This window comes from Colwellia sp. D2M02, from assembly GCF_018860755.1.
Lineage (GTDB): Bacteria > Pseudomonadota > Gammaproteobacteria > Enterobacterales > Alteromonadaceae > Colwellia > Colwellia asteriadis.
Genome location: NZ_JAHKPW010000043.1, coordinates 83526 through 139507, shown reverse-complemented (window position 1 = coordinate 139507; position 55982 = coordinate 83526). Strand labels below are relative to the sequence as shown.

Below are 55982 nucleotides of genomic sequence, written 5' to 3'. Positions count from 1 at the left end.
AAGCTAGCGATTCAGAAAGTGATTTGTTTTGATATTTCAATGTGTTAAATATCTCTTAAATCTAAACCGATCTCAGGTTAACTTACCGCTAGTTAAAAATATGCTCATCGCCAGGGAAGTTACCTGCGCTTACTTCACTAATATATAGCTCTACTGCGGCTTTAATATCGCCGGTATCTTTTAAAAAGTTACGTGAGAATTTAGGCATGTAGTTACAAGCAATACCTAAAGCGTCATGCATAACTAAAATTTGACCGTCGGTATCCTTACCTGCGCCAATACCAATAACAGGGATAGTAAGCGCTTGTGAAATTGCTTTACCTAGAGCACTTGGAATACATTCTAATACCAATAATTGTGCACCAGCGGTTTCGAGGGCTTTGGCATCTTCAATCATTTGTTGCGCTTTGTCGTTTTCACGACCTTGTACTTTAAAACCACCAAATACATTAACCGATTGCGGTGTTAGTCCTAAATGCGCACAAACAGGAATACCACGCTCTACCAAAGCGCTAATGGTGTCATTTAACCAAGCACCACCTTCCATTTTTATCATGCTAGCACCGGCTTGCATTAATTGAGCAGCACTCGTGAAAGCTTGCTCTTTAGTGGCGTAACTCATAAATGGCATGTCGGCGATAATCAAGGTGTCTTCAACTCCGCGTTTTACGCACTGGGTATGATAGGCCATATCGTCAACAGTCACAGGCAAAGTGCTATCTTGTCCTTGCAATACCATACCCAATGAATCGCCAATTAAAATAGCATGAATACCTGCTTGGTCGAAAAGCTTAGCAAAGCTTGCATCGTACGCGGTAATCGTTGATATTTTTTCGCCTTGCTGCTTCATTTTAAGCAAAGTCGCGGTGGTTATTTTAGCCATAAGTGTTCCGGTTTTTGTGTACTGTTACAAAGTGTTAGTGTTGCTATTTGAGTCGGTGAAAAAATGTCTTTTTAAGTAAGCTTTTGAATGCCATTAGTATTAACTTTATTTACCAAGCTTGCTACGGCTTCATTACAAGGTAAGCATAATTTTGGCGCAATTTCAGCTAAAGGCAGTAAAACAAATTCACGTACTTTCATACCATAATGGGGGACAATTAAACGATCATTATTAATAACTAGGTCACCATATAATAGAATATCTAAATCAAGAATGCGTGCGCCCCAACGATTATCTTTACGAACACGACCCGCAGCATTTTCTATCGCTTGTAGCGCATCTAATAAATCAAGAGGTGCTAATGTCGTTTCAAGAGCAAGTACGGCATTAATATAATCGTCTTGATCTTGAGGTCCCAATGGGCGACTTAAATAAATACTCGATGTTGCTAAAACACTGCTGTGAGGTATTTTAGCAACTTCAACTATTGCTTGTTTAACTTGTTCTGCTGGGTCTGATAAATTACTACCTAGCCCAATATATACTATAGTCATTAGCGTTACTTAGTCGTGGTTAGCGCTATTGTTGGCAGCCGCTGATTTAGTTGGCTTACGACGTTTTCTTGGTGAGCGTCGTTTTGAGCCTGGTACCATTTTAATGCCTTTGATCATTTGAACACGAGCGTCATTTGAGACTTCTTGAAAGTCAGTCCACCACTGAGCAAGTTCTTTAAGTTCGGCACTTTGTTCTATTTCAGCTCTCAATAATAAAAAGTCGTAGCCCGCTCTAAATTTAGGGTGCTCAAAGGTTTTAAAAGCACGCTTACCTTCACGACGAGCAAGTTTGTCTTGTAATATCCAAATATCTTTCATTACGCCCTGAAAGCGCTTAGGAATAGCAATACTACGTTGCTGCTCTGGCATCACTTCACTTAACGCAGCAAAAAAAGCATCCTGTGGCGCTAATTGCTGTGCGGCATTAATTTGCTTGATGTGCTTTTGCAGTGGATACCACAATAATGCGGCAAACAAGAACGCAGGTGTTACTCGTTGATCGTTATTAATACGTTGGTCGGTATTACCCATTGCTAAGACAATTAATGCCAGCAATTGCTGTTGTTCGACTTTTGCTTGCTCGTTTTCGGGCTGAGCATTGAGTGCTTGCTCAACGGCTGGGAAAAAGTAACCAAAGAGGTTGTAGTGACGTAATTGTTCAAAGTTTGCAATGGCTTTGCCTGAAATAAACATTTTCAAGAACTCTTCAAACATACGAGCAGCAGGAATGCTCGCCATTAACGTTGCTAGCTCTTGAATTGGCGCACTGGTTTCAGGGCTAATTTGCATATTAAGTTTAGTCGCAAATCGAATTGCTCTTAACATGCGTACAGGGTCTTCACGGTAACGCGTTTCAGGATCGCCGATTAAGCGAATCACTTTATCTTCAATGTCTTTTACGCCATTAGCAAAGTCAAATACTTTGAAGTCTTTGGTTGAGTAATATAGCGCGTTGATAGTGAAATCACGACGTTCAGCATCTTCTTCAATAGTGCCGTAAATATTGTCACGTAATAACATACCTTCATCATTTTGTTTTGATGTTTTAGTATGTTCTTTAGTTGGTTTTTTGCTTTTTTCAGCAGTACTGTCGTGATGACCTCGAAAGGTGGCAACTTCAATAATTTCACGACCAAAAACAATGTGTGCTAAGCGAAAACGACGGCCAATCAAGCGACAGTTTCTAAATAAGCCTTTAATTTCTTCTGGCGTTGCGTTGGTTGCAATATCAAAATCTTTTGGTTTTAACCCTAAAAGAATATCGCGAACACCACCACCAACTAAGTAGGCATCAAAGCCTCCTTTGTTTAGGCGATACAATACTTTAAGTGCATTTGGACTTAATAATTGGCGTGATACTGGGTGTTGATCTCGAGTTAAGACTAAGGGCGCATCAAATGAGGCGCTAACATTATGTTGTTTCGTACTCGCATGCGCTTTTTTCTTGGGTGGAGCACTCGTCTTATGAGTTGTTACTTTTGAGGTAATAGTTTGCGCATTATTACTGGGTCGAGTAAAAATTTTTTTACATAAATCGATAACACTTTTGATAATCACAGGCCTTTAAAGAACACAGATAAATAGTGGCGCAATGATATAACAGCGTTGAAAAAAATAACAGCGTAAAAGCAATTAACAAAAACTTAATTTGTGTGAAAAGTCGGCAGATGTCGTCACATTTTTGTCATAGTTTTTGATTAAGCTTAACTAAATTAAGCTATTTCGAATTCACATGCAGTTAAAAAGTACGCTCGTTAATATTATTCAACGCCAACAGCTCACCGCCTTCTTTCAACCCATTTATGCAACTAACGCTAATGATGTTTATGGCTATGAGGCACTAATACGTGGACCATCAGATAGTCCGCTGCATAACCCACAAGCTTTGTTTGATGCAGCATTTGAATTTGGGCTGTTGTCAGAGTTGGAGTTAGTTTGCCGTCGAATCTCCATTGCTCGCTTTGTTGCATTAGCATTAAAAGGCAAACTATTTTTAAATGTTAGCCCGATGGTGTTTCTACAAGAGGATCACCCACAAGGAGCAACGCTATCTTACTTGGCTGAGCATGACTTGCAGCCAGAACAAGTAGTGATTGAATTAAGCGAAAAATACCCAATAGAGTCGCCTGAGTTACTACAACGTGCGTTAATGCATTATCGTGATTTAGGCTTTCAAATAGCTGTGGATGATTTAGGGGCAGGTTACGCAGGTTTGAAGTTATGGTCAGAAGTAAACCCAAACTTTGTGAAAATAGACCGATATTTTATTAACCAGTGCCATCAAGACCCAATTAAACGCGAGTTTATTAAAAGTATTATTAGTCTAGGGCGTAGTATTAATGCACAAGTGATTGCTGAAGGTATTGAAACAGTAGAAGAGTTTGAGCAATTACAAGAATTTGGTATGAATTTATATCAAGGTTTTCTTTTTGCTCGTCCAGAGCCATTTCCAGCTGTTGATTTGCCCGCTATATTAAGAAGCTATGCGAGAGCGCAGAACTTTCCAGTACATTTTGAGCAGATGGCTTCATCACTATTGCAGTTTATGCAACCGCGTCATGGTAATGAACTGACAAAAGAGGTGGTAGAGTTTCTTTATAAGCACCCGAAAGTACATTCGATTCCTGTTATTGATAATGATAAGCCTATCGGGATGATTTTACGTGATAACTTATTGGAACTTTTTTCAACCCCTTTTGGTAGGGCACTGAATGAGCGTAAACCGATTAGTGAAACCATGACTAAAACTCCCGTTATTGTTGAGGCCAATACCCAACTTGATGAAGTGGCACAATTGGTAACTTCAGAGCATGATGAAAAGCTATTATGGCATTTCATTATTACCGATAAGGGGCGCTATATTGGTATTGGCTCGGTTCGAGATTTACTTCGGCAAGTCACTCAGCAGCAGCTGCAACATGCTCGCTATGCTAACCCTTTGAGCATGTTGCCCGGTAATGTGCCTATTTATCAAGAAGTAGACTCATTAATATTCCAGCAAAAGAACTTCCATTTTGCCTATTTTGATTTAAATAACTTTAAACCTTTTAATGATATTTATGGTTATGCTAAAGGCGATCAAATTATTCAGCTCGTTGCAGGGCTTATTAAAAAGTATGCTCCCAGCCAGGATTTTGTTGGCCATATTGGCGGCGATGATTTTGTGGTTATTTTTAAAGAAGATTATCAGAAAGAAAATTGGAAAAAGAGTTGCGAAAAAATTATTAGTGAATTTGATCAACACATTGAGCATTTTTATGATGACGCACACTTGAAAGCTGGGGGGATTGAAGCTAAATCGAGAACGGGTGAGTGGCAGTTTTTTTCGTTACTGAGTTTAGCTATTGGCGTTGTATCACCAGATCTTCACTTATGCCATTCACATCATGATATTGCTGAGCTTGCCAGTGATGCTAAAAAACAAGCCAAAAAGTTGCAGGGTTCAGCTATTTTCGTTTGTCGCCGTGGTAGTCCGTCATGCTGCAAGGTAACAGAAGAAGTGGCATAAAAGCATCATGCAATAGGCGCTATTACTTGATGCCTTGTGCAATGACTAATGGGAGACGCTCTTGCTTTGAGTAGTATCAACTACCAAGGAAGAGTTTCTCCATTAGAGTGCTTAAATACGCCTGTTTCAACTAATGATAAGTTGTCCATTAAGCCAATTAAACGTTCGGCTGCAAGGTCACTGCTAATATCACCGCTATGATTTACCATATCAGTTTGTACGTAACCTGGGTGGTAAATTCCTACGGCAATGTTATCGGCTTTTAAGTCTTGTGCCAGTGACATTGCAGCAATATTTAAAGCAGCTTTAGACATACGATAGCCATAACGCCCACCCGAAGTGTTATCAGTAATTGAACCCATGCGAGAGGTAATTAAAGCAATTTTACTACCGTTAGTTAAGTTAGGTAATAATGCATGACTTACTTGTAATGGCGCTAAAGCATTAACATGAAATTGCTCGGTAATGGTTTCAGCGTTTAAGTCGTTTAGTGATTCATTACGTAAAATACCGGCATTATTAATTAATAAATCAATGGTAATACCTTTTAGGGCAACAACTGCGTTGTTAATGCCAAACTCTGTTGATACGTCGATATTTTCGATGATAGTTAACTTAAATGTCGCTTGAAGCTGGTTCAAATCGGCTGAGCTTTTACGGCATAAAGCATATACGGTATCGCCACGCGCTAAACATAGTTTTGTCATGGCGTACCCTATACCGCGGTTTGCGCCAGTGATCACAATTGTTTTTGACATGTTAATTTCCTTTAGTTGTCGCTCTACTTAGAGCTGATAGGGTAAATAAATCTTTAACTAATTTTCATTAATGCTAATTTTGGTTTTTTGAGGGACAGCGCTGCGCTGCCAGTTGTTTATGGCCCAACTGATAATCTTTTCCACTGATTCGAAAACCAATGCCTTGGGGGGATTTTGTCCAAGAAAGCTCAATGCTTTGACTAATGCAGGTTGTGGCTTATCAGTGTCAATGGCGAGCGCTTTATTTTGCTTACTGAGCTTATAACCTTGGCTCGTGACTGCCAGTGGTATATGACCAAATTGTGGCGCAGTGCTGTTTAGTGTTTTAAATAACGTTAATTGTCTTGCCGTGGGCTCTAGTAGGTCACAACCGCGTACTATATGGGTGATACCTTGTTCAATATCATCTGCTACTACTGCTAACTGATATGCGAATAAGCCATCTTTGCGATGAATAATAAAGTCTTCATTGGCTAGTGCTTGCTCACAGCTAACCTTTCCTTGAAATATATCACTAAATTGATAGAGCCCATATTGATTAATTAAACGTATAGCACTGTGTTTAGAATCAATATTTAGCGATTTGCAGTGACTTTGATAAATGCCACCTATGGCTTTAATATCTGCACGCGTGCATTGACAGTAATAACTTAATTGTTGCTGGTGTAGGTGCTCTAATAAGGCGTTATAGCGAGAGCTTTGCTGGCTTTGGTAAAGTACTTCTTCGTCCCAATGCAGACCAAATGCTTCTAATGTGGCGAGAATTTTTTGACTTGCGCCCGCTTGCTCTCGTGGAGGGTCAATATCTTCAATACGTACTAACCATTTTCCTTGAGTACCACAAGCGCTTACAGCTGATTTGGCATCGAGAAAGCTCGCTAAAGCCGTAATTAATGAACCAAAATGGAGTAATCCAGAAGGAGAGGGAGCAAAGCGACCGCGATAATGGCTAGCAGAGCTAGTATTTTCGGGTCGCTGAATAGACGTTATGTGCATAGGTAAAGTTTAACTCACAATAAAATTGAAGTTAACTCTTAGCCTGCCATTTGACGCTCTTTTATTTCAGATAAGGTTTTACACTCAATACAAAGATCGGCAGTTGGGCGTGCTTCTAAACGGCGAATACCAATTTCAATACCGCAAGAGTTACAGAAGCCAAAATCATCATCTTCAATTAATTGTAACGTTTTTTCTATTTTTTTGATGAGTTTACGTTCACGATCACGAGTACGTAATTCTAAACTAAACTCTTCTTCTTGAGCTGCTCGGTCAACAGGATCTGGAAAGTTAGCTGCTTCGTCTTGCATGTGTGTTACGGTACGATCAACCTCTTCACGTAACTGTATACGCCAAGCATCTAAAATTTTCTTAAAATGCGCTAATTGAGGCTCACCCATGTATTCTTCGCCAGCTTTTTCTTGGTATGGCCCAACGCCAGCTAACGCAAGAATCCCTAATGGTTTGTTTGTACTTGTTGGCATGCTTAATCTCCTAGTGCTACATAGACCAAGTCAGCGACTGTATTCATCATTTAATTGTATGATGAGCTAACTTAGTTGTAAGCGCCAATAATATATATGGCCCGATGAATTAGGACTATATTGTGTCGCTCTTGATAAAAATCAACTGTTTAATAGTAAAAAATTTTTAAATCTAATTAAATCAATTGATTAGGTGTTTTAAATGCGAGTTTTAAATTTACTAAACATTTTTAGCAAGCTCTTTTAGCAAGTTTTACTAGGCTAAGTCAATCTTTATTGGTTCTTTCTCAATAATAAGTGGTACCTTGTTTTGCAAAATCACCGTAAATTTTGCATCGTTTTCGGTGAATTTCGCCTTATAAGCTATCACCTCGACACCCGCTGCCATTGCTTGTTTTAGCAGTGCTGTGTATTTTTCATCAATATGCTCTGCAGGACTAACACTATTAATGCCGCTATGAAGTACCGCGAATAATAAGATGGCTCTATGTCCTTGCTCTGTCATTTCTATTAACTCTCGTAGATGCTTTTGCCCACGGCTGGTTACTGCATCAGGAAAGTAGCCTTGTTGGTCTGTGAGTAAGGTGACAGACTTAACCTCGATATAGACCTTAGGCTTGTTATCGGCTGTTAGTAAAAAATCAATACGACTATTTTCGCTACCATATTTTACTTCTCTTTGTAGTTGGCCGTAATCAGCAACTTCAGTAATGACTTTGTTGTTAATTGCTTCTTCAACTAATTGGTTGGCGCGTAAAGTATTAATACATATATAGTGGTTATTTTTATTCTGTGTTATTTCCCAACTAAAAGGGTATTTACGCTTAGGGTTATCAGACGTGCTATACCATATAGTATCGTTGGGGGTTGCACAGCCGGTCATTGCTCCTGTATTGGCACAATGTATAGTTGTTTGTGTGTTATCGGGTAAGGTTATGTCGGCCAGAAAGCGTTTGTAACGTTTGATGAGTGTTGCGGGATATAAAGTAAATTGCATAGATAATGTTAAAAGTAATGTAAAATAAAATCGAGATTATGCTTACTCTACGCTAAAAACTTTATCAACGCTGTGCTTTCTTACCCTTTATCTTGGCGACGGGTTATAAACTGATTGAGCCAAGACTTGGCACGGCTCACCTCGCTAAAAACATGAAAATCTATACGGCATTGACGATAAATGCGTTGTAATTGCATTTGTTGAATATCAGCATAGGCACTATTAGTGATTACTACAGCAATCGCTATCATACCGCGCTCTTGTCGATAACGTGTCGTTTCAATTAATTGTTGCTCAGCGTCGGGGGTAAAAATACTGTTACCATGGAAAGTGACTAATGAGCCCCACGCCTCGCCAGATAATTCATTAATTAATTGTGTTATATCTTGGTGATAATGCTTTGCTGTTTCGTCATTAAAAGGGCCAGCGGCATCAACAATCAAAATGTTGTCTTGGTGTTCTATGGTGTACTGTCCATGTTGTGAAAATTGCATAATAGTTCCTTATAAGTAAGCCAAGAGGTACAGGTATACCAGTTTGAAGTAAACTTGCAAGTAAGCATGGATTTTTATATTTTCAAGATTATTTTTGATAAAAATTAATGATAACTTAGCTGTTGGTTTGTAAAATTTAATCCATGAAAGTAACGAGTATTTGATATTTATAGGGATATTAACGGTAAATTTTTGGAGTTTGTTTTACTTATCTTGGGTGTCAGTGAAATAATTGCTATTATGCTGTTATTATTTACAGTGATATGATTTTATGTCGTCTTTGCCTGCATTACCTATTACCGCTATTAAAGCTGAATTTGAGCAGCTTTTAACTCAGCATAATACTGTGGTTTTATCTGCCCCCCCTGGAGCAGGTAAGTCTACAGGGTTGCCTTTATGGTTATTAACCTTACCAGCCCTAACAAACCAAAAAATTTATTTATTGCAACCACGACGCTTAGCGGTAAAAAATATTGCTAATTTTTTAGCAAGCCAGTTAGGTGAACGTGTTGGTGATACTATTGGTTATCGGTTACGACATGAAAAATCAGTATCAGCATGTACACGTATTGAAGTGATCACTGAAGGTATTTTAACGCAAATTATTCAACAAGATGCCGAGCTTGTTGGTACTGCCTTAATTGTTTTTGATGAATTTCATGAGCGTAGCCTACAGGGGGACTTAGCATTCGCTTTAGCTAGAGAAGTGCAAACTGAGTTACGCGACGATTTAAAAATTCTCCTGATGTCGGCAACCCTCGATAGTGATAATTTATTGGACGTATTACCTGATGCTGTTTCAATTACGAGTGAAGGGCGCAGTTTTCCCGTCGACATAGAATATCAAGCACCAACTAATGCACAGTATTGGCGAGAACATGCCGTTAATGTGATTAAGCAACAAGCGCAACAACATGATGGTGCTATTTTAGTCTTTTTACCTGGGGTTGGCGATATTCGCTTTGTGGCTGAACGATTAGCATCATCACTACCTGATAACACACTTATATGCCCTTTATATGGTGAATTATCGTTACGTGAACAACAGCTGGCAATAGCGCCATCTGAGCTAGGTGTTAACAAAGTCGTACTAGCCACCAATATTGCAGAGACTTCATTAACTATTGAGGGGGTTAATTTAGTTATTGATAGTGGTTTAGAAAAAGTGGCTATTTATGATAGCGCCAGCTTGCTTAACAAATTAGTGCAAAAACAAATAGCAAAAGCGTCTGCCATTCAACGCGCTGGACGAGCAGGGCGATTAATGCCGGGCAAATGTATTCGGTTATTTGCAAAAGACAGTTTTGATAGACGTCCGCAATACCCAGAGAATGCTATTCAGCAGGCTGATTTATTACCAACATTAATTGAAGCCGCCCGTTGGGGTGTTAGTGCATTAGCAGAGCTGCCAATGTTAGAGTTACCAAGTGCTAGTAAAGAGCAACAAGGCTGGCAAGAGCTTGAAAGCCTATTAATAGTTGATAGGCAAAAACGTTTAACTGCACATGGTGATTTAGTTGCCGCTTTACCTTGCCACCCTCGCTTTGCACATATGATTTTTGCCATTAAAAACTATAGCAAAGCCAATAACCAAGTGCTCAATAGTGATCCGTCGTTAGCTTGTTTAATGGCGGCGCTGTTAGAAGAACGTGATATATTTCGTGCAGAGCAAGCACAGCATAATATTAATTTAGTGCATCGTTTACAGTTATTTACTGAAAACTCTTTTACGAATAATGGCTTGATGAAACGCATTGTCAAGCAAGCACAAATAGTCGCTAAACGTGCTGATATTAGTTTCAAAATTAACAATATATCACTTGAAAATACGGGGCTTATTTTAGCACTAGCCTACCCTGAGCGTGTTGCTAAAGTTCGTGGTCGTGCAAATGTAAACTCAGGTGTTAGTGCTTGTAGTTTTTTATGTGCTAACGGCAAAGGGGCACAGGTGAATAGTGATGATGCCTTAGCAAATGAAGAGTTTCTAGTTCTTGCACAGCTAATGCAATTTAATCACCAATTGAGTGCTAAATTAGCCGCAAGCATTGATTTATCGGCGATAGAACTGCTTTTTAGTGAACAGATTATCGCGCAAGACAATGCTACCTTCGATACAACTACAGGTAAAATTATTGCCCGTCATCAAAGCAAACTTGGCGCTTTAGTGCTCAATGAACAAAAAGTCTCTACAGGGCTTAATGAGCAAAGTATTAGTACCATGTGGTGTGATTTAGTCAGACAAAAAGGTTTGTCTTTTCTTAATTGGCAAGCAAAAGATATTGCTCTTAAGGCACGCTGGCTGTGGCTTAATCACTATGTGTCTGAGTTGAAATTTCCAATGATAGATGAGGATTATTTACTTAATCACTTACCGATATGGTTCGCGCCTTTTGTTGGCGCTATTAAAAGTAAAGCACAGTTAGATAAAATTGATTTAAGTGCAATGTTATTGTCACTACTTGATTATCAGCAGCAGCAACAACTTAAGCATGCTGCACCTACTGTATTCATTGGGCCAACAGGACGACACTGCCCCATAACGTATAACCAAGAAAAATCACCGAAAGTGTCATTGCCCATGCAAGAGCTCTATGGTTTAACGCAAACTCCTTGTGTGGGTATTATTACAGGCAATACCGCTATTGCAGGTATTCCATTATTATTAGAATTGCTATCACCCGCGCAGCGACCCATTCAGGTAACGCAAGACTTAGTACAATTTTGGCAAGGAAGTTATCAAGCGGTGCAAAAAGACATGAAAAGTCGTTATCCAAAACATTATTGGCCAGATGATCCCGCTAATGCGGTTGCCACTAATAAAACTAAACGACATATTAAAATCACATAATTGATGGTACCAGCTAAATAAAGTAATTTGCGATTTAATAAATTATTACCCGAAAATAGCCCAATGTGGCTGAGAAGATAAATTAAGTTATATGACAGACAATAAAAAAACACGCGCTAAAAAAAGTAAAAATACTAGCGAAAAAAAATCAGCGATTAAAACAAATGATGGGCAAGCGAAAGGTTGGTTATCGTGGTGCCTACGTACTTTTTTTAAAGTATGCATTGCCGCTTTTTTTACCTTGATTATTGTGCTTATTTATCTTGATGCAAAGGTGAAAAAAACCTTTGAAGGTGAACGTTGGCAAGTACCTGTGCAAGTTTATGGTAAGGTAGATACGTTACATGTTGGTGATGAAGCTAACCTTAGCCATATTGCGCAAGAATTAAAATTAAAAGGTTATAAAAAAGTTGCCAAAGTTAGTGCACCGGGGCAGTTTGCGCAGTCGAGCCATCGGTTGATTATCTTTCAGCGAGCATTTACGTTTGCGCAAGGTTTTATGGGGGCTGAGCCGTTAACTATCGAAGTGGAAAATAACCACATTACAGCCTTATATGTGCAACATAATGTTGTGCCGAGTATTCAGCTGGAGCCGCAGTTAATCGCTAGATTAGTACCAGACAATAAAGAAGATCGTGAATTAATTGTTTTACAACAGGTGCCAGCACAGCTCATTGATACATTGTTATTAATTGAAGATAGAGATTTTTATCACCACAGCGGTGTATCACCATTAGGTATTCTTCGAGCCTTGTATGCAAATATGCGTGCAGGCAGAACAGTGCAAGGGGGAAGTACGCTAACACAGCAGTTAGTTAAAAATATGTTTTTAACGCGAGACCGCACTTTAACCAGAAAAGCGCAAGAAGCCTTAATGGCGCTTATTTTAGAGTTTCGCTACAGCAAAGATCAGCTACTTGAAGCCTATTTAAATGAAGTTTATTTAGGACAAAACTTTGCTCATGGTGTTTATGGTTTTGGCTTGGCATCAAACTTCTATTTTGGAAAAAATATTGCGCAGTTAACAAACCATGAAATAGCATTACTCATCGCACAAGTGAAAGGCCCGAGCTACTATGATCCTCGGCGCCACCCTAAACGCGCTAAACAACGCAGAGATTTAATTTTACGTTTAATGCTTGAGCAAGACATGTTATCGCTTGCTGAGTTTAAATATGCGGTAAATGCACCGTTAAGCGTGACAAATAAGCGACAAAGTAGAAAGAAAAAATACCCAGCGTATTTACAATTAGTTAACCAAGAATTAAACGAGTTGGTTTCTGAAGATCTTCGCAAATCAGGCATTAAAGTTTTTACTGGTTTCTCTCATCGTAGTCAGCAATTAGTTGAGCAAACTATTAATACGCAGTTGCCGTTGTTAGAAAAAAAATACCAACAAAAATCTTTACAGGCCGCTATGGTGGTTAGTGATATTTCAACGGGAGAAGTAAGAGCTTTAGCGGGAGATCGTGTTAGCGGTTTTGCTGGCTTTAATCGCGCGTTAGATGCAAAACGTCAAATAGGTTCATTAATTAAACCTGCTATTTACTTAGCTGCGTTAGAGCGTTTTGAACAATATAATTTAGCAACATTACTTGACGATAAAGCTATTACATTAAGCCGTGAAACCGGCCAAAATAAAAAGAGTGATACACAAGGAAGCCACTTGTGGCGACCGAAAAACTATGATGGTAAATACCGTGGTCAAGTGCCACTTATTACCGGCTTAGTGAATTCATTAAATATACCAACGGTGAATTTAGGTATGGCGCTAGGGCTTGATAATGTCGCAGATGCTATACATTTATTAGGCTATCAGCAAGATATTACGATGCGCCCAGCAATGCTGCTAGGCTCGATGACTATGTCGCCAGTAGAAATTAATCAGCTTTATTTACCTATTGCAGCGAATGGTCAATATAAGAAAAACCATGCAATTACTCATATTATGTCAAACCAAGGTGAAACCTTGTGGACGTATAATGACTTGCAAGAGCAGCGTCTATCTAATTATGGTGCTTATTTATTAAATTATGCGTTAGGGCAAGTTACTCAAATTGGCTCGGCAAAATCACTTAGCTGGCGCTTACCTAATAACAGTGTTGCAGGTAAAACCGGTACCAGTAATGACTTACGTGACAGTTGGTTTGTTGGTTATGATGCCAAACATCTAGTGACCACATGGCTAGGCAACGATGATAACAAGCCGACAGGGCTAACAGGCAGTAGTGGCGCATTACCTTTATTTGCTGATTTTATGAAAGCGCAAGGTATTAGCGATAGAAAAGAGCATATGCCTGATGGGGTTATTATGCTGCCATTTGAACAAAAAACAGGGCTAGCGGTAAACGAGCAGTGTGAAGGTACTACACTTTATCCTGCCGTTGCTGCGGGGGTTCGTATTTCTAAAAACTGCTTACAACCTAAAGTAGATAAACGATCATGGTTTGAAAAGCTCTTTAGCACAAGCTAATTTCAGCGTCGCGAGCTAAGAAAACGATTTTTAATTAATAGTAAAATAAGCAGGTTAATAGCATGAGTTACTCTAAGCATGCTATTAACGATAACTTATTCAAGAGCCTATTAACTTTCATTTAATCTTATTGTATTTTCACGCTCTAGAAAGTTACATTTAACTTTTGTACAGAAGCAACATCAGTAATACTAACTCGTCCGATACTTTTTTGCAGCGTAGCTGCAGTTTTGTTTGCGCCATAGCTTTCAGCAAAAGTAATGACATCATCACCGTTACAAACCAAACCCAAAGCAACGGTTTTCGTTTTTAAGCGGTAATATTTGGTAGTGCTTTTAAGTTTAAGTACGCTATTACTTTTCGCTGCTTTACAAACATTAATTAGCGCTTTCTCCATGTAAGAGTCCATAACAGCATGGCTAGGTAGTGATAAAGCCACTAGAGGTAGAATTGCTGCAGCGGTTAATAAGGTTTTTTTAAAAGTAGTCATTATATTCTCCAATAATAAGTCAGTTAAATTATATTTTTAGCTAGTTAATTGCGTTAACTAACAACCGTGCAGTTATTAATGCAATGCCCTCTGCACACTTATAATAGTGACTGGTTTTTATAGAAAAGTTGTAAGCATTTCGGTTACGGATGTAAGTAAAAAATGTCAAAGAGAATGATTAATATTTATTAAGTAGTTGATTGTTTTGTTGCTTATTAAATAAACAGATGTTATCTCTGTTACGAACATTTACATTTAGACGTATTTCAACATACGAAATTATTAGTATATGCAGTTGGTCATCAGTTGAATGTCAGTTCGTTTAAATTAATTATTGTTAAATTTGGGGAGTGCGTCATAAATGTAACTGTTTTTATATACAGTTTTTGTTGAGTCTGTGGTATTGTGTGAAATTAGGTAGCGTGACGCTTTGTTTACTTTAGAGGAATAGGAAAACGCATGGCAGTTGAAAGTCGATTTGTAGTGATTAGACATGGGGCAGAGGTAAAAACGTTTATGGATAAGAAATCAGCAGATGAATATGATCGCATGTTGGATATGGCTGATAACTTAGCAGAAGTGTTTGCCGAATCACCTGTTGAGCTAAGCGATGGATTAGCAGAAGAGTTGAGCATTTATTTAGCACAAAAACGTGAAGAAGTGCTTGTTGCTTTACTCGCCAAAAAGCCTGCTAAAAAGGCAACGAAAAAAGTACCAACACCAGCGAGTGAGCCAGTAGCTGAACAAGCAGCAGTGGATAAGGTAACGTCTGATGTTGAGAAAAAAGCGCCAAAAGCTAAAGTAAAGCCTAATTAAGAGCGCTATTTTTTGATTGATTTTAGACTATCACACCGTTTTTGTTGATGCTTGAATATCAATTAATTCGTAGTGAGCGGCGTAAAACCCTAGGACTACAAGTAAAGCAAGGACGTATTATTGTTCGCGCACCTTCTTTTGTTGATGATGCTTTTATTAAGGGCTTCATCAACAAAAAATCAGCTTGGCTACAAGAGAAGTTGCTAGCTCAGCGTGAAAATTTGAGCCATCAATGTCATTTTGTTGAAGGGGCAAAGCTGTATATTTTAGGCGAACAATATACGCTAACTATTGCGCAGGCTAAGCGTAGTGATGTGAGTGTTGTTTATAACCACGCAGTCATTAATCAGGAAAGCACTAGTCACAAAAGTACTCATCACAAAAATACTGAGCTGAATTATTTACAGGTTAATATTAGCCATCGTATTTATAACAGACTCAGTAATGAAGCAGCATTAGCTCGTTCGGTCAAAAAACATATCGAAAGCTATTTAAGTGAGCAAGCTAAAGAATTGATGCCAGCGCGAGTTAAGCAGCTCAGCGAGCAAACTAAACTTGTTCCTGCGCAACTTAATATTCGTCAATATAAAGCTCGATGGGGAAGTTGTAATAGTCGTAAAGAAATCAGTCTTAACTATTTATTAATGATGGCGCCGTGGTGGGTTATTGATTATGTGATTATTCATGAGCTTTGTCATTTAGTGCATTTGAACCATTCAAATAACTTTTGGCGTTTGGTTGCTAAACACTGCCCAGAATATCTAAAAGCTAAGCAATGGCTTAGTGAACATCAACAGGCACTTTATTGGCCAACGTTAAAATGATTTTTAACAAATAATTGTTTTATATGTCAATTTCGAACTATACACGGACCTACATCTAAATGAGATTTTAGCCCTTTTCGTTATCTTGTATTAGTGTTAATTTTACAACCCCTACTACATATCACCCTAATGTTACTTTCGCGTTGATAGTTAAGTTATCGATTTTGAACCTTTACTCAGGCAGGTCTTCTCATGGTGTTGGTTGATGTTAGTTATGCTGAGTATTTATAGTAGGGCTGTTAGTAAAAACGTCAATCCTGCTCTTAATAAATGTGAAAAAAAAGCAATTGTTGATTAACAAATGAGGCTTTTTAGGGTAAGTTATCAGCAATATAATAATAATGGCGCAAGGATCCCCCCTCTTATGAGCCCAGCTGTACTTATTTGTGATGACTCAAATATGGCTCGAAAGCAAGTGCTTCGAAGCTTGCCTGAATCATGGCATGATAACCTTCAAACTGCGACTAACGGCGTTGAAGCCTTAACAATACTGCGTGCCAGCAATATTGACATACTCTTTCTTGATTTAACTATGCCAGGTATTGATGGTGTTGGTGTGCTTCAAGGCATACAAAAACTGAATATTGAATGTAGTGTTTTTGTTATTTCGGCAGATATTCAACCTGAGATGCAGAGTAAAGTTCTGGCATTAGGAGCAAAAGCTTTTTTACAAAAGCCAATTAAAGCTGAACGTTTAACCCAAGAGCTACAACAGCACGGCCTACTATGAACGCATTTCATTTAACAGAAGATCAACAGGACTGTTTGCAAGAGCTTATCAATGTGGCGATGGGTCAAGCGAGTGATCAACTTGCTCGTTACCTTGACACCTTTGTTTATTTAAAGGTCCCTAGTATTGAAAGTATTAGCACCAGCAGCTTAACGCAAACATTAGATGATAAAGAAAGTGCTGTTGCCATTGTTAGTCAAGGCTTTTTTGGCTATGAAGGTATTCGTGGTGAAGCCTTATTGGTTTATCAAGATGAAGACTCGGGTCGTATTGCTGATTTATTAGGTTATGAGCCAGATGAGCTTTCGCATGATGAACAGCTAATCGATATTAGCTCAATCCTTACGACCACTTTTTTAAATGTTTTTGCGAGTCAAATTGACAACCAAATGTCGTATAACGCACCGAAACTATTACCAAGTGCACAAAATAGCTTGTCTGAACATTTACAGCAAATGACTTTTAGTTGGGATTTTGCTTTAAAAGTAAATATTAATTACCAGGTAACAGATTACTCTTTTAACTGTAATATGATTCTGTTAATTCCAGAAACGGCAATTATGAATATCAAAAAAGTCATTGATAGAATATTGGAAGACTTCTAATGTCTAATACCAATGAAAGTGCTCCTTCAACCACCTCACTGCCCAGTGATGTGGTTTCTTCTATTACTAATCAAGTTTCAGATCAGCTTAATACTGGGGTACTTGTTGTTGATAGAGACTTTAAGGTAGTAATGTGGAATCGCTTTATTCAAGTCCATGCTAATAAAAGCTCTGAAGAGGTGGTAGGGCGCTTAATTTTTGATGTCTTTCCTGAGCTACCTCAACGTTGGTTCGAGCGTAAACTTTCAGGGGTATTACAGCTTAACACTCCCAGCTTTTCTTCATGGGAACAACGACACCATTTATTTGAGTTACCTCATACTAGACCCATTACCACCGATAGTGAGTTTATGGCGCAAAACTGTACTTTTCTACCGCTAGATGTCGCCGGTGAGCACAGTTATATTTGTATTCTTATTGAAGATGTTACTGACGTATGCCATTACCAAGGTCAACTGCAAAAAACCTTAAAAGAATTAGCACTAATTAGTCGTATCGATGGTTTAACACAAATATTTAACCGTAGGCATTGGCAAGAGTCATTAGAGCAAGAGTACGCAAAAGCGCGTCGTCACAATAAAAAATTAGCGCTGATAATGTTGGATTTAGATCACTTCAAAAAGCTTAATGATAATTATGGCCATCAAGGTGGTGATAAAGCTCTGATTGATGTTACTCAAATAGTAAAGTCGGTATTACGAATTGAAGATGTTTTTGGTCGTTATGGCGGTGAAGAGTTTGCTATTATTTTACCTGAAACAGATATTCAGGGGGCGCTTGATTTAGCTCAACGTGTTTGTAACACCGTTGCTAAAACGCCTGTGCTTTTCCAAGAGCATATTATTCAATTATCAGTCAGTATTGGTGTTTCTCAGTTATCAGACAATGATACCAGCTATGAAAAGCTTATTGCTAATGCTGATGCCGCTTTATATCAAGCAAAAGCCAATGGTCGAAATCAAGTCTTTAATGCCCTAGACCTCTCTGATGAATCTCTTTCTGCTTAACTTCATATAACAATACTATTTACGGTTGAAGTAAGACATACATCTACCGTAAATAGTACCTCTATGAATTTTTATGCATAAAATATAATTTTTTATACGGTGTTTGTGTCGATTAGTGCTTGACAGTTCTACTCTGTTAAGGCATTTTAACTGCATGAAATTCAAAAAAAGCCACATTATCATTATTACCACCACCACCCTTATTAGGATGGCGGTCGCTGGCTAACGTGTAAAAAATACTATTTTTATCGAAGCCCGTGACCTATAAAGGTTACGGGCTTTTTCTTTATCAGAAAGGAAGAAAAACAATGCGTGTACTTAAATTTGGTGGCTCATCATTAGCTTCAGCAGAGCGTTTTCGCCAAGTTGCTGAGATCATTAAAGACAAAAGCCAAGAATCTAAAGTAGCAGTAGTCGTTTCTGCTCCACAAGGTGTTACCAACCATTTAGTTGCTATGGCTGAAAATATTAGCGATGAAGCAAAACTTGTGACAGATTTAGGGCACTTTAAACGCGCAATTACCACCATTATCGATGATCTTTCTGCCAGCATTAGTAACTTCAATCATCAACATTGTGAACAAGCATTAGTTAATTACGAACATCAATTAAGTCGCTATATGCAAGGTGCGACAATGCTATCTTATTGTCCAGACCATATTCGCGCACGCATTATCAGTACAGGCGAACGCTTAAGTGTTGCTATTTTAGATGCCGTATTACAAACGTCTGGCTTACAGGTGTCACTATTAGCACCAGAAAAATTCTTATTTACTAATGATTCATCATTAAATGCGGTGGCAGATTTAGTACTATCAAAAGAAAAATTCTCACAAGAGTATAGTCAGCTTTCTCAAGTTGCTTTAATGCCAGGTTTTATTGGGGTTAGTGTTGAGAGTAATGATGAACTGCCACAAGTTACTACTTTAGGACGTAATGGCTCTGATTATTCAGCGGCGGTATTAGCGGTATGTGCGCAAGCAGAGTGTTGTGAAATTTGGACTGATGTAGACGGTATTTACAATGCTGATCCTCGTATGATCAAAGAAGCAAAATTATTAGATTATTTGTCGTACCAAGAAGCAATGGAACTCTCTTATTTTGGCGCCAGTGTTTTACACCCTAAAACCATTGGCCCTATTGCCCAGTATCATATTGATTGCTTAATTAAAAACACTAGCAATCCAAGTGCACCAGGGACATTAATTTCTAACGAGAACGATCAACAGAAATGCGTAAAAGCAATTTCTAACCTTGACGACTTAACTATGGTTAATGTTTCAGGTCCGGGTATGAAAGGTATGGTTGGCATGGCAAGCCGCGTTTTTGCAGCAATGAGCCGTGAAAATATCTCGTTAGTATTAATTAGTCAGTCATCAAGCGAATACTGTATCAGCTTCTGTATATACTCTAGTGATGCTGCGCTGGCTCAACAAAGCTTACAAGACGAATTTGAATTAGAGTTACTAAATGGCTTACTTGAGCCAGTGTCATTAACAGGTGACTTATCTATTGTTTCATTAGTGGGTGACGGCATGCACCAGCAACGTGGTGTAGCAGCTAAGTTCTTTAGCTCGCTAGCACAGGCACGCGTTAATGTTATTGCTATTGCGCAAGACTCATCAGAGCGCAGTATCTCTGTGGTAATAGAACAACGTAAATGTACTGATGCGATGAAAGTGAGTCATCAAAACTTCTTCTCTCATAAACCGACGATTGATGTATTTCTTGTTGGTTGTGGCGTGGTGGGCAGTGAACTTATTGCGCAAATCTCTCGTCAGCAAGAAAGCTTACACGAGCAAAATATTGATTTAAAAGTATATGGTATTGCTAACTCTCAAGGCATGGTCTTTGAAAAAGAAGGTATTGATTTAGATAACTGGAAAGAAGTTATTGCGCAAGGTGTTAGTAACAGCAAAGCACAGCCTGTAAATATTGATAACCTAAAACGATTTGTTCGTGAAAACCACTTGATTAATCCTGTGTTTGTTGACTCAACATCAAATGAGCAATTAGCGATGAGCTATGTTGATTATTTAGCTGAAGGGTTCCATGTGGTAACACCGAACAAAAAAGCGAATACCGATTCGTGGGAATACTATCAAGCATTGCGTCAAACAGCACAACAAACTAACCGTCGATTTTTATATGAAACAACAGTAGGTGCTGGCTTACCAGTCATTGATACCTTACAAAGCTTAATTAAAGCGGGCGATAAATTACAGCGTTTTGAAGGTATTCTGTCGGGCTCGTTATCTTATATGTTTGGCAAGTTAGACGAAGGTATGGCACTTTCAGAAGCGACTGCAATCGCGAAAGAAAATGGTTTTACAGAGCCAGATCCTCGTGACGATTTAAGCGGAATGGATGTTGCGCGTAAGCTATTAATTATGGCCCGTGAAGCGGGGATGAAGCTTGAGCTATCAGATATTACGATTGAGCCGGTACTACCTGCTAACTTTGATGCAAGTGGTGATGTAGATACTTTTATGGCTAACTTAAAAGCTATTGATGGTGAGTTTAGTGAACGTGTTGCTAAAGCAAAAGCTGAAGGTAAAGTGTTACGTTATATTGGTAATATTGTTGACGGAAAGTGCCAAGTTTCTATTGAAGCGGTAGATGCTTCGCACCCTTTATACAGCATTAAAGATGGTGAAAATGCTTTAGCTATTCATAGTCGTTATTATCAACCATTACCGTTTGTATTACGTGGCTACGGTGCTGGTGCATCAGTTACTGCCGCAGGTGTTTTTGGTGACTTATTAAGAACTTTAGCTTGGGAGCAACACTAATGTCTGCACCTTCAAATAGTGTTTCAGTTTTTGCGCCTGCTTCTATTGGTAATGTAAGTGTTGGTTTTGATGTTTTAGGCTTAGCTGTTAAACCAATCGATGGTACTTTATTAGGCGATGTAGTCACAGTAAGTGCAACGGATGGCGAGAGTAACTTAACCGTTGTTGGTCAATTTGCTAATAAGTTGCCAGCCAATAAAGAAGATAATATTGTTTGGTCTTGTTTACAGTTATTTAACCAAGCATTACAAGCTAGTAATCAAGCTGTTGCTAACGTTGCGCTAACACTAGATAAAAAAATGCCTGTCGGTAGTGGTTTAGGGTCAAGTGCTTGCTCAGTTGTTGCAGCGCTGGCAGCGCTGAATGATTTTTATGCAAAGTATCATGATTTTAGTTTTGATAAAAAAACAATATTGAAAATGACTGGCGAAATGGAAGCACAAATTAGTGGTAGCTTGCATTACGATAATGTAGCCCCATGTTATTTAGGTGGTTTACAATTAATGGTGCCCGATGAAGATATTATTTCACGTGCTTTACCTCTGTTTGATGACTGTTATTATGTTATGGCATACCCAGGTATTGAAGTGTCAACTAAAGCGGCACGTGAAGTATTACCGACCAATTATAGCCGCGCTGACTTAATTGCTTATGGTCAAAACCTAGCAACCTTTGTTGATGCTTGTCATCGTCAAGATAAAGCACAAGCATTTTCGGTATTACATGATGTTGTTGCTGAACCATACCGCAAAGGTTTGTTACCTAAATTCCAACAAGCGCATGATTACTTAATCGCTCAAGGTGCACTTGGTGTAGGCATTTCAGGCTCAGGACCGACACTTTTTTGTATTAGTGATAGTGAGCAACATGCCAAGCAGTTTGCTTTATGGTTACAAGACAATTATTTACAAACAGAGCAAGGCTTTGTTCATGTGTGTAAAGCCAGTGATGATGGTGTAGCACAATTATAATAGAACGCGATACAAAGAGGCTTCTCTATCACATCGCTTCGACCAGATAACCGTGGTATTAACCGCGAAAACTTATTAAGCTCTATTAATGAGTTTATTGATTAGGAATAGACAGTGAAATTTTATAACTTAAAAGAAAATGATGAACAAGTCAGCTTTGCTGGCGCAGTAAAGCAAGGTTTAGGTAAAAACCAAGGATTATTTTTTCCAACTTCAATGCCTGTTTTAGACAATATTGAAGAATTATTAGCACTACCTATGGTTGAGCGTAGCGTTAAAGTATTATTACCATTTGTTGAAGAAGACTTATCTGAAGCTGAGTTAACTGAAATCATCACTGATGCGTTTAACTTCCCTGCGCAATTGCAACCTATCAACCCAGAACGTGCCATTTTAGAGTTATTTCACGGTCCTACCTTAGCATTTAAAGATTTCGGCGCGCGCTTTATGGCGAAGTGTTTACAAGCTTTTTGTGCTAAAGACGCTAAAGCCAGTGGCGAAGATAAAAAGCTAACTATTTTAACCGCAACATCAGGCGATACCGGTGCCGCGGTTGCTCATGCTTTTCATGGTATTGATAATATCCGCGTTGTTATTATGTACCCGAAAGGTAAAATCAGTTTATTACAAGAAAAAATGTTTACCACTTTAGGTGATAACATTGAAACCTTAGCAATTGATGGCGACTTTGACGATTGCCAAGCTTTAGTAAAACAGTCTTTTGATGACAAAGAGCTAGCAAATACTATTGGATTAAACTCAGCAAACTCTATTAATATTAGTCGCCTACTGGCACAGGTTTGTTATTACTTTGAAGCGGTAGCGCAATTGTCTCGTGTTAAAAGTGACTTAAGCAGTTTAGTGTTTTCAATTCCTAGTGGTAACTTTGGTAACTTAACAGCAGGTTTGTTTGCTAAAGCAATGGGCTTACCGATTAAGCGCTTTATTGCGGCAACGAATGCGAACGACACTGTACCTCGTTATTTAGAAACAGGTGAGTGGACACCACACGAAACCGTTGCCACTATTTCTAATGCCATGGATGTTAGTAACCCTAACAACTGGCCTCGCGTAGAGCACATGCTTAAAACGGGTATTGTACCGCAAGACTGTGTTAGCTCGGTTTCTATTGATGAAGAACAAACACAATCAACCATGATTGGCTTAAATAAGTTAGGTTACATTAGTGAACCTCACGCTGCCGTTGCTTATAAAGCCTTACAATATAGCGCTCAAGAAGGTGAGTTTGGTGTTTTCTTAGGCACAGCACACCCAGCTAAATTTAAAGAAGTTGTTGAAAGTATTTTAGGTAGTCCGTTAGGGTTACCAAAAGAGTTAGCTGACTGTGCAGGTGAGGTAATATTATCTACGGATATGCCAGCAGACTTTACTGAGCTACGTGCTTATTTATTAAAGCAATAGTATAATTAGATGCTATTAATCTCTTCGGGTTAATAGCAATACTAAGCTTGAATAGTTATTGACAAGCATTATTAAAAACGCGACATGGTTCGCGTTTTTTTATGTTTCAATATTGGTATTAACTTAGGTATTAACTTAGGCATTAACTTAGGTATTAATTTAGGGATTAACTTTATGATTAAACCACAATGGCAACAACTCATTAATAGCGAGCAGCGTAAACCTTACTTTGAAGCCTTATTAGCTGAAATAAAGCAACAGCGCTCAGCGGGTATTACTATTTTCCCCAAAGATGATGACATTTTTAATGCCTTTAAAGCGGTAGATTTAAAAGAAATTAACGTGGTTATTTTAGGGCAAGACCCTTATCACGGTGAGCAATTGGGTGTTGCACAAGCCCATGGTTTAGCTTTTTCGGTGCAACCGACCATTAAAATCCCACCTTCTTTAGTTAATATTTATAAAGAGTTAACAAATGATATTGATGGCTTTATCGCGCCAGAACACGGCTGTTTAACTACTTGGGCTGAGCAAGGTGTATTATTATTAAATACGGTGCTTACCGTGCAACAAGCTAATGCGCACTCACATGCTAAACTTGGTTGGGAAACCTTTACCGATGCAGTGATTGACAAGATTAGTGAAGAAAATCCCCATTGTGTTTTTATTTTATGGGGTGCGCATGCAAAGAAAAAAGGCCGTAATATTGATGAAAGTAAGCATTTAGTATTAACGGGGCCGCACCCGTCTCCACTTTCTTCTTATCGTGGTTTTTTTGGATGTCAGCATTTCTCTAAAGCCAATAGTTGGCTGCAAGCACAAGGACAAGCCACTATTGATTGGCGACTTCCAGTAATAGCAGGGTAAGTGCCTTTGAGTTTATATAACTCGGGTTTATGTAACAGAAAAAACGTGAATTTATTGAATGAATTCACGTTTTTAATATTGGGTTTATAATTTACGTCCTAAGCGCTTCTCTACTTGTTTCTTTTCCCATTCAGGGCTAAAAAATGAGAACACTTCAAAAACTTGTATACCATGGCTTACTATACCTATGCCCCAACCGAAAATAACCCAAAGTACCCATAAATAGCCGGGGGTAAGAAATAAGTTTATTAAGGTCAATACAATAATAGAGCTTACAAAAGAAAATAAATGCCCATAAAAGCCTTTAATACCTTCTACATACTTCATTGCCTTTCTTTCATCATCAGACAGTTGAGTTGTTTGATGGTTAAGAGGGGATGAAACATTATCGTTAACGGTGTTGCTTGTATTCATATCATGCTCCGGCTGTAAATCGTTAAGGTCTATTTGAAATACAGCAGCTAAAGCTTTTAAGCTCTCAATACTTGCTTGATGGCCACGTTCAATTCTTTGAATAGTCCGTACACTCAACCCGCTAAACTGTGATAGTTGCTCTTGTGACCAACTTTTTTGTAATCGTAATTTTTTTACTATCATATTTTGTTCCAATATATGTTATCTAAGTTCAGCTCGCAGTATTAGTTTTTGCCTTAGTGCTACGGTATTGGCTAAGTAAAACTCAAGTTAAACCAGCTCAACCCCCCAAGCGCTGCTGTCGAGTTAACTATGCAGATTTTTAGCCATAACCACCACGACAGTTAGGTGACAACTAAGTGACAATGTTTGTTTTTCAATGGCTTACAGTGTTTTTTTTCTAGCTTGATTAGCTTGTATGTTTTGGGTGTTACGTAGATTTTGAGTATTACTATTGACCTAACTGTTAACGTTAATCGAAATAAATGATCATCTCGGCGGCTTCACAATGGCAGTTATAACCACATAAAACACAATCATAACCTTGCTTAGAGTCTTCATGCCATTTATCAGGATGAGAAGCTACATGCTCACCTCCACAATGCGTAAAGTAAGCAACGGCGCTATTATTTGGGCTTTGTTTCCATAAATGGCTTACCCCGGCAACAGCACCTTGTTGTTGAGCCGATGTGATAGCCAAATTAAGTAATTTTTTGCCAATACCTAAACCGCGAAAATCATCATCAACGGTATTACATTTAAAATAGCAACATTGTTGTTTAGGTACTTGCCACTTTTCAGGGCTACACCATTGATCTATATGCCAGTTATCGGCTGAAAAAGTAATGCGAAAGCCAACGACTTTTCTATTATGTAATGCAACAAAACTGGTATTGATATTGTCGGTGATACCAGTGTTGACCCAGCTTATTAATGTTTCATTATTGAGGTAACCATCACCATGCACTTTATTCGCGAGTTGTATAACCTCTGCAAAATATTGCGAGGTAAGTACTTGGTAATTTATTTGATAATCTATTACCTTTTTTGCTTTATTAGCCATAAATAGCCTTTTATATTTGTTAGCATCAAGCGTGTTTACTACATGAAAATAGTGCGTGTAAGGCTAGTCACAAATCCTTTAGGGCTAGTGATAGTAATGATTAATACCGCTGAAGTAGAGTTATCTTCTACAGGGTTGGTAATTGAAAAACTCATATTGCTAAAACCTGCTCGGTTACTATTACCAACAAGGTAGCTTGTTTGCCCTGATAAGGTACCTGCGCTTAATTCAATAGCTACGGTAGTGCCCGCTGGCATAATTTGATTAGGTGTACCAGTATCAGCAAAGTCAAAATTAAACGCTTGTGTGCTGCCGTCGGCAATAGCAGGAATATTAGCGACATCGTTTGTTATGCTGTCATTATAAATAGTACTGTAGTCAGAATTACTTAAACGGTATTCTGCTGCAGAGCTTGCCATAACTAAACGAATGGCTTTTCTCGTATGAATCGTTTTTGCCTGAGTATTGGCGCATTTTGTGCCTGTGCATTGCGGACCATTAAATAAACCATCGGCGCTGTTAAACTGGTTATCGTTATTAAAGTCGATAAATATTTCGCCACTATCATAAATACTGTTTTCATTATCGTCACGCCATGCCTCAGACATATCAATAAAACCACTGCTTTGAGCTGGATAGTTATCTAAACCTGAATCAATAGTGAAGTCATTAATACCGGCAACGTCAATAATTGCGCTACCGTCGTTATCATCAAAGGTGTTATTACCATTAGTATCAAAAAAACTTTCATGACCTAAAGCCGTTGCCAAAATAGTAATGCGATGATCTGCAACACGAGGCTCTGCACTTTGCCATGCAACAGAGCAACTGCCATTAACGGTTGAACAGGTGGGGGCTATTTGGCCACCCTCAGCAGTGAAGTTTACGGTGGTACCGTCTGGGGCAGGGTTATTAAAGTTATCAGAGAGCCACACCGTAATAATTGACCCTTCACCAAAAACATTATGTGCTTCAGGATTTAATACACTGGCGGCAATGCTCATAGAGCGCTGCTCTGGCAGTCCAGTATTAATAGAAAGTAAGTCTGATTGGCTTTGGACTGTAATTGTTTCGCCGTTAAGGTCCATTGCAGCGCTGGCGGTAACTCTGACCGCTGTTGGCACTGTACCAGCGCTAACTTGAGTAGTAATAAGCCCTTGACTATTGGTAACACCAGAGTGACGACTTAGTGTAATACCACCAACCGTTGTGCTTAGTGTAAAGTTAACTTCTTGTTGGGCAAGCACATTATTAAGCTGGCTTTTAACGCGATAGGTGAGTGTTGAGGTTTCTTGCAGATTTTGTCCACCTGTGCCTTTTAATACAATAGATGTTGGCTCCGCAGAAATAAACTCGATAGAGCCAATTTGCTCTCCTTGGATGCTAATCACTTTGCTTGCTGTTGTGGTAACACCATTAATAGTAATACTCGCTATTAATACATCGTCAGTACCATTTTTACCGGCACAGCTTGTATCTTCAAAAGTTGCAGTTGCGCTCCCGTTAATGCTTAAGATTGACTCATCTATGATGGCGTTTTCATTTTGTACACAATTTGAGGAAAACGAAACAGGAATTGGGGTACTAATTAAGGCGTTATTGTCGTCAACTAAATCAACACGTAAGCCCAAAGTACCACCCGCACTAATACTATTATTAGCTACTGATAGGGCAATTTCACCTTCAACAAAGCTACCCGCATCGTTAAAATGACCAATGCGAACATTGCTATTAATAATAGCGCCGGCAGATAATATTTGATAATTCACCGTGCTGGAAATAGTGCTATTTTCATCTTCGTTATTGGTAAGGTCATAAGCGCTAGTCATAACCCCTGCGCCAATGATGTCACTGTCACTTGTCAGATAAACTGAAGCAATACCTTGAGCATTAGTGAGTGCGCTTTGTGCACTTAATTGCCCAATATCTGCGGTAAAATTAATTAATTTATTTTCAATGCCTTGGCCATTACTATCTAATAATGTGCTGAGTACTTGTACTTCTTGGTCAGTTTTAAATTGGTTAACTAGCTCACCATTTAATAATATTTTTGTGGCAATTGTTGGTAGTTCAACAGGGGAGCTATTATCTATAAACTCAAAATCGAAACTGTCACTGCTTATTTCCCCAATAGTAGCTGTAGCGCTACCTGCGCCAAGCGTTAATTCATCATTGGTTAAGGTTACTAAGGCGATACCTTCACTATTTGTTAACTTAGAATCAACGGTTAAGGTTCCTAGCGAGCTTGAAAAAGCTACTGCTTTGTTAGCAATGCTTTGCTGTTTATCATCTAGCACTGTTGCTATTAATGTTACGGTTTCATTTTTATCAAAGCTAACCTTGGTATTACCTTCACTGTCAGTGATCGACAAACTAATAGTTGCCACTGTTTGTGGTGTTTGGGAGTCGCCATTATCAGTATGACCATTACAGCCAATGAGTAATGACAGGTACAATGAAATAAATATAAAACCAAGCTTTCTCATGCATTATTTCCTAAAAATAAGTAGAACTACACTTGCAAGAATAGAGGGCTAGTGAATGAAAGTCCATGAATAACCTTGTAAAAAAATGACTAATGGTAGTTAGTCTAGACGATTGAGTCTTTCATCGGTTTTAAACGATAAAATGTTTTGCGCGACCAACTCAAGTAAGCGTTGTTGCGCTTCAGAACTGGCCCAAGCAATGTGTGCAGTAATTTTAAGGTTAGCTAATTCAGTATTTAATAAAGGATGGCTCGCTGGGGGCGGTTCTTGAGATAGCACATCAAGAATAGCATAAGCAATTTTTTTATTTTTCAGAGCATCTAGCAGTGCTAATTCATCGACTAATGCACCACGCGCGGTGTTGATTAATACCGCATTGTTTTTCATTCTTTCCAGTACATTGCGATTAATTAGGTTTTCAGTGTCTGCGGTTTGCGGACAATGTAGGGTGAGTATGTCGGCTTGTTGAATGACCTCGTCAAAACTCAAGCGACCTTCTCTAATAATATTGCTATTAGGGCGCTCACTAATAATAACCTTCATTGAAAAGGCGCGTGCAATAGTTGCTACAGCTTGCCCTAAACTGCCATAACCAATAACGCCTATCGTTTTACCTGCTAGTTCAGTAATGCTGTTGCCGTGGTAGCAGAAAGTATTGCTACTCGCCCATAAACCTTGTTCTGTATTCGCATTATGGTGTGTGGTTTGTTGGTAATACCCAAGTAATTGAGCAAATACATATTGCGCCACAGAATTGCCAGCGTAACCGCTAACATTGGTAACAGCAATGTTATGTTTTTTGGCTGCGATAATATCAACATTATTAAAACCCGTTGCGGTAATGCAAATGAGTTTTAAGTTAGCAAGGGAGGCAAGCAATTCAGCATTGAGTACGACTTTATTGGTAATAATAATATCGGCGTTGCGCGCGCGTGATAGCACCTCATCAGGAGCTGTTATCTCATAACAAGTAAGCGTTTCTACTTGTTCACTTATACTTGAAAGTGATGTTGAAGTGCTGAACGTTTGAGTGTCTAAAAATACTGCATGCATAAAGAGGCGCCTAAAAATAGCTGAATTTATCATTCTGGTTTTAGACTATTTTAACGAGTTTTTAGGTAAAACTCGTTAAATATTTTTGACGGCTTATTGTTTACACGTAAAGCACTATTAAAGCTAGCCAGGTCTACCATCTTTACGGGCAGTCATTAACATTGGACCATAGAACGCGATAAAAATAATAAACGCTAGCATCCACAAGGTTGCGCTAATATCGATAAACATCATGGTTTTTTCAGGCATAAACCACGGACCAAAAGCTCGAACTACTGCGGCGAGAGATATAGCAATATAAGCAATAGTCATCGTTTTAGGGGGAACTAAGTTACGTCCAGTATGACCTAGTGATACTCGTGAAATCATCGCTAAAATTAAGCCACCCATGCCACCCACGGTAAGTAGGTGCCAAATATGGTTAGTGGGTACCGTTGGTATTAAATAAGCAATGCCTAGTAGGATTAAACCAACACTAATAAACTTCATTGAAGCATGTAAAGACCATAACAGTGGCACTTGTAATGTTATCCAAGGACGCCATCTCAGCCAACGTAAAGTTTGAAAACAACCTGCAATAATTAAGAGTGCACCAAAAAATGTTGCAGAGAAACCAACAACAGGCTCAAGCAATAAGCTAATCATTAAAACGGCTAAACTGCCATTAGCGGCAATATCTAACCAAGCGATTGGCGTTACTTTGGTGGTTTTAGTGCCGTTAGCGGTAAACATAGGGGCGACCCGACCCGCCATAACAGACATTAAAAAGGTCATTAGCATTAGCCCCGCGTAAGCTGAATAAATAATGCTAAAACTATGGTTATAGACTGCAAGATGCATTTCTAAGTTGGCTAAGGTAAATAGGGTTAATAGGGGAACAAAAAACAAATTTCGGTACTGTTTTATCGCTAAAATAGGCTTGGCGAGTACATAAGCTACAGCAGGTAAAAAGCTTAAATCAAGGATCGTTACTAATATATTACCAAAAATTTCAGGTGTTAATAACGCGATACGGCCAGCTAGCCATAATAAAAAAAGTAATAATAGCGTTGTTCCTTGTACGCCACGCATGCCTGTCCAATTTTGCACGGCTGTGAGCAAAAAACCTGCAACAATAGCGCAGCCAAAACCAAAAATCATTTCATGTATATGCCACCAGTACCCACCACCTAAGGGCGATAAACTAATTACACCACGGTACATTAATACCCAAAGCAGTATCGCAAAAACACCGAAAATAGCACCACTAAGAAAAAAAGGTCTGAAACCTAAGCGTAAGAGTGGGGGAGTTTTTTGTTCTTCTTTTAAGTCAGTTATTTGCATCATAGTTATGCCTTCGTTAGCACTTTGTCGTTATTGTATTACAGCGATTAATATAATCCTTAGTACAGATCAATAAAAGTGCTAATGAAGGGGAGCCTAATATCCGTTTATTAATGCAAACCGATAAACTTTTTTACTTGTGTAACAGATGCCGCGCCAACATTGGTTGAAAGCAGTTGCCCTTGTTCCATTAATAGCAACGTTGGAATGCCCCTAATGCCAAATTTTGTCATCAACTCTTGGCTATTATCGGCATTAATTTTAATAACTTTCAGTTGTTGATGCTCTTGAGCAATTTGCTCAACCACGGGCGCAAGCATTTTACAAGGTGCACACCAAGGGGCATAAAAATCGACCAATACCTTTCCTTGGTGTTGCTCTACTTCTTGCTGAAATTGCTCTGCTGATATCTCATTAACTTTGCTTAGTGTTGTCATATTGTTCTCGCTATTTTTATGTTGATTGAATGCTGTTTAGAGCTGTTGTATCTAGCTTTTGCTCGATGAAAGTAGTTTACGCAACTTGCATTACTTTGATTAGATAGGTTTAATAGAATTCATTGTTCTATATTTGCAACAATTAGTGTGATTAATATTACTATCAATAATACGGATTCAGATTAAGTACGGGAAAGGTGATGAAGCATAGTAACCTAGATGATTTACAATTATTTGTCGCCCTTGTAGAAGCGGGGTCTTTTACTATTGCGGCCAAAAAGTTGAATATGGCTAAGTCTAAAATTAGCCGGCGCTTGGTGCAGTTAGAGCAACAATTGGGCGTTGAGTTATTAATTCGTACTACCAGAAATAAACAGCTAACCGAAAGTGGTCGCTTACTTTTTTGCTCCTGTAAAACTCATATTGATGCATTATCGCAAGCTCAAGAAGAGCTAAGTTCGCTACTACATGAGCCGCAAGGTAAGTTAAATATTTTATTACCATTAGAGTTTTTTAATCAGGTTATTGGTACGCTAATCTCAGACTTTTGTTTGTTATATCCTAAAATTCAATTGAACTGTCAGCATTACTCAGGTGCTGTTCCTGAATTTACACCTGAGTTTGACTTATCATTTGTGTTGCACGAGCAAGACTTGCCACCCTCAAACTGGATAGGTAAAGAATTACTGAGTTTCTCTCAATCTATTTATTACGCGGCGCTTGATAATAATGATGGAAATAGCTGCTTAGCTAACTTACTCAAACAAAAAATAATTAAACCGGAACACTTATCGGGCTGTGAATGTATTTTATCTGAGCCAAACCAGCCTTGGTTATTTCGAGATAAACAGAAAGTACAAACGGTGAATGTAAAAGGGCGGGTAATACTCGCTAGCCCTGAAATGCGCTTGCAGGCGAGCCAACAAGGTATAGGTTTAAGTAAACTTCCTGATTATTTATTACACCAAGTACAGGGTGAAAAGCTGCATAAACTTCATTTAAATAATCCAGTGGTGGCGCAGCGCTTGAGCGTACTTTATCAAAGTCGCAATATTCCGATTAAAACACGTACTTTTTTAGATTATTTTCAAAGTAATATTGGTCAATTGATTTGATGAGTCGTGTCCAGCTATAACTGAAAAATAGCACTTTAAAATACCACCTAATTACTTCTAGCTAAGCGAAGTTAACCGTGGTAAATCAGCTGTACCTGCTGTTTTTTCTAACTGTAAGCTGAAAACAAGAAAGTAGCTACTTAAAGGCTGCTTGGATACGAAAGCGGACCTTTATGAAAATTCTATTTTAATACTTAATTTGTTCTGTAGACATAAAAAACAAGATTCAAAGTGGGTCTGCTTTCTGATCATACCGCGGACATAAATTTATTTGCTCTATTTCACTATGGGGCACTTTACGCGATAATTTCAATTATAAATATATTAGATCATCTTATCTAACCATTCTTTCGGAGCCATTCCTAGCTTCTTCCTAAACACTCGCGCTAAAGCTGAGCCATTTTCATAACCAACAGCATTGGCAACTAGCGCAACAGGTTTGTTTTGTTTTAATAAGATTTTTGCGACAGCAATACGCCAATCAATCAAATAATCACCAGGACTTTGGCCAACAACACGTTTAAAAAGCTCGGCAAATTTAGAGCGTGACATTAAGGCAAGTTCGGTCATAGTCTCTAATCCCCATTGCTGCTCAGGCGCTTCATGAATAGCAAGTAGTACTTTAGACAGTTGAGGGTGAGCTAAGCCAGCGAGCAGTCCATAATGCATGATATTGTTATTGAGCACATGACGAAGCACATGAATAAGAAACATATCGGTAAGTAAATTAATCATTGGAATTCGTCCGCATTGCTCTTGAAATGCCTCTTCAAATAAACATAGCGCGGTTTGCTTAAGCTTTTGACAATCACTGAGTTTAAAACACAGTAGTGACGGCAGTGCATTGGCAATAGGGTTAGAGCTGCTTTCGTCATAAAGAATGTTGGCACATACCAATTCAGGCGGATTTTCTTCACTGCCAATAATCCGGTGCGCATGAGGCGTTGGAAAAAACAGTACTGTCGGCTCATCAATTAATTGAGACGTTCCTTTCTCGTCAATAATGGTTAGCGCGCCACTGCGTAATAAATGCAAGTGTCCTTGGTTGGGCTCTCTATTGAAATTACTGATCCCACATAAATTACCAGTGAAGAAAACTTCGGTATTCATCGAAAAGCGCTGCAAGATTACTGAAAGTTGATCCATGTTCTTCTCATTTTGTCTACTTTGGACGATCGGGTTCAATGTTAGGACTATGTCATTCCTTTTGGCTAATTGAAAGCCCTATATTATCAACCAAGGACGACATCCTTATTAATTATTAAACTTTGAACATTACATACTGGAGAAAAAAATGAGACTTTCATCATTTGTTAAAACAACATTCGCTACCTCGGCATTATTGGTAAGCAGCTTAAGCTTCGCAGCCAACATTGAAGTTAATGCCAGTGCTAATGACTTGGCACTAAAAGGTTACGACACAGTTTCTTATTTCACTAAAGGCGCACCTACTAAAGGTTCTGATAAATATACTGCGGCATACAATGGCGCCATTTACCAATTTTCAAGTGCTGCAAACCGTGACTTATTTCAATCTGAACCAAGTAAATATGCACCTCAATACGGTGGTTACTGTGCCTTCGGTGTTACTATGAATAGAAAATTTGATACTGACCCAACAGCATGGCATATCCGTGGCGACAAATTATATCTGAACCTAAACAAAGACGTGCAAAAGAAATGGGCAACTGACATTCCTAGTTATATAGAAACTGCACAAGTTAAGTGGGTTGATATTAAGGGCTTAACTGAAGCGCAAATCGAAAAAGTGTACGAATAATAGTTAACCATTTAAGTGAGATTTTAATTATGAAACAACTAACATCTGCCAATGCTATTGAAGATCTGTTATCACAACATGAATATTCATTACTTTACTTTAGTGCCTCGTGGTGTGGGCCTTGTAAATCAATGTCGCCAATAGTTGAGGATATAGCCAGCATGATGAGTGACCGATTTAATACCATCAAAATCGATATTGATAGTGCTTCAACAGTAGCTGCTGATTATGGCATACGTAGTGTGCCAACAATGATGTTAGTTAAACATAATGAAATCATTGATCAACGTGTTGGCAGATTACCGCCACAACAATTAATGCAATGGTTAGAGCAACATACCTAGTTGCTCACTTTACCCAACGAGAGGATTTATTATGAATAATAAATTATTAGTTAGCGCGGCATTAGCGGCCGTGATTTCTACCGGCGTAGTTGCACCGGCAGAAGCCGGTGGCAAGAAAGAAAAATGTTACGGCGTAGCAAAAGCGGCCCAAAATGATTGTGCAAACTTAGCAGGAACACACTCATGTGCAGGGCAATCAAAAGTCGACAACGACAAAGGTGAATGGAAACTAGTAAAAAAAGGTACCTGTTCGACCCTTGGTGGGTTGTCTAAAAAAGAAGCCAAGAAATTATATAAAGCAACAAAAAAAGCGTAGGAGAATGAATATGTTGGTAAATAACAAAAAGCTATTAGTGGGCGTTGGCTTAAGACATCCGCATTTTACTGACATATTAACCACGCCTAAGCAAGTTGACTTTGTTGAAGTGCATTCTGAAAATTTTTTCGGTCAAGGGGGCGCGGCATTATCTGTGCTTAGCCAAGTAAGAGAAAAATATCTTGTCAGTTTGCACTCAACTTCAATGGGGCTTGGCTCTATGCATGACATTCCAATGGCATATTTAGAGCGCTTAAAAAGCTTAACGCAAACAATTGACCCATTTTTGATGTCTGAACATGCCTGCTTTACCTGGGGTAAGCAACATGGACAAACCATGCATAGTGGAGATTTATTACCTATTGCCCATACCCACTTAAATTTAGCGCGTATGTGTGAACAAGTCGATAAGGTGCAATCGTTTTTAGGCAGAGAGCTGATCATTGAAAATGTTTCTGCCTATGTGAAATTTGATGGCAGTTATTTATCTGAAGCAGAATTTTTAACTGAGATTTGTCAGCGCACGGGGGCAAAAATATTGTTAGATATTAACAATATTGCTGTTAATAGCTTGAACTTTGAAGAGGGAAACATTCAACAATCTGTCGCCGATTATATCAATGTCTTACCCGTGGAAAGGGTTGCACAAATTCATCTTGCTGGTTGCCAAATGCCAACCTTGGGGCAGTTAGTGATTGATGATCATGCTCGACCCGTTTCTGATGAAGTTTGGCAAGGATATCAATTAGCTATAGAGCGATTTGGCGCTGTACCTACCTTGATTGAATGGGATAACGATTTACCTCAATGGTCTGTATTGGTTGATGAAGCGCGTAAAGCACGTGATATTGCGCAGGCTGTTTTACATAAGGAATCAGCATGAATACTCAATGTGAGAGTGAGTCAGTGATAAACGAGCAACAGTGTTTGTTAGAGGCTATTTGGAGTGATGATCCCAAGACTATTGCTGAAAGTGGCTTTGATGTTGAGGGCATTTACATCTATCGACGCAACTTGTTGGCTAATGCACAGCGAGCTTTAAGCATCAGTTTTCCCACTGTTTTTGAATTACTTGATAGTGATGCCAGTGAGCATATTACTCAACAGTTTTTGAAATCATCACCTCCAACACAGGGTGATTGGGCTCAATGGGGAGCAGCATTGGCAAGCTTTATCGAAACCACAGATGTTGGTTATGAATATCCCTATCTTGCAGATTGTGCTGCGTTAGATTGGCATGTTCATTGTGCACTGCATGGTATCGATCAAATTTTTCAGCAATCGTCATTGCAATTACTGGGAAATTGCGAGCCTGAGCACATCTTTGTCAAGTTCAATCATAACGTGAAATTGCTTGAAACTAAGTATCCGCTTACCGACATTTTTCAAGCACATCATGATGTTGATGAGCAGCAACGAACAATCTCAATGAATAATGCACAAAAAGCTCTGGCTATAGCGCCGAAAGAGCAAACCGTGATGATTTATCGGCCTGAATTTCAGCCAAAAGTAACAACACTACTAATGGCTGGTGAAGATGTGTTTATGCGCTGTTTAATCTCAGGTCAGTCACTGGCTAATGCGCTCAATCTGGTAAGTGAGAGCAAGCATTTTTCATTTGAAAACTGGCTAATGAAAGCCATCGAACGAAATTTAATTTACACCTTTAAAGAGAATTAATTATGAATACTTTAAAACAACGCCTGATACCTATTAGTCAGCTTTATATTGCAATTTCCAGCAAAATTAGCCTATTAGAGCCGGTAGCTTTATTAGCTGCTCGCTTCTATGTTGGCTGGGCATTTTTCGCTTCTGGGCTAACTAAGCTTAGAGACTGGGACAGCACCTTGATGCTTTTTGAATATGAATATCAAGTACCAATATTACCTTTTGAATTAGCCGCTTATTTAGGCACCGCCGCAGAAATCATATTGCCCTTGTTATTAATGGCGGGCATAGCTAGTCGATTTTCTGCCTTAGGGTTATTTTTTGTCAATATCGTGGCGGTGATTAGTTTAGAAGATATTGCCGCGGCAGCCTTTGCAGAGCATGTTCTTTGGGGAACACTTTTATTACAAGTGGTTATTTTTAGTGGCGGACGCTTTGCCTTGGATCGCTTAGCAGAAGAAAAGTTATTCAATGCGAAGGTAAAGTAGAGGAAATATAAGATGACGATACCAATTCCACATCGCCCAAGCGGCTTTTTACTTGGTGACGCAGCAGTTCAAATAACCATTGATGCCTTCATTGATATTCAATGTCCGCATTCACGAAAAATTTGGCCAACCTTGCTTGAGGTTGCAAACTACTATAAAAATAAATCTGTCAGTTTAAGGGGCACTTAATAACGTTGAGTAATCATAGACAAGTTTGGGATATGAGTTTAGCTCTCTTCGCCTTTGCAGAGGGAGATGCCGATAAATTTTATGATTTCACGATATTTATTTTTGAGCGGCAATCACAATTTTACAATGGTCGTTTTCTCGATAAAACACATGCCGATCTATTACAGCTTGTTGCGAGTTTTGCTCAGCAGCATTCAGGCCAAGAGCGTGAAACATTTCTAAAGAGAATGGCCGACAGTGATATTTATGAACAAGCGCGAACACCCATTCGTTATGCCGCCACCAAGGGGGGTTGGGCTACACCAACTCTATTTATCAATAATGCTAATAAAGTACCGGTTGATCACAAGTCAACCTTTGCTGATTGGCAGGCCGTTATCGAGCCATTGTTGCTTGATTAGTATTTGAAATTAAAAGGTTTAATAGAAATAGGAGATTAAAGCAATGAGAGCAAAGTAGAGTTTTCTAGTCAAGGACAAATACTAGCAGGATTACTTGAAACGCCTGACAGTAAAGTGCAAGCTTATGTGTTATTTGCTCATTGCTTTACCTGTGGTAAAGATGTTGCAGCAGCCTCGCGCATTAGCCGATTTCTGGTGCAGCATGGTTTTGCCGTTTTTCGATTTGATTTTACCGGTCTAGGCAATAGTGATGGCGATTTTGCCAACACTAATTTTTTATCCAATACCGAAGATTTACTGGCAGCACATTATGAAGCGTCGCAATTACTCATTGGCCATAGCCTTGGCGGGGCTGCGGTACTAGCGATGGCAGCACAACTTCTCAAGGTGAAAGCGATAGTCACTATATTCCAACGGCTAAAACATCGACGATTAACCTAGCTAAAGGGCATGTAGTGGTGGCTGAGCTTGATCATAAATTTCAGCAGGAAATTTTTAGTGCTCATCATCATTGTTATGCCGATGAGCCCGTACAAGTAGGCGGAAAAAACTCAGGCCCCGATCCCTACGAGCATTTACTAGCTGCTCTAGGCACTTGCACCGCGATGACAATTCGAATGTACGCTGATCATAAAAACATTCCACTTGAGCGTGTGGAAGTCTCTTTATCACACCAACGTAATTATTTGGAAGATGCCAGCAGTGCTGAGCAGCAAGGTTTGTAAATGGAATCATTACTCCGTAAGGTTCAGCTATTTGGAGTAATGAACGACTCAGAAAAAGCACGACTAATGGAAGTTGCTGGTCGCTGCCCAGTTCATAGGACTTTACACAATAATCCTCAAGTCATTACCTCACTGATTGTAGGGTAAGTAACTGTAATATGTTCTTAGATGAACATTAGTTCAATTACTTCTTCTAAATAAAAGTGAGTATGAATTCTACCTCGCTCAGGGGGAATTTGTGTCACAAAGTATATGTTCTAAAAACTCTTATTCTAAAAGCCTCTATGGCGGTTTGGGGGCGAAATGCGAGATAGAAAAATATTGCTAATGTCAGCTACTCTTGAAGGTAGTAGACATAATATTGGTGATAATTGACATGAAAATTAGGACCGTTTTGTGATAATAGTTAGCATTTCATATCCAGGAAACAATGTCCGCAACTGGCTAATAGTTGACCTAAAGATCAATCCACAGTTAATGTCAGGAATGCGTACAAAGAGCTCGTAATTTATGCCATGCATACTCTGTTTATTATGGTGAGGCTACTTTAATCGAAGGAGTATATTTTTCTAAAATACCCTTACTGAAAAAATATGGCTAAAAGCTCCGTTGAGCGAATGAAGTGATTGGGTTAACGAATATTGCCTGATAAGATGTGGCAAATTTAAAAAAATAAGGTTTATTATGTCAATTTCTCCTTTAGAGCGCGTAACCATAGAGCCGAAAAGCCCTGCGACAGCTTGTGTTATTTGGTTACATGGTTTGGGTGACTCGGGTGATGGTTTTGCTCCTGTGGTCCCTGTTTTAGGTTTGCCACCAAATCACAGTATTCGTTTTATTTTTCCTCATGCGCCTGAGCAAGCGGTAACCATTAACCAAGGCTATGTGATGCGTTCTTGGTACGATATTAAGAGTATGGATTTACATAATCGTGCAGATATGGCTGGCGTGCTTGAGTCTGAAAAACTAGTGCAGGCGTTAATTCAAGAACAAATTGATTCAGGTATTGCAGCCAGTAATATTGTACTCGCTGGTTTTAGTCAAGGCGGGGTTTTAAGTTTGTTTACTGGCTTACGTTACCCTGAAAAACTCGCGGGTATTTTAGCGCTGTCTTGTTATTTACCTACCGCAGATAAACTTCCTGAAAACTGCCATGAAGCTAACAAAAATACGGTTATATTACAGCAGCATGGCGAACAAGATGATGTTGTGCCAATGAGCGCTGGGCATATGGCGCATCAATTATTAAAAGCCGATGGCTATAATGTTAGCTGGCAAACGTATCGCATGCCACATAGCGTTATACCTGAGCAGTTGGCCGATATTTCGGCATGGTTACAAGCGCGTTTAACCTAAGTTAACTACGCACTTTTTGGTACTTTATGCGCTGTTCACTCTTCTCGATATGATTCAGGTATTAAGTGATGGCGATTAAGTAACTTGTAAAACTCTGTGCGGTTACGCTGCGCAATACGGGCGGCTTGCGAAACATTACCGGCGGTAATTTTTAAAAGTCGCGCCAAATAATCACGTTCAAAATGCTCTCGCGCTTGTTGAAATGACGGTAATTGCGTTGTTTTATCACGCAGAGCATTTTTTATTACTACCTCACTAATAACATTTTCACTACACAGGGCAATACTTTGCTCTACCACATTTTGTAATTGTCTGATGTTACCTGGCCATGGCGCAGCAATTAATAACTCCATTGCTTCCACATTTAAGCTTTTTATCGGTGAGTTTGAACGTTGTACCGCTTGATTGAGGAAATATTGCACCAATAATGGAATATCTTCTCGGCGCTCAGCCAGTGGTGGTAGCTCTAATTCAACAACATTGAGTCGGTAATATAAATCTTCGCGAAAGCTATTGTTGATAATGGCTTGTTGTAAGTTTTTATGGGTGGCAGAAATAATTCTAACATCAACCTTAATTGATTGCGTGCTACCAACGGGGCGTATCTCTTTTTCTTGTAAAACCCGTAATAGTTTTACTTGAAAATTTAACGGCATATCGCCGATTTCATCTAAAAACAGCGTACCGCCATCGGTTGCTTGGAATAAACCGACATGATCTTTAGCGGCACCCGTAAAAGCGCCTCGGGTGTGACCAAAAAGCTCAGACTCTAATAGTTGCTCAGGAATTGCAGCACAGTTTATTGCGGTAAAAGGTTTGTCTTTACGACTACTGGCTAAGTGTATTGCTTTTGCTAGCAGCTCTTTACCGGTACCACTTTGACTGTGGATTAATAAACTAAAATCACTACTTGCTACTTGTTTAGCTTGTTGTAATAACGAGGCCATAACAGTGCTGCGACTGATGATGTTAGCGCGCCAATGATCTTTATCAGCATTATCTTCGTTAGTTGATGGTTGCAATAAAATAGCTTGTTGTACTGTGTCTAATAACTGCTGACTTTCAAACGGTTTAGTCAAAAAACTAAATACACCTTGCTTAGTGGCGCTAATTGCATCGGGAATGGTGCCGTGCGCGGTCATAATAATAACCGGCATATTAGGGTGTTGTTGCCTAATTTGCTGAAAGAGCGCCATTCCGTCCATACCTTCCATGCGTAAATCACTGATAACCACTTCAGGTAAAAAGCTTTGTAAGGTACCTAAAGCAACTTTGGCATTAGCAGCCGACTCTACATCATAGCCCGCGGCTTTTAAGCGAATACTGAGCAACCTTAGTAAGCTTGGATCGTCATCAACAATTAATACTTTTGTTGCTGCATTAGGTAAGTCTTGTTGGCTCATGGTTACTCTCTCATTTAAGCTGTAAGTATATAATCTACACGGTGTACTTTAAATAAATGTCACCACTTTAATAATTTCTTTAGTGGTGCTTTTACGAACGTATTTATTGATGCTTTGTTAAGTTTTCTTCTATTTTTTTCAATTGATGTAACTGCTTTTCAAGTTGTTCTATTGCTGCATCTTTTCGAGCATATTCTTGTTTGGCTTTTGTTTTTAATGCCGCTTGCGCGGTCAGTAATTTTAATTGTGCATTTAATTGGTCTTTCAGTAACAACATAAAAGCTAAGTTATGCAGAGAGTCACTATTATCGCTTGGAGAAGAGTAATCATCGTCAGAAAAGTTGGCATTGTTAAGTAGTGTTTTTGCTGCATAAGGTTGATAAATAGGTGAGCTAGGTAAGCTGTAAATAAGCATCATTTTAGCGTGGTGCTGAGTAAATTTGTGATTTGTTCCTTGCTCAGTAATGGTATCTGATTGTAGGGAAAGTGCTTTTTTTCGACTGTCTATTTCAGCAACTAACTCTTGTGGTGATAACGTTTTTAACCATAAATAGTAATGACTATAATGCAACGTTTTATGGGTATTTTTGGCTACCTTTGGCTCCGCTTTGGGCGTTAACTGACAAGCGCTTAGCATTGTTATGAGTATAAGTGCGATGACAGTGGGCAATAACACTGAATTAAATGCTTGTGATGTATTGCTGTTGTCGTGTTTAGTGCTGAACATATCTATTTACCTGTAACCTGTTGTGCTAATTATTTTGGCTTGTTTTAAGGAGCTGTTGATTTAGCTTTATTTTCTTGTGGTAGTGTTATCGTAACGCAGCTGCCTTTACCATGTTGTTTTAATGATGATTTGTCGTGGTTCGATGTGTGGTTGTCACTTAAATCGATAAAGCCATTAAGACGCATTAATAACTCTTTCACTATAGTTAACCCTAAACCACTACCCTTTATTTGGTTATCTTGCGGTGGAGGACCTTGGTAAAAGGCGTCAAACACCTTGTCTTTTAAATTATTGCTCATCCCAGGGCCTTGGTCGGTGATTTCAATAATTAAGTTGTTTTTATTATTATGAGTACTGTGATATTTAATGGTGATAATGCCGCCCAGTGGTGAAAATTTTATCGCGTTAGATAATACGTTATCTAAAATCACGCTTATTTGTTTTGTATTACTGTAAAAATCACAGTCACTACCGCTGCTATCTATAACTAAATTTTTACGTTTTATATCTAATTTTCGTAATGCTAAGGCGCTGTCAATTAGCGTAGGTAAGTGAATTTTTTCAGCATCTTGTAAGCTTGTTGAATCAAGAACAATATTAAAATCGAGTAAGTCTTCAATTAAACGCTGTAAGCGAGTAACGCTACCGCGAATAATGTCGCAAATCTCTTGCTGGTCGTCATTTAAAGGGCCAACGCTATTATCATAAATTAACTCAGTGCCTTCTCTAATCGCTGCTAGCGGCGTTTTTAGCTCGTGAGAAATATGACGAATAAAACTTGATTTTTGAAGCTCTAACGCATGCAACCTTTTACGCATCATCTCAAGGGCTTGAGCTATTTCTTCTACTTCACTCGTTCCTTGGACATCAATTTTCTCACTAAAGTTGCCTTGCTCTAAAGTGTTAATTTTTCGGATCAGTGCCTTTAATGGTCTGGTTATCAATAATAAAAATATTAAGGCAATTAATAATGTTATTGGAATGGTATAGAGACTATTTAAAATATTTTGGTTAACTTGCTTAGCGGTAAAGTCAATGTTGGTGGCTTGTTCGTTGATAATGGTATTGCTTCGATCTTTAATTTTATTTTTTAAGTTAACCAGTATTTTAAACTTTCGCTGTACTATATCTAAGGTTAAATTACCTGAGTTTTCATCACTATCTTTTTGTATTTCATCTTTTATTAGCTGGCTCTCAACACTGAGCTCTTTGAGTAACGCAACTAATGTTAAATCCTGCTGTTGTAGTAAAAAATGCTCAATAATATTAAGAAAGCTTCGTTGTTGTTCGGTGAATGTTGTGAGTAAAGCAGTATCTTTCAATACAACATACTGACTAGCAAAACGCTCTATAGAGACCAGTCTATCGCTGAGTTGATTATTTAATTGGGTTAACTGAGCAACATGGTAAACCGAAACAGTGCTTTGCTTAGCGAGGTCACTTAATTTACTGACGCTAAAAAGTAATGCTGCGGTTAATGGCAGCGCAACTAATAAAAAACCTAGCAAGGTTAATTTACTGATAGATACTTTTTTCAATAGTGACTGGCAAAGTTGCTTAGCGGTTAACTTACTTGGCACGTCATGTTTCCTTTCTTGATTACTAGCGGAGAAATTTAATAGAGTGCCTTTTTATGCTAAAAGCGCGCGAAAAACAATGGTGTCACCTTTTGGCGACATGGGTGTTAGGGTGTTTTTTTGTTGTTTAAGTTATTGTAATTTAATGTTATTTTTGTTTTGTTATATGTTGTGGCTCGGCAAAAAATTTATAATTTTTATTACCTGTCTCTAATTAACTACAGTTGTGGGGTTTGAAAAGCTTGCTGTTTAATTAAATTCCTTTCAAATCAATCGATTAAAAAGTTGGTACACACTGTGCTATATCCTGTTTGAATAACGGTGATTAATAAACGACTTTCCCGCGTTTAGTGTTGTTACCGTTATATATTTTAATTAACTGTTTATACCTAGCAGTTTAAATAATCAATATGAAATTAGATTTAATCAGACATAGCTAATTACATATTGTGGTGTCATAACTTTTACAGTGAATAAATAATAAGGAAGAACAATGAAAAATATTAGCTTAAGCCAAATTTCCGTAGTGGTTGTAACTATGTTAGCAGCATCATTTTTTGTGAGTGCTAATGAAATGACAGCACCGCTAGGAAGTGATACTCCTCAAATTGCTAGTTCAGAGCCAGTTCAACCAGTAAAAGCAAGTATCAATGAAGTGGTATTTAATAACTTAGATCTTGATAAAGATGGCTCACTAAGTAAAGCAGAAATCACTTCAAGCAAAAACGAAGTATTAGTAAGCTCATTTGAAAAAATTGATAGCAATGCCGACTTACTTGTTAGTAAACAAGAGCTTGCTGAGTTTGTTGAGCTAGTTAAAGGGGCTTAGTTAACTATAGTACAACGACTTTTATTTTTTATTCTGGACGGACAAAAAATAATCGACCCTAGCACAAACGTTTTCGCATTATGTGTTTATGGGGAGGCTCCCAACTTATACTCCCCTTTACCGACTGTAATTCTTTTACAGTCGGTTTTTTCTGTTTATAAAATACTCCCTTCAGTTTATGAAAATATCGCTTTTAAGCTCAGTGGTAGGCTACAAACGACAAACGGTAATAGCAAGACGGTTATCGTGACTAAATATTGATAGAATAAAAGTAACTTATTCGAGTACTACTGATTATGCGTTGTGACTATTTATATAGCTTCAACATCAACTCAGACATGAATAATTAACTTACCTGAACCCAGATTATGTTATTTGGTTCTCAATCGTAGAGAGTACACATGAAAAAAATATTTTTTAAAGCGTTGTTAACATCAAGTATTTTGATGGGTTGTACAGCCGCCGATAATACTCAGTCAAATGTTACTGAAGCTGCAACTGCTGTTGTTAATGCGACAGTTGTCGAACAATCTAAAGAGCAGTTATTAGCGCCGTGGCAAGGCCCGTTTCAAGGTGTTCCTGCCTTTGATAAAGTAACCTTAGCCGGCCTTGTTCCTGCAATGGAACAAGCAATGGCAAGTGAATTAGCTGAAATCGACGTGATTGCCAATAACCCTGCAACGCCTACGTTTGAAAATACCATTGTGGCGATGGAAAAAACAGGAGCTGATTTAGACCGACTATTTACTTATTACGGTATTTGGCGTTCAAATAAATCAAGCAGTGAATTTCGTCAATTACAAAGCGAGTTAGCACCTAAGCTTTCTGCTTTTTCTTCAACTATTCGTCAAAATGCCAAGTTATTTGCACGTGTTAAAGCTGTTTATAATAGCGATGAAGTAAAATCGTTAAGCCCTGAAAAACAGCGCTTAGTACAGTTAAAGTATAATAGCTTCGCTCGTAATGGCGCTACGCTAAATACTGAAGATCAAAAACGTTATGCAGAAATTAACTTACGTTTAGCGCAGCTGCATACGCAATTTGGTAATAACGTGTTAGCTGATGAAGAAAACTATGTTTTATATTTAACAAAAGATCAGTTAGGTGGTTTACCTGAGTCAATTATTACCGTTGCAGCTGCTGCGGCTACTGAGCGTGATCATGATGGTCAATATGCCATTACTAATACACGTTCATCAATGGACCCATTTTTAACTTATTCAACTGAACGCGAATTAAGAAAAAAAGTATGGCAAACATACTACAGCCGTGGTGATAACGGTGATGAGTTTGATAATAACGCGATTATTGCAGAAATTTTAAAACTTCGTCATGAACGTGTTGGCTTATTAGGTTATAAAAACTATGCCTCTTGGCGCTTAGAAGATCGCATGGCTAAATCGCCTGAAAATGCGATCGCGTTAATGGAGTCAGTATGGCCTGCGGCTATTGCTCGTGTGGATGAAGAAGTTGCTGATATGTTAGCAATTGGTAAGCGACAAGACGGCATTGAAAAAATTGAAGCGTGGGATTACCGTTTTTATGCTGAAAAAGTACGTCAAGATAAATACGATTTAGACTCTGATGAAGTAAAACAATACTTACAGCTAAATAAGCTACGTGAAGCAATGTTCTATGTTGCCGGTCGTTTATTTAACTTTAATTTCACGGAAATTACTGACGGCTCAGTACCTGTTTTTCATGAAGATGTACGCGTTTGGGAAGTAAAAGATAAAACCTCAGGCGAACATATTGGTTTATGGTATTTAGACCCGTTTGCACGTAAAGGCAAGCGTTCAGGTGCGTGGGCAACTACCTATAGAAGCCATACAACCTTTGACGGCAAAAAGAATGTACTTTCGTCAAACAACTCAAACTTCAGTAAAGGGGCGGCAGGGCAACCAACACTTATTTCTTGGTCAGATGCTGAGACGTACTTCCATGAGTTTGGTCATGCACTGCATTTCTTAGCGTCAAAAGTAGAATACCCAACACTTAACGGTGGCGTACGTGATTATACTGAGTTTCAGTCTCAACTGTTAGAGCGTTGGTTATCAACGGATGAAGTGATTAATAACTACCTTGTGCACTACAAAACAGGTAAGCCAATGCCAAAAGCATTAATTGCTAAAATTAAGCAAGCGGCCACCTTTAATCAAGGCTTTAAAACTACAGAGTATTTAGCCTCAGCATTAGTTGATATGAAGTTTCATACGGTTGACCCTAAAGGTATCGACCCTGATAAGTTTGAGCGCGATACGTTAGCAGCCTTAAATATGCCAGAACAAGTGGTTATGCGTCATCGTAGTCCACAATTTGGTCATATCTTTAGCAGTGAAGGTTATGCCTCAAGCTATTACGGTTACATGTGGGCAGAAGTACTAACCTCTGATGCAGCAGAAGCTTTTGCACAAGCGCCAGGCGGTTTTTACGATAAAGAAGTGGCAGCTAAATTAGTTGAGCACTTATTTAGCGTACGTAATGCGGTCGACCCATCTGAAGCTTATCGCGCCTTTAGAGGTCGTGATGCGCAAGTTGAAGCGCTGATGCGTGACAGAGGCTTTCCTGTAAAAATAAAGACTAAAAAATAATTAACGGTGATGATATTCACCGGTTTATAAGGTGATGATGTTAGTTAATGAAAATCCGCTTCGGCGGGTTTTTTTATTTGTATTTTATGGGGATACGAAGTGTGGTTAATTTGTAATAAAATGTGATTTTTTCCCGATTTTTTAATGTGTTAAATTTTTATTTAGGTATGATGCACGGCATTGTTCGCTTTACCTTTTTAGGCTTTATTTGTCAGAGGAAAGCGATTTTTATATTATTAATCAATTAACGTTTACAAGGACGTATTTATGAAATTATCAGCCTTAGCAGTACTTATCCCAAGCTTACTTTTAGGCCATTCATTACAAGCTTCAGCGCAAGATTATCAGTCATTTTCAGGAGCTGGTTATAGCTTAACTGATGAGGGCGATACAGACACTTCAATGTTTAACCTTAATAGTCGTTATTACTTTGATGGTCGAGCAGTTCTGGGGCCACTAAATCAATTTAAATTTATTGAGAAAATTAGTAATATTTCAGTTGGTTATCAATATAATGACAGCGATATTGGTTTAGATTACGGGAACGGACAATCATCTTACTTTGGCAGTAGTAACACCCATAATCTTAGTGCCAGCGGCGAGTGGTTTACTGGCGACTTTCTTATAGGTGGTGGTTATTCTTATGCTGATAGCGAAGTTAAAGTACGCTCAAATGATACTTATAATACTAGTTATAGTAGAAATTCAGATGCTTACTTTTTGACAGCAGGTTACTTATTTTCTGATGATTTATTAGTTAAAGTTAACGTGAACAAATACGAAGGGGAAAGCGCTTATGTCACCATGAGTGCGAGTTACAATTGGCAATTAGGCGACGTTGACTATGTTGGTTTTACTTATTCAACCGATGAAGACTTAGACTTTCATAATTTATCAGCTAAATACTTTATGGGTTTAGCTAACGAGAGTTATTTAGTAATGGGCGCTGATTATATTTATGATAACAGTGGTGATTACGAAGACGATTCTTGGAATGCTAATGTAAACTATTACTTCAATACTAAAACCTCGGTATCAGCAAGCTATGGAAATGATGAAAGTTATAGCGTAGGTGCAAATCATTACTTCAATAAAAACTATGCGTTAGGTGCTTATTACGCTTCGAGTAATGATACAAATGATTATGATACTTATGGTGTAAACTTCACTGCGCAATTTTAATCATTACAGAATGATATTTATCTAAATTATAAAGCTCACTTCGGTGAGCTTTTTGTTGTGATAACTAGTAAACCAAGAGTAGACTAAATGCTGATAACGCTTAGGGAGTATGTATGAACAGTGTAATTATTGTATTAGGTTCGCCTAATGATGAGCAAGGTAATTTATCGGCATTAGGTATTGCTCGCTGTGAGCAAGCTTGGCAGGAATACACTAAAAACCCTGATACGAAAGTACTATGCACAGGTGGTTTTGGTGCCAGCTTTAATGTTACTAATCAACCTCATAGCTTTTATACGCGAGAGTACTTAATTAACAAAGGTGTTCCTAAAACACAGTTTTTACCTTTGGTGCTAAGTCGTTTTACCTTAGAAGATGCAACACTTGCAAAAATAGTTATTGAAGCAGCACAAATAACTGATGCTGTTTTAGTTACTTCTGATTTTCATATGACTCGTGCTAAATTTATTTTTAGCTATGTCTTTCCTACCATTCAATTTAGCTACGCGCCTGCTCTAACGATATTAGCAGCGGACGAACTAGCAGCTTTGCATGAACATGAAAATAAAGCGATGTTACGTGAATATAAAAATAAAGCGTTATTTCTTGAAGCGTTAGCAGTAAGCAATACCAACAAATGATCTCAATATGTGATACCAATACATAAAAAAACAGGAACATAGCGTTTAAAATGTCGCTGAGTTCCTGTTTTTAGTTGTTAACTTGCGCTTTAGCTCGTAACTGTGTTTAACGATAAAACGCTTCTACTTTGCCTTTTATCGTCATTAACAATGGTTGTCCACGACGGTCTAGTGCTTTATGAGCTGGTACTTTTACCCAGCCTTCACTAATGCAGTATTCTTCTACGTCAAAGCGTTCTTTACCGTTAAGAATAATACCAATTTCGTTTTCGAAAACTTCTTCAATATAATGCGGGCTGCGGGGGTTTCCTGAAAGGCGATCGGGTAAATCGGGTAATGATTTAGTGTCATTCATGTTGTTGACCTATAGTAAAATAAAATTGCGCTATTGTAGGCAATATAATGCAGCTGCTCAATAGGCAGTTTGATAAAGCTAACGACAAAAGTGCTCATGATCTTCGCCATTTACATCGCAAATTTATACGAAGGTTAGCATGAATACTTTCTTACCATGAAAAAAAGGCTTTACCGTATATGTCTATGCTAACTTTCTGCTAATAATTTATAGTTATAAGCTCACTCTGATGCCAGCATAATAGCGACGGCCATTTTTATAAATACCGATAGGAGCAAATTCATTTCTTTCATAGGTGTAATTAACTTCGTCGGTTAAATTAATTCCCTCAAAAACAAGTGATAATGACTCCGTTATCATGAAAGACACGTTAATGTCCCACTGGCCATAATCATCAGTGATTTCTTCGCCTACGCCAGTCGCAAATTCAGTTCTAAAGTTATAAGCTAGGCGAGTACTCAGCCAGTCATTTTCGAAATAGGTGGTAAAATTACTACTATGCTTTGAATTACCTGGAATAGGAATGTTTTTGCCTGTTATTAGCTCCTTACGCTCACCATCAACAAAGGTATAATTGGCAATAATACCAACACCATAAAAAAGTTCTTTTTGAAAGTTTAGTTCAAGCCCATAAATGCTACCACCGCTGCCGTTAACAGGGCGGTTGATAATCATATTAATATTTTCATATTCTTCTTGAGAACGTTTAATATCAATAAATGATTGAATATCTTTATGAAAAGCTGCAGCTGACAGCAAAGAGGTATGGTCAAAATACCACTCTATACCTAAATCAAAGTTAGTCGATCTAAAGGGATCTAAGTCAGGATTTCCACCAGCACCTTGTGCTTGCGTTACGTTATAGTTAGTTGAAGGCATTAAATGATTATATTCAGGGCGAGACATTACCTTTGACGCTGCAAGCCTTAATAAAACATTATCACTTAAGTCGATGGCAATATTAATGCTAGGAAGAAAATCGGTATAGCTTTTACTGGTTTGAGTCCAAAGGTACTCTCTATAAATGCTCTCAACTTCAGACACCTTTTCATAGGCGTCAGCATCTTGTTGGGTGTGAACCAGCCTAACACCTAGATTGCCGCGATAAAAATCCCCTGAAAAGTTCATTTTACCGTAGGCGGCTAAGCTGGTTTCGGTAATATCAAAAGTACTCGGCTTTTCTTCTCCTTGTACAAAATCAAGGGTTTGGTATGCGTTATTAAGCGAGTTAATATCAGCGAAAGCATAATTCTTCAAAGTATTATTGGAGCCAACGCCTGATAAATAATGCGATGGAAATGCGGCTGGAAAATCAGCTAAAGTCCAATCTAATTCTCTGGCCATCCCCGTATAGTCACTGTTTTTAGAGCGCAAACGAATAAAGTCTCGTTGGTGCTGTTTAAATTTAGCACCAAACTTTACTGATTGAATAAAAGGGCGATCTAATTGATATTCAAAATCTCCTTGTAAAAAAAACTCACTATCATCAGAGTGTTGAGCATCTTCTCTAACCTCAGATATTTGCCAGTCTTTTGCAGATAATGGATCAACTTGATATTGAGCGACAATATCTTTAGGAGTGCGTAAATTAACCGAAAAATCAGTGTTTGCAGACCATTGTGAAGTAAAGTCTTTACTGGTTCCTCCGCTCGCTTTAGTGAAACCTATTTGGTATTGCATTTTCCAGTAATCCACCGTGTGCTCAGCAAGTAAGTGCACTAAGCTGGTTTCTATGCTCGACTCTCGCCAAATCGCTTCCATCGCTGTACTAAAAGGCACACCTTTACTGTTCGTACTTGGTACTTTCGTGTAATTAGCTTGTGTTAAGGTGTTATCGATAAGTTGATAAGCACTTATTTCACCGCCACGGTCATAAACAGTGCTGGGCTGCCAAAGAAAATTTTGATTAGTATTATCAGCATTTAATACCGAGTAAAGGGTGTTTAGTTCAATATTCCAGTCATTGTTAGGTTGATATTGTATAGCAACCATGGCGCTTGATAACTCACGATCTTGCTCAAATACTGCTGAGCCACCGCCACCGGGCGACCAAACATTAGTTAAATCGGCTTCTTCATTTTGTGTTAATCGTAAGCCGCCTTGGTCGGTTTTATTATAATTACGTTCAGCCCAGCCCCAAGACTCTAAACCGTCGCGGCGCAAACTGCGCTCGTGCTGAGTTAATGACACCATTACGCCAAAGTCTTTAGCGTCGTTAATGTAGTTGTAGAATAATGACAGTTGCGGATCGGTTTTTTGTGAAATATCACTGTATTGTAATTGCACTGTGCCAACAAACATATTGTCTAGAGTTTCAAGTGGAGCATGCGTTTTAATATTAATTGAGCCACCAAGTGAGCCCTCGTCATGATCGGCTTCTGGAGATTTATATATTTCTAGCGAACTGACAATTTCTGCGGGTAATAAAGTGTAATTAAAGCCACGGTTAGGCTGTGAAGAAATCCACCAGTCGGCAGAGGCAATATTTTGTCCGTTAATATAAGTACGGTTTTGACTTGGCGCTGTACCTCTAACACCAATACGTTCACCTTCGCCTTGTACACGAGTTAACGACACGCCGGTAATGCGTTGTAATGACTCGGCAACATTTTTATCGGGAAACTTTCCAATATCTTCAGCGGTTATCGCATCGACAATTGCATTGTTATAACGTTTGGTTTCAATTGACTTGACTAAGCTACCACGAATACCACGAATTTGAATTTTTTCTAAAGAATCAATCGTTGATGCTGTTTTCTGTGTCGGCTGTTCCTCAGCGAAAACGGTTAATGCGCAGGTGCTTAATAGCACTGATAGATTAACGCAAAACCTTATTGAAATTTTCATGTTACTCATGTTGTAAATTACTCATTTGTGTTGTTTTTAGTTATAAGCAAATAAGTTACATTGTGCCGTTATTGCTAAAATTGTAATAGTAGAACCACTACCGATAATATAATATTTTTCAACGGTATATCTTCATTGTAAAACTTAGGCTGTTAGCGGTTTTATCAATTGATATAGCGGCTTGTGCAGCATAGAATAGAGTCAGTTAATTATTTGCTCTTTCGTTTGTAATTTAATGAGATTTTAATACTAATAATTAACCTCGTTTGTAACTAACCATAATACCCTTTGTTAGGTCTATTGACCATAATTAACACTACTACTTGTAATGATTTAATGCCGCAGCAGCCAATTGAAAAAGTAAAAGTTAATGAAGTAGAAGTCGACTTTGTCGGTTTAAAGCTTTTAATTAACAATGAGTGGCTAGCCGTTGAGGCTAGGCAGCTTAAACTATTGCATTTATTTGTTAAAAATCATGGTAAAGCGCTGTCTCGAAATCAAATAATGAATGCTCTGTGGAGTGACACTATTGTTAGTGATAACTCGGTTTCGCAGGCGGTAACCCAGTTACGAAAATCACTACATGACGATAAAGATACCCCGCGTTTTATTAAGACCGTTCCCCGAGTTGGTTATCAACTTATTGCCGAGCTTACTTTTCCTGAGCAAGTTGCAAAAACCGTACAAAGTAGTCGAAATAAGCGCCTTACCTATTTGGTGATTGGTGGCGGCAGTGCATTATTGGGGATAGGGCTTACGATGGGGATCATCGAACTAGCAAAACCCAGTTTGCAAATCCCCCACTATAGTTACGAGTCGCGATTAACCTCAACACCAGGCCCTGAAAGTTATTTGCGCTACTCTCCGCAAGGGCGTTATTTAGCGTTTAGCCAAAGCGATAGCCGTCGTAGTCAAATGGACTTGGCGGTTTATGACGCGCAAAGTCAATCAGTACATGTTTTTAAAAGTACAGGATATAGTGAAGAGGCTGCAGAGTGGTCGCCCGATGGTAATTGGTTAATTTATTATCGTCATGACCCTATTAGTTGTGAAATAAGAGTAATGTCTGTTAGCAACCCCGTGGAAACCTGGCGATTAAGTCCTGACTTTCATTTAGCTTATTGTGAAGTTGGCTTTAGCCGTCAAAAAATGCATTGGTATAACGATAACACCTTGTATGTACAGCAATGGCAAAATAATCAGCCAATTTTAACGCAATTTACTTTGTCTTTAGAAGGCTATCCAAGTGTCATCAAGCAAGAACAAGTTGATAACATTGCTCCTATTTTGATGGACTTAGATAAAACCTCACAACAATTGTTATTTGTAGAGAAAAAACCTCAAGGGTATGTATTACAACATTTGAACTTGCAGACCTCGATTCGCAGAGCCATCGAACAACGCGAGCAAGAATATTGGGGGCTTAAATGGAACGAAAGCGAGCAGAGTTTTTGGCTGGGTAATGAGAATTTACGTTTAGTGTCACTTAATGGCGAGAGTGAAGTGGTACACTTACCTATAGGTTTCATCCCTGATATTGACCTGAACCCCATTAATCAACAACTTGCACATGCTGAAGGTTTGATTAATGTCAATTTATATACTCTGCAAGTTAAGTCATTGGCGATGCAACAATCGGTCGACATTCAACAACTCTCTTCATCAGCACGAACTGATATTTTACCAACACTATCGAGCAATGGTCGTCAAACCGCTTTTGTTTCTTATCAGCGCCGCTCGATGGATGGTTTAAAACATGTAGAAATTTGGTTAAAAAACAAAGACAAAAAAGCCGCTAATTTATTAGTTAATTTGCAAGAAAGTATCTTGCCACGTTTTTTATTATGGTCAGCTAACTCTGAGAATTTATTACTAGGCGATAGTCAGCATAACTTGTACTTAATTAATATTTATAGCCGTCATATGGTGCCGATTATTTCAGACTATAAAAATGTTGAGAAAGTTAACTGGTCTTCAGACGGCAAACAAATTAATTTTACTACACGTAGCGCTAAACTAGTACAGAATTGGCGCTATGATATGCAACTTTCTACTACAGAATTAATTAGCGAAGCGGTGGTTGATATTGAAACAGAGCAGCAACTATTATCGGTTGATGAAATAAGAAAAATTAACCCATCGTATAAGCATTATCGTGAAATAATTAATGTTTTTTTAACACACCAATTAGCAGAACTATTACCAGTTGAAAATTTAGCACCATCATTTATGTTATATCGTCCGTATATCTTCGATTTAGGCATTTATTATGTGGTAAAACAAGGCAATGTATTAACGTTATATTTGTATCATTTTGAGTCACAAGAAAATATTAAAATTGCTAATATTGGTAACCATGAGCAGGATACCCATTTAATGCTTAATATTAGTGCTTCATCAGACGGTAAACAACTAGCGTTCTCAAAAGTAGAGGGCTTTGAAACCGATATTTTATTACAGAAAAAAGAGCAAAACCTGTAACTATAAAAGGGAGAGTGCAGTTAAATGCGAGTAAACTTAGCTAATTGTAGTTAAGTACTCTTCTATTTCTTTAAAGTACCACTGTCTGGCTTTCGCTTCTTTAATCGCTAAGGTTAATATGACTTTTGCTTTAGCACTTTGTTGAGTATTGGCTAGTACCTTCGCTTGTGCGAATAACAAGTCGGGATGTTCATCATCTAACTTTAATGCTTGAATAATGTATGAATTAGCCCGTTGATAATTTTTCTCGGCTAACTCTAGATTGATTAAATCACGTAGCGCGCGAAAATGATTTTGCTTGGCGGCACTTTCTAACCAGCGCTTCGCTTTTTGCTTGTCGTATTCAATATGACGTTGGTCGAGTAGTTCTCGTGCTAAACGATATTGCGCATAAACAAAGCCTGATTGCGCTGCATTTAATATCCAGTTAATGCCTTTTTTACGATCGGTTTTGGTGTACTCGCCTCTAAGTAAATTAGTCCCTAAGCGATATTGTGAGTTAGGGTAGCCGTTAATGGCAGACTCAAGTAATAAGTCTGAACTAGCTGTTTCTTGCTGCCAATGAAATCGCAATAAACGGGTGGCATTATATTCGTCGGCTACCAGCCAGTTGGCAATATAATACTGAATTAGCGCGTTTCCTTGCTCTGCACCTTCAATGAGTAAGTTAATTTTTTTCTGATAATCTTTCTTCTGATGGGCAAAGCTTGCTTGATAACGTTTACCTTTAAAAGTGGTAAAGTGATACAACAATGAGCGACTGCCATAGTTTGCAAGCTGTCCGTCAACTCTAAAAGGCTCATAACGCCAACGACGTACAGCATTGTATATGGAGCGGTTAAAGGTTTTATCGGGAAAAGCATCAATAATGTCGACATCTTTAACCGCACCGGACTTATCTACGTCAAATTCTAACCATACCCAGCCTTCAATGCCTTTTTCGTAAGCTTCTTTTGGGTAAATAGCATCAACAGTATGCACTCTTAAGGGCGGTTGGTTATTATGATTAGTATATTTTTTTTCGTTAAAAACGGGCTGTAATGTTTGAGTGTATAGTTCAAAACTGAGTGACTGATTGAGCGCTTTTAGGCTAGAGGTTAACGCGATTTGTTGGGCTTTATCTCCTTTAAGTTCTTGCTCTATTAAGCGAGCAGCGGAGCGAGCTTCTTCTAAACCGTAATCGGCGGCGAGTGAAAACCAAGAATGGGCTGAGATGAGATCTTTTTCAACACCTTGGCCATAAAGGTACATGACCCCGATATTATAAATGGCGTCTTTATGACCTAATTTAGCTAAGCGTTGAAACTCATAATGAGCCTGTTGATAGTTACCATTATTGTAAGCTAGGGTGGCAGAAAGTAAGTCAGCTTTGGTGCTAAAGCTAAAAGTGATGCACAGAGAAATAATCATATAATATACATAGGTATTGATAAGATGATATCTCATGAAAAATTCAGTTATCCACAGCAGTTTAACAATTTAAAAGGTTTTTTAATTCTACTGTGTTTATAGTGCGATTGCTCGTTTATTTTACCTGTTTGAATAAAAGTTTAACTAAAATTAGCTTAAAAAAAAGCGAGCTTTAACACATGGTTAAAACTCGCAAAAAACCAAGGGTGTGTGTAAGGGAAAGACCTTGCCTTGGAATAAGTGTCGTTAATAACCTTATAA

At 38.5% G+C, this 55982-nt stretch carries 49 protein-coding genes and 2 pseudogenes; 29 read left to right on the top strand and 22 right to left on the bottom strand.

Translation table 11 applies throughout. The annotated features are described in order from the left end of the window. Positions 1 to 88: 88 nt before the first annotated feature. The 3 genes from panB to pcnB all read right to left on the bottom strand — a co-directional run bounded on the left by panB (position 89) and on the right by pcnB (position 2994). Positions 89 to 883: a 3-methyl-2-oxobutanoate hydroxymethyltransferase gene (panB, locus tag KO495_RS07240; RefSeq protein WP_215979732.1), complete on the bottom strand. Its 795-nt coding sequence runs from the start codon at positions 881 to 883 to the stop codon at positions 89 to 91. A gap of 71 nt (positions 884 to 954) precedes the next feature. Then, positions 955 to 1437, bottom strand: a complete 483-nt coding sequence (gene folK / locus KO495_RS07235) for a 2-amino-4-hydroxy-6-hydroxymethyldihydropteridine diphosphokinase (RefSeq protein ID WP_215979731.1) — start codon at positions 1435 to 1437, stop codon at positions 955 to 957. Between the two features lie 9 nt (positions 1438 to 1446). Next, on the bottom strand, positions 1447 to 2994 hold the full coding sequence (gene pcnB, locus KO495_RS07230) for a polynucleotide adenylyltransferase PcnB (protein ID WP_354668370.1): 1548 nt from the start codon (positions 2992 to 2994) through the stop codon (positions 1447 to 1449). Positions 2995 to 3169: 175 nt separating this feature from the next. Between pcnB and KO495_RS07225 the strand changes: the two genes are divergently transcribed. Beyond that, positions 3170 to 4945, top strand: coding sequence for a GGDEF domain-containing protein (locus KO495_RS07225; protein WP_215979730.1), 1776 nt, complete (start codon positions 3170 to 3172; stop codon positions 4943 to 4945). An 80-nt stretch (positions 4946 to 5025) separates the two neighbouring features. Here the strand turns inward: KO495_RS07225 and KO495_RS07220 are convergent, their stop codons facing one another. The 5 genes from KO495_RS07220 to KO495_RS07200 all read right to left on the bottom strand — a co-directional run bounded on the left by KO495_RS07220 (position 5026) and on the right by KO495_RS07200 (position 8675). Continuing rightward, positions 5026 to 5703 carry an SDR family oxidoreductase gene (locus KO495_RS07220; protein ID WP_215979729.1) on the bottom strand — a complete coding sequence of 226 codons (678 nt, stop codon included), beginning with the start codon at positions 5701 to 5703 and terminating at the stop codon, positions 5026 to 5028. Between the two features lie 57 nt (positions 5704 to 5760). Next, positions 5761 to 6699 carry a tRNA glutamyl-Q(34) synthetase GluQRS gene (gluQRS, locus tag KO495_RS07215; RefSeq protein WP_215979728.1) on the bottom strand — a complete coding sequence of 313 codons (939 nt, stop codon included), beginning with the start codon at positions 6697 to 6699 and terminating at the stop codon, positions 5761 to 5763. A 38-nt stretch (positions 6700 to 6737) separates the two neighbouring features. After that, positions 6738 to 7184: an RNA polymerase-binding protein DksA gene (dksA, locus tag KO495_RS07210; protein ID WP_215979727.1), complete on the bottom strand. Its 447-nt coding sequence runs from the start codon at positions 7182 to 7184 to the stop codon at positions 6738 to 6740. Positions 7185 to 7440: 256 nt separating this feature from the next. After that, complete coding sequence (gene sfsA, locus KO495_RS07205; protein ID WP_215979726.1) at positions 7441 to 8181, bottom strand: DNA/RNA nuclease SfsA; 741 nt, start codon at positions 8179 to 8181, stop codon at positions 7441 to 7443. A gap of 80 nt (positions 8182 to 8261) precedes the next feature. Then, positions 8262 to 8675, bottom strand: a complete 414-nt coding sequence (locus tag KO495_RS07200; RefSeq protein ID WP_215979725.1) for a hypothetical protein — start codon at positions 8673 to 8675, stop codon at positions 8262 to 8264. A 271-nt stretch (positions 8676 to 8946) separates the two neighbouring features. Between KO495_RS07200 and hrpB the strand changes: the two genes are divergently transcribed. Together hrpB and mrcB are read left to right on the top strand one after the other, a co-directional pair. Further along, positions 8947 to 11523 (top strand): ATP-dependent helicase HrpB, encoded by a 2577-nt coding sequence (gene hrpB, locus KO495_RS07195; RefSeq protein WP_215979724.1) that lies wholly within the window; start codon positions 8947 to 8949, stop codon positions 11521 to 11523. A 91-nt stretch (positions 11524 to 11614) separates the two neighbouring features. Further along, positions 11615 to 13996: a penicillin-binding protein 1B gene (gene mrcB, locus KO495_RS07190; protein WP_215979723.1), complete on the top strand. Its 2382-nt coding sequence runs from the start codon at positions 11615 to 11617 to the stop codon at positions 13994 to 13996. A gap of 145 nt (positions 13997 to 14141) precedes the next feature. Here the strand turns inward: mrcB and KO495_RS07185 are convergent, their stop codons facing one another. Then, positions 14142 to 14486: a DUF3718 domain-containing protein gene (locus KO495_RS07185; RefSeq protein WP_215979722.1), complete on the bottom strand. Its 345-nt coding sequence runs from the start codon at positions 14484 to 14486 to the stop codon at positions 14142 to 14144. Between the two features lie 459 nt (positions 14487 to 14945). Between KO495_RS07185 and KO495_RS07180 the strand changes: the two genes are divergently transcribed. The 10 genes from KO495_RS07180 (at position 14946) to ung (ending at position 24520) form a co-directional block, all read left to right on the top strand. Next, positions 14946 to 15302: a YebG family protein gene (locus KO495_RS07180; protein ID WP_215979721.1), complete on the top strand. Its 357-nt coding sequence runs from the start codon at positions 14946 to 14948 to the stop codon at positions 15300 to 15302. A gap of 47 nt (positions 15303 to 15349) precedes the next feature. Further along, entirely contained in the window at positions 15350 to 16126 is a 777-nt protein-coding gene (locus KO495_RS07175) for a SprT family zinc-dependent metalloprotease (protein WP_215979720.1), read from the top strand. A gap of 364 nt (positions 16127 to 16490) precedes the next feature. Continuing rightward, positions 16491 to 16856, top strand: a complete 366-nt coding sequence (locus KO495_RS07170) for a response regulator (protein ID WP_215979719.1) — start codon at positions 16491 to 16493, stop codon at positions 16854 to 16856. Next, on the top strand, positions 16853 to 17461 hold the full coding sequence (locus KO495_RS07165) for a chemotaxis protein (RefSeq protein WP_215979718.1): 609 nt from the start codon (positions 16853 to 16855) through the stop codon (positions 17459 to 17461). The genes KO495_RS07170 and KO495_RS07165 overlap by 4 nt, the downstream gene beginning before the upstream one ends. Next, positions 17461 to 18468, top strand: a complete 1008-nt coding sequence (locus KO495_RS07160; RefSeq protein WP_215979717.1) for a diguanylate cyclase — start codon at positions 17461 to 17463, stop codon at positions 18466 to 18468. Before KO495_RS07165 ends, KO495_RS07160 begins: the two co-directional genes overlap by 1 nt. A 154-nt stretch (positions 18469 to 18622) precedes the next feature. Then, positions 18623 to 18694 carry a thr operon leader peptide gene (thrL, locus tag KO495_RS17725; RefSeq protein ID WP_354668372.1) on the top strand — a complete coding sequence of 24 codons (72 nt, stop codon included), beginning with the start codon at positions 18623 to 18625 and terminating at the stop codon, positions 18692 to 18694. A gap of 82 nt (positions 18695 to 18776) precedes the next feature. Further along, complete coding sequence (gene thrA, locus KO495_RS07150) at positions 18777 to 21260, top strand: bifunctional aspartate kinase/homoserine dehydrogenase I (protein WP_215979715.1); 2484 nt, start codon at positions 18777 to 18779, stop codon at positions 21258 to 21260. Continuing rightward, entirely contained in the window at positions 21260 to 22231 is a 972-nt protein-coding gene (gene thrB, locus KO495_RS07145; RefSeq protein ID WP_215979714.1) for a homoserine kinase, read from the top strand. Before thrA ends, thrB begins: the two co-directional genes overlap by 1 nt. A 114-nt stretch (positions 22232 to 22345) precedes the next feature. Further along, entirely contained in the window at positions 22346 to 23653 is a 1308-nt protein-coding gene (gene thrC, locus KO495_RS07140; RefSeq protein WP_215979713.1) for a threonine synthase, read from the top strand. A gap of 174 nt (positions 23654 to 23827) precedes the next feature. After that, on the top strand, positions 23828 to 24520 hold the full coding sequence (ung, locus tag KO495_RS07135; protein ID WP_215979754.1) for a uracil-DNA glycosylase: 693 nt from the start codon (positions 23828 to 23830) through the stop codon (positions 24518 to 24520). Positions 24521 to 24604: 84 nt separating this feature from the next. Here ung and KO495_RS07130 read toward each other — a convergent pair whose 3' ends face one another. From KO495_RS07130 to trxA, 6 genes and pseudogenes are all read right to left on the bottom strand, one after another. Beyond that, a complete protein-coding gene (locus KO495_RS07130) occupies positions 24605 to 25117 on the bottom strand; it encodes a 2TM domain-containing protein (RefSeq protein ID WP_215979712.1) in 513 nt (170 codons plus the stop codon). Between the two features lie 289 nt (positions 25118 to 25406). Next, positions 25407 to 25997, bottom strand: a complete 591-nt coding sequence (locus KO495_RS07125) for a GNAT family N-acetyltransferase (RefSeq protein WP_215979711.1) — start codon at positions 25995 to 25997, stop codon at positions 25407 to 25409. A gap of 38 nt (positions 25998 to 26035) precedes the next feature. Further along, the gene (locus KO495_RS07120) at positions 26036 to 28483 is read right to left on the bottom strand and encodes an Ig-like domain-containing protein (protein WP_215979710.1); all 2448 of its coding nucleotides are present in this window, start codon (positions 28481 to 28483) and stop codon (positions 26036 to 26038) included. 99 nt (positions 28484 to 28582) lie between these two features. Continuing rightward, positions 28583 to 29536, bottom strand: a complete 954-nt coding sequence (locus KO495_RS07115) for a D-2-hydroxyacid dehydrogenase (protein WP_215979709.1) — start codon at positions 29534 to 29536, stop codon at positions 28583 to 28585. Positions 29537 to 29659: 123 nt separating this feature from the next. Then, complete coding sequence (locus tag KO495_RS07110) at positions 29660 to 30862, bottom strand: NnrS family protein (RefSeq protein ID WP_215979708.1); 1203 nt, start codon at positions 30860 to 30862, stop codon at positions 29660 to 29662. Positions 30863 to 30969: 107 nt separating this feature from the next. After that, positions 30970 to 31305 (bottom strand): annotated as a pseudogene (gene trxA, locus KO495_RS07105) (thioredoxin); the annotation flags it as partial. A 191-nt stretch (positions 31306 to 31496) separates the two neighbouring features. On the opposite strand from trxA, the gene KO495_RS07100 reads away from it, so the two are divergent. Then, a complete protein-coding gene (locus KO495_RS07100) occupies positions 31497 to 32411 on the top strand; it encodes a LysR family transcriptional regulator (RefSeq protein ID WP_215979706.1) in 915 nt (304 codons plus the stop codon). Positions 32412 to 32735: 324 nt separating this feature from the next. Here KO495_RS07100 and KO495_RS07095 read toward each other — a convergent pair whose 3' ends face one another. Beyond that, entirely contained in the window at positions 32736 to 33557 is an 822-nt protein-coding gene (locus tag KO495_RS07095; RefSeq protein WP_215979705.1) for an AraC family transcriptional regulator, read from the bottom strand. Positions 33558 to 33705: 148 nt separating this feature from the next. Between KO495_RS07095 and KO495_RS07090 the strand changes: the two genes are divergently transcribed. From KO495_RS07090 to KO495_RS07045, 10 genes and pseudogenes are all read left to right on the top strand, one after another. Further along, entirely contained in the window at positions 33706 to 34191 is a 486-nt protein-coding gene (locus tag KO495_RS07090; RefSeq protein ID WP_215979704.1) for a YHS domain-containing (seleno)protein, read from the top strand. A 29-nt stretch (positions 34192 to 34220) separates the two neighbouring features. Next, positions 34221 to 34535, top strand: coding sequence for a thioredoxin family protein (locus KO495_RS07085; protein ID WP_215979703.1), 315 nt, complete (start codon positions 34221 to 34223; stop codon positions 34533 to 34535). A 31-nt stretch (positions 34536 to 34566) separates the two neighbouring features. Beyond that, a complete protein-coding gene (locus tag KO495_RS07080) occupies positions 34567 to 34851 on the top strand; it encodes a DUF2282 domain-containing protein (RefSeq protein ID WP_215979702.1) in 285 nt (94 codons plus the stop codon). Positions 34852 to 34861: 10 nt separating this feature from the next. Next, complete coding sequence (locus tag KO495_RS07075; RefSeq protein WP_215979701.1) at positions 34862 to 35734, top strand: DUF692 domain-containing protein; 873 nt, start codon at positions 34862 to 34864, stop codon at positions 35732 to 35734. Then, positions 35731 to 36531: a DNA-binding domain-containing protein gene (locus tag KO495_RS07070; protein WP_215979700.1), complete on the top strand. Its 801-nt coding sequence runs from the start codon at positions 35731 to 35733 to the stop codon at positions 36529 to 36531. The genes KO495_RS07075 and KO495_RS07070 overlap by 4 nt, the downstream gene beginning before the upstream one ends. Positions 36532 to 36533: 2 nt before the next feature. Continuing rightward, positions 36534 to 37007 (top strand): DoxX family protein, encoded by a 474-nt coding sequence (locus KO495_RS07065; RefSeq protein ID WP_215979699.1) that lies wholly within the window; start codon positions 36534 to 36536, stop codon positions 37005 to 37007. Positions 37008 to 37019: 12 nt separating this feature from the next. Continuing rightward, positions 37020 to 37196, top strand: coding sequence for a hypothetical protein (locus KO495_RS07060; protein WP_215979698.1), 177 nt, complete (start codon positions 37020 to 37022; stop codon positions 37194 to 37196). 5 nt (positions 37197 to 37201) lie between these two features. Further along, positions 37202 to 37597: a thioredoxin domain-containing protein gene (locus KO495_RS07055; protein ID WP_289847611.1), complete on the top strand. Its 396-nt coding sequence runs from the start codon at positions 37202 to 37204 to the stop codon at positions 37595 to 37597. Positions 37598 to 37675: 78 nt separating this feature from the next. Further along, positions 37676 to 38469, top strand: a pseudogene (locus tag KO495_RS07050) (bifunctional alpha/beta hydrolase/OsmC family protein). Between the two features lie 537 nt (positions 38470 to 39006). Continuing rightward, positions 39007 to 39678 carry an alpha/beta hydrolase-fold protein gene (locus tag KO495_RS07045; RefSeq protein WP_215979696.1) on the top strand — a complete coding sequence of 224 codons (672 nt, stop codon included), beginning with the start codon at positions 39007 to 39009 and terminating at the stop codon, positions 39676 to 39678. A 35-nt stretch (positions 39679 to 39713) separates the two neighbouring features. Here KO495_RS07045 and KO495_RS07040 read toward each other — a convergent pair whose 3' ends face one another. The 3 genes from KO495_RS07040 to KO495_RS07030 form a co-directional block, all read right to left on the bottom strand. After that, positions 39714 to 41081: a sigma 54-interacting transcriptional regulator gene (locus KO495_RS07040; RefSeq protein WP_215979695.1), complete on the bottom strand. Its 1368-nt coding sequence runs from the start codon at positions 41079 to 41081 to the stop codon at positions 39714 to 39716. Between the two features lie 103 nt (positions 41082 to 41184). Then, on the bottom strand, positions 41185 to 41808 hold the full coding sequence (locus KO495_RS07035) for a hypothetical protein (RefSeq protein ID WP_215979694.1): 624 nt from the start codon (positions 41806 to 41808) through the stop codon (positions 41185 to 41187). Between the two features lie 44 nt (positions 41809 to 41852). After that, positions 41853 to 43388: a HAMP domain-containing sensor histidine kinase gene (locus KO495_RS07030; RefSeq protein ID WP_215979693.1), complete on the bottom strand. Its 1536-nt coding sequence runs from the start codon at positions 43386 to 43388 to the stop codon at positions 41853 to 41855. Positions 43389 to 43878: 490 nt separating this feature from the next. Between KO495_RS07030 and KO495_RS07025 the strand changes: the two genes are divergently transcribed. From KO495_RS07025 to KO495_RS07010, 4 genes are all read left to right on the top strand, one after another. Then, the gene (locus tag KO495_RS07025) at positions 43879 to 44214 is read left to right on the top strand and encodes an EF-hand domain-containing protein (protein WP_215979692.1); all 336 of its coding nucleotides are present in this window, start codon (positions 43879 to 43881) and stop codon (positions 44212 to 44214) included. Between the two features lie 401 nt (positions 44215 to 44615). Then, positions 44616 to 46805, top strand: coding sequence for a M3 family metallopeptidase (locus KO495_RS07020; RefSeq protein WP_215979691.1), 2190 nt, complete (start codon positions 44616 to 44618; stop codon positions 46803 to 46805). Positions 46806 to 47072: 267 nt separating this feature from the next. Next, a complete protein-coding gene (locus tag KO495_RS07015) occupies positions 47073 to 47987 on the top strand; it encodes a putative porin (protein ID WP_215979690.1) in 915 nt (304 codons plus the stop codon). Positions 47988 to 48100: 113 nt separating this feature from the next. Beyond that, the gene (locus KO495_RS07010; RefSeq protein WP_215979689.1) at positions 48101 to 48628 is read left to right on the top strand and encodes a YdcF family protein; all 528 of its coding nucleotides are present in this window, start codon (positions 48101 to 48103) and stop codon (positions 48626 to 48628) included. Positions 48629 to 48734: 106 nt separating this feature from the next. On the opposite strand, the gene KO495_RS07005 is transcribed toward KO495_RS07010, so the two are convergent. Both KO495_RS07005 and KO495_RS07000 read right to left on the bottom strand, forming a co-directional pair. Next, positions 48735 to 48983 carry a DUF3297 family protein gene (locus KO495_RS07005; protein ID WP_215979688.1) on the bottom strand — a complete coding sequence of 83 codons (249 nt, stop codon included), beginning with the start codon at positions 48981 to 48983 and terminating at the stop codon, positions 48735 to 48737. A 213-nt stretch (positions 48984 to 49196) separates the two neighbouring features. Next, positions 49197 to 51830: a TonB-dependent receptor gene (locus tag KO495_RS07000; RefSeq protein WP_215979687.1), complete on the bottom strand. Its 2634-nt coding sequence runs from the start codon at positions 51828 to 51830 to the stop codon at positions 49197 to 49199. A gap of 336 nt (positions 51831 to 52166) precedes the next feature. Between KO495_RS07000 and KO495_RS06995 the strand changes: the two genes are divergently transcribed. After that, complete coding sequence (locus KO495_RS06995) at positions 52167 to 54311, top strand: winged helix-turn-helix domain-containing protein (protein WP_215979686.1); 2145 nt, start codon at positions 52167 to 52169, stop codon at positions 54309 to 54311. Between the two features lie 36 nt (positions 54312 to 54347). On the opposite strand, the gene KO495_RS06990 is transcribed toward KO495_RS06995, so the two are convergent. Beyond that, positions 54348 to 55757 carry a TonB family protein gene (locus KO495_RS06990; RefSeq protein WP_252738849.1) on the bottom strand — a complete coding sequence of 470 codons (1410 nt, stop codon included), beginning with the start codon at positions 55755 to 55757 and terminating at the stop codon, positions 54348 to 54350. Between the last annotated feature and the right edge of the window lie 225 nt (positions 55758 to 55982).

Coding starts and splice junctions, on each gene's coding strand:
- panB (WP_215979732.1), bottom strand. CDS start 883: ATGGCTAAAATAACCACCGCGACTTTGCTTAAAATGAAGCAGCAAGGC.
- folK (WP_215979731.1), bottom strand. CDS start 1,437: ATGACTATAGTATATATTGGGCTAGGTAGTAATTTATCAGACCCAGCA.
- KO495_RS07225 (WP_215979730.1), top strand. CDS start 3,170: ATGCAGTTAAAAAGTACGCTCGTTAATATTATTCAACGCCAACAGCTC.
- KO495_RS07220 (WP_215979729.1), bottom strand. CDS start 5,703: ATGTCAAAAACAATTGTGATCACTGGCGCAAACCGCGGTATAGGGTAC.
- gluQRS (WP_215979728.1), bottom strand. CDS start 6,699: ATGCACATAACGTCTATTCAGCGACCCGAAAATACTAGCTCTGCTAGC.
- dksA (WP_215979727.1), bottom strand. CDS start 7,184: ATGCCAACAAGTACAAACAAACCATTAGGGATTCTTGCGTTAGCTGGC.
- sfsA (WP_215979726.1), bottom strand. CDS start 8,181: ATGCAATTTACTTTATATCCCGCAACACTCATCAAACGTTACAAACGC.
- KO495_RS07200 (WP_215979725.1), bottom strand. CDS start 8,675: ATGCAATTTTCACAACATGGACAGTACACCATAGAACACCAAGACAAC.
- hrpB (WP_215979724.1), top strand. CDS start 8,947: ATGTCGTCTTTGCCTGCATTACCTATTACCGCTATTAAAGCTGAATTT.
- mrcB (WP_215979723.1), top strand. CDS start 11,615: ATGACAGACAATAAAAAAACACGCGCTAAAAAAAGTAAAAATACTAGC.
- KO495_RS07185 (WP_215979722.1), bottom strand. CDS start 14,486: ATGACTACTTTTAAAAAAACCTTATTAACCGCTGCAGCAATTCTACCT.
- KO495_RS07180 (WP_215979721.1), top strand. CDS start 14,946: ATGGCAGTTGAAAGTCGATTTGTAGTGATTAGACATGGGGCAGAGGTA.
- KO495_RS07175 (WP_215979720.1), top strand. CDS start 15,350: ATGCTTGAATATCAATTAATTCGTAGTGAGCGGCGTAAAACCCTAGGA.
- KO495_RS07170 (WP_215979719.1), top strand. CDS start 16,491: ATGAGCCCAGCTGTACTTATTTGTGATGACTCAAATATGGCTCGAAAG.
- KO495_RS07165 (WP_215979718.1), top strand. CDS start 16,853: ATGAACGCATTTCATTTAACAGAAGATCAACAGGACTGTTTGCAAGAG.
- KO495_RS07160 (WP_215979717.1), top strand. CDS start 17,461: ATGTCTAATACCAATGAAAGTGCTCCTTCAACCACCTCACTGCCCAGT.
- thrA (WP_215979715.1), top strand. CDS start 18,777: ATGCGTGTACTTAAATTTGGTGGCTCATCATTAGCTTCAGCAGAGCGT.
- thrB (WP_215979714.1), top strand. CDS start 21,260: ATGTCTGCACCTTCAAATAGTGTTTCAGTTTTTGCGCCTGCTTCTATT.
- ung (WP_215979754.1), top strand. CDS start 23,828: ATGATTAAACCACAATGGCAACAACTCATTAATAGCGAGCAGCGTAAA.
- KO495_RS07130 (WP_215979712.1), bottom strand. CDS start 25,117: ATGATAGTAAAAAAATTACGATTACAAAAAAGTTGGTCACAAGAGCAA.
- KO495_RS07125 (WP_215979711.1), bottom strand. CDS start 25,997: ATGGCTAATAAAGCAAAAAAGGTAATAGATTATCAAATAAATTACCAA.
- KO495_RS07120 (WP_215979710.1), bottom strand. CDS start 28,483: ATGAGAAAGCTTGGTTTTATATTTATTTCATTGTACCTGTCATTACTC.
- KO495_RS07115 (WP_215979709.1), bottom strand. CDS start 29,536: ATGCATGCAGTATTTTTAGACACTCAAACGTTCAGCACTTCAACATCA.
- KO495_RS07110 (WP_215979708.1), bottom strand. CDS start 30,862: ATGATGCAAATAACTGACTTAAAAGAAGAACAAAAAACTCCCCCACTC.
- KO495_RS07100 (WP_215979706.1), top strand. CDS start 31,497: ATGAAGCATAGTAACCTAGATGATTTACAATTATTTGTCGCCCTTGTA.
- KO495_RS07095 (WP_215979705.1), bottom strand. CDS start 33,557: ATGGATCAACTTTCAGTAATCTTGCAGCGCTTTTCGATGAATACCGAA.
- KO495_RS07090 (WP_215979704.1), top strand. CDS start 33,706: ATGAGACTTTCATCATTTGTTAAAACAACATTCGCTACCTCGGCATTA.
- KO495_RS07085 (WP_215979703.1), top strand. CDS start 34,221: ATGAAACAACTAACATCTGCCAATGCTATTGAAGATCTGTTATCACAA.
- KO495_RS07080 (WP_215979702.1), top strand. CDS start 34,567: ATGAATAATAAATTATTAGTTAGCGCGGCATTAGCGGCCGTGATTTCT.
- KO495_RS07075 (WP_215979701.1), top strand. CDS start 34,862: ATGTTGGTAAATAACAAAAAGCTATTAGTGGGCGTTGGCTTAAGACAT.
- KO495_RS07070 (WP_215979700.1), top strand. CDS start 35,731: ATGAATACTCAATGTGAGAGTGAGTCAGTGATAAACGAGCAACAGTGT.
- KO495_RS07065 (WP_215979699.1), top strand. CDS start 36,534: ATGAATACTTTAAAACAACGCCTGATACCTATTAGTCAGCTTTATATT.
- KO495_RS07060 (WP_215979698.1), top strand. CDS start 37,020: ATGACGATACCAATTCCACATCGCCCAAGCGGCTTTTTACTTGGTGAC.
- KO495_RS07045 (WP_215979696.1), top strand. CDS start 39,007: ATGTCAATTTCTCCTTTAGAGCGCGTAACCATAGAGCCGAAAAGCCCT.
- KO495_RS07040 (WP_215979695.1), bottom strand. CDS start 41,081: ATGAGCCAACAAGACTTACCTAATGCAGCAACAAAAGTATTAATTGTT.
- KO495_RS07035 (WP_215979694.1), bottom strand. CDS start 41,808: ATGTTCAGCACTAAACACGACAACAGCAATACATCACAAGCATTTAAT.
- KO495_RS07025 (WP_215979692.1), top strand. CDS start 43,879: ATGAAAAATATTAGCTTAAGCCAAATTTCCGTAGTGGTTGTAACTATG.
- KO495_RS07020 (WP_215979691.1), top strand. CDS start 44,616: ATGAAAAAAATATTTTTTAAAGCGTTGTTAACATCAAGTATTTTGATG.
- KO495_RS07015 (WP_215979690.1), top strand. CDS start 47,073: ATGAAATTATCAGCCTTAGCAGTACTTATCCCAAGCTTACTTTTAGGC.
- KO495_RS07010 (WP_215979689.1), top strand. CDS start 48,101: ATGAACAGTGTAATTATTGTATTAGGTTCGCCTAATGATGAGCAAGGT.
- KO495_RS07005 (WP_215979688.1), bottom strand. CDS start 48,983: ATGAATGACACTAAATCATTACCCGATTTACCCGATCGCCTTTCAGGA.
- KO495_RS07000 (WP_215979687.1), bottom strand. CDS start 51,830: ATGAAAATTTCAATAAGGTTTTGCGTTAATCTATCAGTGCTATTAAGC.
- KO495_RS06995 (WP_215979686.1), top strand. CDS start 52,167: ATGCCGCAGCAGCCAATTGAAAAAGTAAAAGTTAATGAAGTAGAAGTC.
- KO495_RS06990 (WP_252738849.1), bottom strand. CDS start 55,757: ATGAGATATCATCTTATCAATACCTATGTATATTATATGATTATTTCT.